The following is a 46,686-nucleotide window of genomic DNA, read 5'->3' on the forward strand; positions in this document are numbered from 1 at the left end:
GGGGCTCGGCTGCCACTGACCTGGGTCGCAGTCCACTGGACCCGACTCGACGAGACGCCTCGAACTACCAGGGAATCTTTGATTCAGGTCACTAGTGCAGCGCCGCACTGATCCTGCGAGGGTCAGGTGGCCTTGAGCGGGGTGCCGTCATAGGTCCATCGGAAGGGGCGGGCTTCGTTGTCGTAGGCGAGGGTGAACTCGCGGATCTGGTGGATGAGGTCCTGGCGTGAGGTGAACTCGCCTCGCCGCAGCAGTCGTCGGGCCAGGATCGAGAAGAAGATCTCGACCTGGTTCAACCATGAGGCGTGCTTGGGCGTGTGATGGACGGTGAACCTCGGGTGGGCCGCAAGCCAGGCCCGCGTGGCCTTCGAGACGTGTGACGATCCGTTGTCAAGGAACCAGATGGATCGTCAGGGCGGGATCGATACTCTGGTCCAGCAGTCGCAGGAACCGGATGAAGGTGACGGAGTCGTTGCGGGCGATGTCCTCGACCAGGACCTGTCCGGTCTGCACGTCCAGGGCCGCGACGATCGACGCGGTGCCATGGCGTCGGTACTCGAACTCGCGGCGCTCGGCATCGCCGGGCCGTGCGGGCCTGGTGGGGTGGCGCCGCGAGCGGGCCTGCATGGCGGTCTTCTCGTCCACACTGAGCACGACCGACCCGGGCGGGCGAAGCAGGTAGAGGGCGCATACCTCGGCGGCCTTGATGTGGAAGTCCGGGTCGTCGGGGCGGGTGAGCCAGCCGCGGACGAGGTGGGGTTTGAGGTCCAGGTCGGCCAGGATCCGCCCGACCTGGGAGGCGGAGATCCCGTGGACGGCAAGGGACTTGGCGATCGACTTGTGGGTCCATTGACTGTCGGGGGCGGGTTTGGAGGAGGTGACCGTGGCGACGATCGCAAGGTGCACCTCTGGCCCGTACTGACGCGGACGGCCCAGCCTCCTGCGGTCGTCCAGAGCGGCCATGCCCTCGTGGTGGAATCGCTTGCGCCAGCGTCGCACGGTGGCGATGTGCAACCCGTGGCTGCGGGCGATGACCCCGTTGGAGATACCGTCAGCGGCGGCCAGGGCGACCACGGCTCGCTGGATGCGCCGCAGCGGGGCGGTGCGCGAGCGGGCCAACTGCTCCAGGACCGCCCGCTGGTCCTTGTCCCAGACCACCGTGAACGGGCTGTGCGCCGGCATGACCCCACCCCTGGATTCGACGAGCGTCGATCATTGTCGCGCGGACGAATGGGGCCGGGGGCAGACGGCCTCGCGAGGGCGGGGGCCGGTGGCAGGATGACGGCCATGGCGAATACCAGGCGCGCGAAGCCGACCTCCCGCTCCCGGACGGCACCCGGAAAGGTCGTCCACAAGATCAAGGTCACTTTGAGTGGCTCCCGGCCTCCGATCTGGCGCCGCTTGGAAATGTCGTCGGGCACCACGCTGCAACAGCTGCACCACCTCATCCAGGCGGCCTTCGGCTGGGAGGACTGCCACATGTGGGCCTTCGAGACCTCGCAGGACCGGTACGGAGTCGCTGACCGGGAGCTGGGGATCCGCAGCGCGGCGTCCAAGCGGCTTGACCAGGTCGCCCCAAGCGTCGGGGACCGGCTCGGCTACACCTACGACTTCGGCGACGACTGGGAGCACGACATCCTTGTCGAGGCCGTCACCGATGCCGAACCGGGTATCGCCTACCCTCGCTGCCTCACCGGCCGCCGTGCCTGCCCGCCCGAGGACTGCGGCGGGATGTGGGGATACGAGTACCTCGTCGAGATCCTCGCCGACCCCGGCCACGAAGAACACGACGAACGGCTCGAATGGCTCGGCCTCGACACCGCCGACCAGTTCGACCCCGCTGTCTTCGACCTGACAGAGGTCAACAGCGCACTGTCCGGTTTCTCAGCCATCTTGATCGAAAACTGACGCTCCACTGTGTTGCATCGATCGCCTCGGCCACCACGGCAGGGGCGACCCTGACCCTCGCAGGATCAGTACGGCGCTGCACTAGGCCGTGTTTTAGGAAGCGGGTGACTCGTGGGCGGCGAGTTCTTCGGCCAATTCCATGCAGCGCAGGCGGGCCGGGGAGAAGTCGTAGGGCATCTTTCCTGTGGCTTCGAATGCGCTCATGGACTCTTGCCCCCTGCCAGAGCTTTGGCCGGCCTCGTCCTCACCCTCATCAGCGGTAGCGGGGTGCAAAGTGTCCCAGGAGTCGAAGAGCGCGTCGTCGCTCTCCGCCAGGCCGGAATCCTCGATAAGGGCTTGCAGCGCCTTTTCGAAGGCGTGCCGTTCGGCGGCCACCCGGGCCACGCGGGGGTCATCGACAGCGATCGTGTCATCGAGTGCCTCCTCGGCGGCATCAATACGGTCGGAGTCCTCCCGCAGATCCGGGTGAGTGGCCAGGGCGATGAAACGGGTGGCCTGGACGGCCGCACCGAGCGGGCCGAAGATCCGCTCGGTGACCAGCAGGCTGTCCAGGTCCGCCTGGCGCAGGGAGCCCTCGGGCAGGCTCTTGAGGCGGCTGGTGACGAAGTCGGAGAGCAGACCCATCCTGCTGCCCTCGGTACGCATGCGCTGCACGGCAGTCCGTTGCCGCCGCAGTTCTGCTTCCTGGGCGACGAGGGTTTCCTCCAGCCGTTCCAGGATGCCCGCGATGCCGTCGTCGCTGTCGGAACCGGCGGAAGCCGTGTCGGCGAAGGCGTCACGGATGTCGTCCAGGGCGATCCCGGCGTCGGCCATCTTGCGGATCCACAGCAGCCGGATCATGTCTTCGTAGCCGTAGCGGCGGCGGTCGTCGCCGCCCCGCACGGGCTCGGGGAGCAGGCCGATCTCGTGGTAATGACGGATCGCCCGCGGTGTGGTGCCGACGAAGGCCGCCGCGTCACCGATCTTGACCTGGCGCGGTGGGATGAAGGACGAATACATGAGCAGGGGCCTTCCTCAGTGGGGCGGGACGTGAGTCCACCGGACCACATACCGCTACGGAAGGTGCAACCCGAGTCACTCCCCCCGGCACCCGCGCCAGGAGAAGCACCCCTTCTCGGTAACGATCGGCCCGCCCTCTGCCAGGACAACCGCAGGAAGGCAGGCGGGGTCACAGCCACTGGTGTATCGCTGCGACCTGGACCGTCGCCTCAAACCGCACTGCGAGTCTGTCGAACCGGGTCGCCACGGCCCGATGCTGCTTGAGACGGCTGATCCCACATTCGACAGCGTGCCGCGCCTTGTAGTCCTGACGGTCGAAAGCGGGTGGACAGCCACCGTTACGGCCCCGGCGCCCGCGATTGCGGACCTGATCGGCCCGCTCGGGAATCGTGCACCTGATGCCGCGTCTGCGCAGGTAAGCGCGATTCGCGCGCGAGGAGTACGCCCTGTCTCCGCGCACCCGCAGTGGTCGGCACCTTGGCCGGCCCACACCGTGCCGGGGCACCCCGATCGCGTCCAGGACCGGCGAGAACTGCGGGCTGTCACCGCGCTGCCCTGCGGTGATCAGCAACGACAACGGCTTCTGTCCTTGTTCACACGCCAGATGGACCTTCGTCGTGAACCCGCCTCGCGACCTGCCCAGCCCGTGGTCCTCGGGTTCTTCGCTCAGACCGCCCGGCGGTTCCTTCTGCACAGCACCGTACCGACGGGCACCAGCTGCGTGCTGATGCGCACGGCAGACCGTCGAGTCGACACTGACTTCCCAGAAGATCAATCCGGACGCATCCGCCCTCGCCTGCAACAAGGCCAGCAGCCGGGCCCACACGCCCCGACGCTGCCACCTCCGGAACAGTCCGTACACCGTCTGCCACGGCCCGTACTCAACCGGCAGATCCCGCCACGGAACACCCGTCCGAACGCGCCACCGGACACCGTCCACCAACCGCCGACAGCCCGGCCACTTGCGACTCACACCCACCGCAGGCAGCAACGACTCCAGCACCGACCACTGCTCATCAGAAAGATCCCCACGCCCCACACCTTGATCATCACGGTCAAGGTGCGCGCAGGTAACCAAACCTAAAACACGGCCTAGGAGTCGCTGGGGTGGGAGGCACTCGTTTGGGGTGATGCCGGATTGACCCGGGTTCGTGGCTGGTATCACGCTGTGCGGGTTGTCGGCTGGCCGTGTCAGGAGGCCGAGTTTTGCAGCGTGTTGAGTTGTTCGAGCTGATTCATCGTGACCGAAGGCTGGAAGATGCCTCGGTCCGGAGTCTGGCTAGCGTTACGGAGTGCACCGCCGGGTGGTGCGCCAGGCTTTGGACAGTGCTTTGCCCCCTGCGCGGAAGGCGATCGAGGTGCGCCGGTCGGTTCTGGAGCAGAGCAAGGGCTGGATCGACGAGATGCTGCGGGCGGATCTGACCGCGCCGCCGAAGCAGCGGCACACCAACAAGCGGATCATGGACCGGCTGCGGGACGAGTACGGGTTCTCCGTCGCCTACACCACCCTCAACGACTATCTGCGGGTGCGCCGGCCGCAGATCCGCGAAGAGTCCGAGCGGGCCCGGTCACTGACGGAGGGCACGGTTCCGCAGTTTCACCGGCCCGGGGAAGAGGCGGAGGTCGACTTCGCCGAGGTGGGTGCGGGTCGACGGCACGCCGATGGCCTGTCAGTTGTTCACGCTGCGGCTGTCGTATTCGGGCAAGGCCGTCCACCGACCCGTTGACCGCACTATCGGCGTGTCCTACGTGTCGGCATGGGGAGGGCGAGGAGTCTCCGTTCGGGATGTTTCCGATGAGTCGGAAATACGATGGATCACAGTGTGGTGTTAGCCGAACGCGAAGTATCCGGTCTGGTGGTGGCACGGGTCGGCAGCGTGGAGGCGACCACTGCCGCCGCACTGCCCTGGGTGGTGCTCGATGGCGCCGGGAGGCCGATCATGCCGGCAGGCGAGTTCCTGCGGGAGTTGCTGGCTTGCGGCAACACTCCGGCTTCCTACCGTTCCTACGCCTTTGACCTGCTGCGCTGGTTCCGACCTGTTAACTGCACCATGTCCCAGTCGTGACCCAGGCGGATCGTCTGGGTCTTTTCAGGAGTGTGGTGTGGTGGAGGACGTGAGACGTGCCCTGATGGAGGGGAAGTGCTCGGTTCCCGAGGTCGGCGCTGCGGTCGCGGGGGCGACGCCCGACCTTCCGTTCGTTGTAGTGGATGCTGACGGTTGCGAGGTCGAACCGGTCAGTGCCTACCTGCGGGATCTGATGCTGGGGGACGTCAGCCCGCTGACCTGCCGGAGTTACGGGTTCGGACTGTTGCGGTGGTACCGGCTACTCGACTCCCTGCAGATCTCCTGGGACAAGGCCACGGAGGCCGAAGTCGCGGCGCTCGTTGGCTGGCTGCGGGAAGCGCGCAACCCGCAGCGGCTCCGTAAGCGGGACAGTGCGTCTCCGCCTGCGGGGTCGGTGAATCTGAAGACCGGCAAGCCATCGCTCCGGGAGGGGTACGCGCCGAGCACGATCAACCACAACCTCAGCGTGGTCAGCGGCTTCTATGCCTTTCATGCGAGGTTCGGCGTTGGTCCGGTGGTCAATCCGGTGCCGGCCTCGCGCGGTCGTCGGCAGGCTCTTGCACACCGGTCTCCCCTGGAGCCGACTCCGGTGTTCCGCCGGGGCCGGCTGCGGCAGAAGGTGCCTGTGCAAGCCCCGCGGTCCATCCCCGACCACTTGTGGGATGAGCTGTTCGCCGGGATGGGCTGCGACCGAGACCGGGCACTCCTGGAGTTCTACGTCTCCTCTGGGGCCAGGGCGAGCGAGCTGCTGGGCGTTGGGCTGGACGACATCGACTGGTCGGGCCAGCTGATATATGTGATCAGCAAGGGCACCCGGATCCGGCAGCCCGTGCCCGCCTCCCCGAACGCCTTCCGCTACCTGGGCAGCTACCTGGCCGCCGACGGGTTGCCCGACCCGGGCCAACCGGTGTGGCGCACCCGCCGCGGGGATCCGCGCCCGTTGACGTATTGGGCGACGCGCCGCATTCTCCAGCGGGCCAACGACAAGCTCGGCACGAACTGGACCTTGCACGACGCTCGCCACACGGCGGCGGTCAGGATGGCGGGAGACGAGCGGCTCACCCTCGCCGAGGTGCAGACGATCTTGCGGCACGCCCACCTCGACACTACTGGCCGCTACCTGACGGCCCGCGTGGAGGACCTGCACGACAAGCTCCAGGAGCACTACACAAAGCCCCGTCCCCAGCGCACCTTCGCCGCCGGGTACGACCAGGAGGACATCAAGGCGGTGTTCGGTGGCTGAACCCGGCACCCTGACCCAGCCGACGAGCAAAAAGGGCGTCAGCCGTTTCGTCAGCGTGAACGCCGCCCCCGCTCCTGCCCCCGCGGTTCCGCCGCGTCCCCAAGGCGATCTGACCCGCGCCTCCGTCGAGGAGATCGCGCAGGCGGTGCGCACGACCTGGCCGACGAAGTCGGCCGACAACCGATGGAACCGGAGCCGCGGCGCCCGGGACCTCCTGCAGCACCTGAGCCAGTTCCCGGGCGAGACCTGGCAGGAGCGGTGGGAGGCCAGCGGGTTCAACCAGGGCGGCAACCCCGTGTCGGTCCTGCGATCGGCTCCCAGAGAGAGAAGCCAGATCGGCACCGGCGCTGCCTGCCTGCTGTGTCTGCGGATCATCCAGCCCTCGCTGGAGGCATTCCGGTCGAACACCTTCCTCTACTACGGGCAGCGCTTCCTCGCCGCCCAGAACGACCCGCTGTTGGAGAAGTTCTGGGCTGAGACGCAGGCCACGCCGGTGAACCCGATTCACCATGGGACCGCGCTGTTCGACATCGCGGTCGCCCTCACCACGCAGGGCATTGCCCTGGCCGACCTGACCCCCGAGGCTTTTCTGCACTACGCGTGGGAGTGTCGCCGTCAAGGACTGGTCCTTGGGGCACGCGGAGCCGGCAGCCGGTTCCCCGGCCACCTGGCCTGGCAAGTGCTCCACACGATGGACCACTTCCCCTCCCATGGGCCGGCGACGCTGAAGGCGGCCCTGCTCAACGGGCGGTCGACGGTCGAAGAACTGGTCGACCGCTACAAGATCCGCAATACCGGGGTTCGGCACCTGCTCGTCGCCTACCTGGAACGACGCAAGCCCGAACTGGACTATTCGACGCTGGACAACCTGTCCCGCCACCTGGCCAACAACTTCTGGGCGACCATCGAGCAACTCGCCCCCGACCAGCCCGACCTGCGCATCGACGGCGAGCTCTACCAGCGGTGGCGGGACCGGGTCGCGATTCGCGTGGACGGCAAGGGGCAGCGCGACTTCGACCCCATCCTGCGGGCAGTACGCGCCTTCTACGCCGATCTGCAGGCGTGGGCAGCAGCCGAGCCCGAGCAGTGGGCGATCTGGGTGGCGCCCTGTCCGATCTCCGACGCCGAGGTCCGCGGTTATGGGATCCGCAAACGACGCGTCAAGGAACGCATGGATGACCGCACCAGGCAGCGTCAACCGCTGTTGAATACTCTCCTGGAACACCTGGAGAACCGGTACGGCCACCTCCGTGACCTACTCGCGCAGGCCGCGGACATGGCCGGCGGGCAGACCGTCACGCTGGAGGGTCACACCTATCAGCGCCTGTGGAGCAGGGTGGATGAACGCCGCGTCCGGCTCGGAGGGCTGGCGAACGTCCGCGTCCTCGATTTGGAGAGCGGCAGGCACATCAATGTCACGCATGCCGAGGACGCCGCCTTCTGGGAGTGGGCGATCGTTGAGGTCCTGCGGCACTCAGGCGTGCGCATAGAGGAGGCCCTGGAGCTCACCCATCTCAGCATCCGACAGTATCAACGGCCCAACGGCGAGGTGATCGCTTTGCTGGTGGTCGCTCCCTCGAAGAGCGACCGGGAACGCGTCATCCCCATGTCCGCCGAGTTGTTCGCCGTCGTCGCGGCCATCGTCCGTCGCCACACCACCGGGGGCCAGACCATCCCGCTGTTGCCTCGTTACGACCCGAAGGAACGTCAGAGCAGCGCGCCCATGCCGTTCTTGTTCCAACGCAAGATCGGTACCAAGCACGAGGTCATGTCGGACACCACCGTGGTGAACATGCTGAAGCGCCACTGCGTCGAGCTCGCCGAACAACACCCTGGCTTCCTTGCGACCAGCTTCACCCCGCACGATTTTCGCCGACTCCTGGCCACGGAGCTGGTGAACAGCGGGCTTCCGATCCACATTGGAGCGGCCCTACTCGGACATTTGAATCTTCAAACGACTCGTGGTTACGTCGCCGTGTTCAACGAGGACGTCGTCCGGCACTACCAGGGTTTTCTCGACCGGCGCCGCCAGGCCAGGCCAACCGACGAGTACCGGCCGGTCACCGAACCCGAATGGCTCGGCTTCGAGGAGCACTTCGACCAGCGCAAAGTCGAGCTGGGAGGGTGCGCCCGCCCCTACTCGACACCTTGCCAGCATGAGCACGCCTGTCTGAGATGCCCCATGATCAACATCAATCCGAAGATGCTGCCCCGCCTCGACGAGATTGAAGTCGACCTTCTGGCCCGCCGGGCCCGGGCCGAAGCAGAGGGGTGGCTCGGTGAGATCGAAGGGATCGACCTCACCCTGTCCTTCCTGCGCCAGAAGCGGGATCAGACCCGTCGGCTCGCCAGGGTCGCGCCGGTCGACCTCGGCATACCCGGCATCGCGCCGCGATCAGCGGCCAGGCGAGAATGAGGGGATGTATTGCCTTCAGGCGGTCATCGCCGCCGAATCCGTGCTCCGCGAGTTGGCCGGCTCCACCACAGAGGCGCGCATCGTTCCTCTCAGCCAGCACCTCTGGCTCTTGCCGATGAGCCACGCGTTGTTCGATGCGGTCACGGTCGCCGAAGCGCCCGAACTCGACGGGTTCTGGAAGGCTCCAGCGGGCTTCGATCGCCTGCTCAGCGCGTGCTCGAAGGCAGGTCCGGTGGCCTACGTCGAAGCCGACTACTTCGGCGGGGTAGGGACCCAGAACGCTCTCACCTGGGATGCAGGGAAGATAGTCCTTGGACCATTGCGCCTGGCCGAAGAGGAGTCATCGCCGACGACCGGCACGCCGATCTCTCAGGCGCTTCGGCGACTCGGCGCCGCCAAGGGCAATCACGTCGACGAGTTCGCCGCTGTCGGACTCGGCCGCCACCGCGACACGGACGACTGGCTCCCGCCTGGTGAGGCTTCGTGAAAATGGTTCTGCCAATGGTCACGCACCGGCCTTCGGCACTCTGTGAGGCCAGCAGGTGCTGCGACCAAGTGGGATGAGCTGCAGCCCGATGAAGCCGCCAAGTCTCTGCCTGCCCACCACCCGTCAAGCAATCGGGTGAGGGACTCGACCGTGCGGAAATTCCCCGACCCCGCAGCGGCAGCTGCGGCACAATCGCCGGATGATCGGCAACAAGACCACTCACCGCACGGTGGACGGCGTTCGCATACCCGGCACCTGGCGCCACGCCTTCATCCGCAACGGCGGCACGCACTTCCTCACCGACCTGTTCATCTACGCCGACGGGCTCATCGACTGCTGGGAACTGGTCACCCTTGAGGAGTTCCAGAACAAGCTCCGCAGCGGCTGGGTAGCCACCACCCTGCCGGACGGCGCCAAGGCATCCGCGTTCGAACTGGCCAGCTGGACCTTCAGCGAGCCCCACAGCTACCTCACCCCCGACCTGCTGGTCGCCGAGATTCGAGACACCATCGACCAACTCAACGGGCGCCCGGATTCGACGGGCCGATGCCTCGTCGCCGTCGACACCTTCCTCGCCAACCGGACCGAGGAAAACCGCGCCGCAGCCCGCAACGCCTTCCTGGCCATCCCGATCTCGCAGCGCCGCTACGCACTGGGCGACATGGACAGCAAAGACTGGCCGCTGCGGGTGCTGGTGGCGGGACCCGGCGGCGAAACGTACATCCCGGCCGATGGGCCGATCATGCAGGAGGACTACGACAGGGCCGTCGCCTACTTCGAGGAACGGGCGCGATGGGCCGCTGAACGAGCCGCACGCGTCCCGGCAGACGGACCAGTGGCCTCCTTCGCCCCGGCGATCAAGCTGTACCACACGTATCCGAACAAACCGGTCGATGCCCCGGGATTCCGGGGCTTGCGCAACGACTACCCGGCCCCGATCGTCGTCGGCGAGGTTAGCTACCCATCTGCCGCCCACGCCTACTGGGCGCTGTCAGTCGCTGACCCCGAGGTCCGGACCGTGATCGCCACGGCAGAGACCCATGCCGCCGCACGCAAGTCCGCGACCGCGGCAGCACAGCGTGAGGGCTGGCAGCACGCCCGCACCGCGGTAATGGCGGCCCTACTGCGCGCGAAGTACGACCAGCACCCCGACCTGGCTGAGATCCTGCTGACCACGAACGACGCCACCGTGATCTACGACGACGCCGACTCGGGCTTCTGGGGGGACAACGCCGGACGCGGCCGCAACTGGGCAGGCCGCCTCCTAGAACTCGTCCGCTCGGAGCTGCAGGCACAGCGGGCCGGAATCGCAGGACTGTGAAGGGCCACCCGCCGCTCGAATCCGAGCTGCGACTGCTCGATGCGGAGCGACCACTTCATCAACCACCAGCTCCCGCTTGACTTGGTGCAGAGAAGGTTCCTCGCCGCGCTGGAGGTCGAATGGAGTCGTGCTCAGCGAGTGGACGTCCGCGACTTCGTCCTGTGGCTGCGGACGTGCAGCAACCCGGCGCGGGATCGGCGCCGCCCGGACGCGCCTCCTCCGGGGTCGCTGAACGCGCGCACCGGCAAGCCGTACCTGCGGTCGGGCGATGCCCCGGCGGCCATCAACCACGCGGTGTCGGTGCTGGCGGCGTTCTCCGACCACCATCTGCAGACCGGGCAGGGGCCGCTGGTCTCCCCGGTGCCACCGCAGTCCCGTGACGGGCGCCGGCTGGAGGCGCATCACAACCCGCTGGAGCCGTTCCGGCTGCACCGTCGGGGCGCCTACCGCCAGAAGCAGGTCGACCGCGAGCCCCGTGCGGTCCCCGACGATGTCGTCGAGGACCTGTTCACCTCGCTGGGCTGCCACCGCAACCGGGCACTGTTCTCCATGTTCTTGTCCAGCGGCGCGCGGGCCGCCGAGATGCTGGGCATGACGATCGGCGACATCCACCCGGGCGAGGGCCGGATCTACGTGCAGACCAAAGGCCTGGGCGGGGCGAAGGAAGCATGCCCGACCTCCCCGGAAGCTTTCGCCTGGCTGACGCTCTACCTCGGCGAGTTGGCCCAGGACGGCCACCGCCCCGCCTCGGACGAGCCGGTGTGATGGACCCTGCGCGGACCGACGCGTCCACTGACCTACACCGCTCTGCGGGCGGTGCTGAACAGGATCAACGCCCGGATCGGGGCGAACATCACGTTGCACGACCTGCGGCACACCCTGTGTCTGCGCCTGATCGAGGACCCGGCCATCACCCTGGTCGACGCCCACCAGGTGATGCGCCACCGGCGCGTCACCACGACCAGCACCTACCTTCGGCCCAGGATCGACGAGGTCATCACCAGGGTCCACGAGCACTACACGCGCCCCAAGCCGCCGCCGCGGCCGCTGACCGGTTGGACCTATGACCCGGACGACCGCGCCGACGTGTTCGGGAACCGCTGATGACCCGGCACGGCCGCGTCGCCACCACCCCGCGATCTCCTCGCTCAATCTGCCCGACGAGGTCGCCCAGGCATGGAAGCAACGCGTCCGGGTCCTGCCCGACGGGCGCCCACGCCGCACCGCCCACGCCGTGCTCCTGGCCCTCCGCTCCTTCTACCTGGACCTCTCGCAGTGGTCGATGGAAGACCCGGCCCGCTGGGCGGCCTGCGCCGCACCCTGCCCGATCAGCGAAGCCGACATCCGCGGCTACATCAAGGAGACCCGGCACCGGCAGGCGCGGATGCAGCAGCACACCCGCACCCTTGTTCCCGTCCTGCCGCAGCTCGTCCGCGCAGCCGAGGCTCGGCTGCAGCGCGCCACGCTCCTGCTGCAGGCAGCCCGCTCCGCAGAGCCGGGTGAGAAGTTCACCGTCGAGGGCTCACAGTATCGACGCACCGGCCGCAACGGCAGCAACTGGCGCCCCACCGCGTTGTTCCTCGCCCCCGTCGACGAGCCCGGTCCCCGGTTCGATGCCGAATGCGAGGAGAACAACGCCTTCTGGACTGGGCGAGCATCGAGATCCTGCGACGCACCGGAGCCAGAATCGAGGAACTCCTGGAACTCACCCACCTCAGCCTGCGTCAGTACCAGGCACCGACCGGCGAGACGGTGCCGCTGCTGCAGATCAGCCCGTCCAAGACCGACCGTGAGCGTGTCATCCCCGCCGACCCGGACCTGGTCGCGGTCCTCGCCCGGATCATTCGCCGGATCAAGCGCACCGGCGAGCGGGTGCCGCTGCTGACCTGGTACGACGGGTACGAGCTGGTCTTCGGCCCCCCGGTGCCCCACCTGTTCCGGTGCCCCTCCCAGCACCGGCTGCAGGTCATCTCCGCCAACCGGATCCGCGAGCTCCTCACCGAACACGCGCTGCGGGTCGGCATCGTCGACGGGACGCCGCTGAGGTTCACGCCGCACGACTTCCGCAGAATCTTCTCGACCGAGACGGTCAACGGCGGCCTGCCGATCCACATCGCCGCAAAGGTCCTTGGCCACCTCGATCTCAATACCACTCAGGTTTACGTCGCGGTCTATCCCGAGGAGGTCATCCGCCACTACCGGCAGTTCGTCGACCAGCGCCGAACCCACCGTCCCAGCGAGGAGTACCGCGAGCCCAGCGACACCGAGTGGCAGGACTCCGCGACCACTTCAGCCTGCCCAAGGACGCGCTCGGCACCTGCGACCGGCCCTATGGCACCCCTTGCCAGCATGAAAACGCCCGTGTCAGGTGCCCCACGCTCCGCCTCGACCTGGCCTAGGAGCCCCGACTGCTGGAGATCGAGACCAACACCCGCCAGCGCCTCGGGGAGGCACAGCGGATGCAGTGGCTCGGCGAAGTCGCCGGCAGGAGAGCCTGCGGCACATCGCCGTCAAGAAACAGCAGATCGAGCGCCTACGGGCACAAGCAGGGCAGAAAGAGAACGGAGCTGGTTCCCTCAGCAGAACAATCACATTGACCAGCGTGGGCGGGACAGAGATCGTGAGCCCGTGACGGACAGCACCTGGCTCAACCGCGATCACCAGCTCATCCCCGGCAAGGAGCTCTTTCGCAGCGAGCGCGGTTTCCACCTCTTGGCCTACACGGCGAGCCACGGCCAGCTCCTGATGCGGAGCCTCGGCCGACCTGACGAACCCGGCGAGCCCGAGACAACGATTGACCTGCTCTTCAAGCCCGCCGCCGTGATGAAGATCCGTGACGACTACCGCGGCCTGGCGATCAGATGCGCGACCGTGGCCGAGAGCGAGCAGGCCAAGGCCGACCACGCCAGCATGTCCTTCGGCCGGGACGATCGCGTTTTCGTTCTGGAGAGCCAGGGTGAGTCCGACTATGTGGTCGCCATGGCCGTCGGCTGGACGGAAGGGGTGCTCGGCCGCACTCAACAGAGCTTCTTCCATCACTTCTACCCCGCCAGGCCGATCATCTGGCCCAGCCAGCCTCTCCCTGGTGTCGATGCCGGCCTCAACATCGCCTCGGCCCAGGAACTCATCGACGCACTGCTGGCTGATGAGAACGCCACGATCCGACGAGAGCGTCACCGCCGCGTCTACGTTGTCATGACGCGGGTGATCCGCCCCGACGGACCCGACGTCACCGGAGCGGGCGTCTTCCTGGCCAGAGCCGACGCCGAGGAGGCCCAAGCCGTGATCACCGCGAAGTCAGTCGACTGCTGGATCGAGGAGCTCCCGATCGCGATCTAACGCCGGAATCCGCTCAGGCGCACTCGATAGTGCAGAGAAGGGTGTTCTCCACGTCCGGGCAGGAAGCCTTCATGCAGGGGCACGTGGACGCCTCCCGGATCCTGGGCGGTGTTCCGACCAGGCACATCCGTTACGACAGCTTGAAGCCGGCGGTCTCGCAGCTGTGCTTCGGCCGCTCGCGGGTGGAGTCGCAGAGGGTGGTTTTCCGGTCGAAGGGCGGGGTCGAGCACGAGGGCGGACGCTTCCGCCGCTCCCATCTGGTCCCGGTTCGAGGTCGACACGCGATCGCGGTCGCGTCGAACAGGCCGTTCACCGAGTGGGACGAGACCTTCACCGACAAGCGGCTCTGCCAGGCCATCGTCGACCGGCTCACCTTCGAGGCCCACATCATCGAGACCGGCACCCCGTCCTTTCGACTGGCCAGTACCACCGCCAAGCACAAGGCGGCGGCTGCCTGATCCAACCTGCACCACCGGACGACGGGTAGGCGCCAAATACCCGGTACTTACTCGAACAGGTGGCGATTGGCTCGGCTCCAGGCGACTCGTTGGGCCAGGTCGTCGAGGTAGCCGTCGGCGACCCAGCGGACTTGTGGTTGAAGTCCCCGCGCGGCGAGCCTGCGGACTTGCTCGATTCCGGTCTCCTGGACGTCGATGACCGCGCCGACCAGGCCGTCGGTGGAGGTCAGGCCGTAGGCGCTGGCGAACAGCTCCAGGCGGTAGCGTCGGTCGGGTGGCTCGGGATACCGCAGCCAGCGGAGGCACTCGGAGTCATCCCGGAACGGGGCGCCGTACTCCAGGGCGTAGGCGACGTCGTGCAGCCGGTCCGCCGGCCGGGCATAGTCCCAGTCCAGGATGCCGACTGGGTCGTTCAGTTGCCAGACGATGTTCCACGGGCCGAAGTCACCGTGACAGACCACCTCGCCGTCGCGTGGCCCGCTCTCCCCGGTGCACCAGCTCAGCCCTTCACGCAAACGAAAGCCGGCGACCGCGTCGTGATACTGGCGCAGAAGGCGCGCGAAGGTGACCAGGCCAGTGTCGTCGACCACCTGGGCCCAGCCCTGCGGCCCTGACTCACCATCCAGATAGGTGAGGACCTCACGTCCTTCCTCATCGACGCCCCGCACCCGTGGCGAGTAGGGGAAGCCGACAGCCTCCAGGTGCCGAAGCAACTGGTGAACCGCCGGAGTCCACGGGTGCACGGGCCGTCGGACTGTGTCGCCGACGCGCACCACCCTGCGATGAGGATCGTCCTGCAACACGCGTTCTTCAACCACGTGCGCAGTATCCCGCAGGGGTTCAGGAACCGGTACCAAGCACAGCACCCACCCGTTCGCATACCTGTCAGGGGAAGCGGCCGGGCGGGCGTCGTGAGTTACACGCTACCGCGACCAACCCAGCCCGAAAGGAGCCGACTTCGCTCCGTCCCAGGACAGCCAGGAAACGTCACCCGATCGAGGGTGGGGCCAGAACAATCCGTTCCTTCCGGAATCCTCTCGAACCGTTCACCCACATGGGCCAAAACTGCCCGGGGAAACAGTGCGGGGGTACCCCTTGTCCGCGGTCTAACGGTGCCCGGTAGCAAGGCTGGTCTAGGGGAAACGCGGGCGTGCGTGGCCCGGCAGCGCACCGGGACAAGGGGCAGGCGGCCGCCGACTCTGCAACTTGACAAGGGGACGTCCCCCAGGTCGCGCACTCGCGAGAGTTCGGCACGCAAACGGGTCGGCACCATCGCGGTGAGCCTGGCAGCCGCCGACTTTGCCCAATCGAACGCAAGTCCGATGATGGGCGGATGGCTCAGCCGCCGCGCGGGCAGGACGCGCACCGCAACACTCCCGCCGGCGCTCTGCCGCGGGTGCGGGTGCTGCTTCCGGACGGCCGTGTCACAGGGCGCCTGGTCCGCCGCTGGCAGGCCGGTGACGGCACCTGGGTCTACCGGGTGGCACTCCGCGGCTGGAGCTCTCGCGCCGCCAGCACCGGCCAGGATCTGGGTGAGGATTTCATCGAGATCGAAGTGCCTGGCGAGTACGTGCGGCCCGTGCCCGGCACCTCCTGCGACGCGGTGCCCCGCCCTGCGCGCGACCGGAGCTCCCGCGCCGCAGCCCGACGCCGAACCTCCCACCGGCAGCCCGGAGGGGTGGATCGCCGAGCAACTCCAGGCCGCCCCGGGCGACCCGGACGGAAAAGGGCCCGGGGCGCGTTTCCATGTCCCCGGCTGCTGGGCCATCCAGGGCCGCACCGGCGGCACCCTCACCACGGCACAGGCACGCCAGATGGTCCGAACCGATCCGACCGGTGTGCGGCGCGCACAAGGCGCCGGCCGACGGCGGGTAGCCACTCGTGGTGCGAGGCGGGCGAGGCCGGGTGAGGATCAGTGATACGGGCGGGCCGTCCGGCCGCCTTCTTCTCCCCATCTGGCGGCCTGGCCGCCGTCCGGCCACGGAGGGTCGCATGCCGTCAGGGTCAGCGGTTTGGAATGGTTCCATCTCTTTTGGGCTAGTAACGATTCCTGTGCGCCTCCTGGCCACAACCGAAGATCACAGCGTCCGGTTCCGCCGGGTCCACCTGGCAGACATGGGGCTGGTCCGCAACCGGAAGGTGTGCGAACTTGACGGCGAAGAAGTCACCTCGGACGAGATCGGCAAGGGGTACGAGCTGTCGAAGGACAACGTCATCCCGATCAGCGACGACGAACTGGCGGACCTGCCGCTGCCCACGGCCCGTGCCATCGATGTCGTCGCCTTCGTCGACCGCGACACGATCGACCTCATCCGCCTCGGCCAGACCTACTACCTGGAGGCCGCCGGCGACGTCGCCGCGAAGCCTTACACGCTCCTGAGGAAGGCACTGGAGCGGTCCTCGAAGGCAGCCGTCGCCAAGTTCGCACTCCGCGGCCGCGAGCGCCTCGGGCTCCTGTCCATCAAGGAAAACGCGATGGTGCTGCACCAGATGCACTGGCCGGACGAGATCCGGGACCCTGCCGAGTTGACACCCCCCGAGGCGGAGCTGGACGAGGACGAGATTGCGGGCGCCCTCGCCCTGATGGACACCATGGCCCTGGACGACGTGTCCGGCTTCCACGACGAGTACACCGAGGCGCTGGAGAAACTCCTCGAGGCGAAGGCCGAAGGCAAGACACCGCCGCAGCCGGTGGGCGAGGAGAAGCGCAGCGGCCAGGTGGTCGACCTGATGTCCGCGCTGGAGCAGTCCGTCCAGCAGGCCAAGAACTCCCGCGGCGAAACCGGTGAGGACGCCACCGTGCACGACATGCCGGCCCGCAAGAAGACCACCGCGAAGAAGACAGCGAAGAAGGCCCCGGCCAAGAAAACGACTGCGAAGAAGACGAGCGACAGGAAGCCCCGATCGGCCTAGCGGCCCCGGGCACGTCTCACCTCGTACGCCGCGCTCCTCGTCCAGTCCGGCTCGTCAATGTCACAAGAAGAGACATCCCCGCCGGCGAGCGCCGGACGGCGCGGGCAGGCTCGCGGCCAGGCAGCCGACGAGCCGCAGCTGTTGAGCGTACGACTGGCAAAGGCTCTTGCCCAGTCCCGCTCCGGCGGGCGTTTCCCGGAGTCGTGAAAGGGTGAACTTCACGAATCGAGAACAAAGTCGGTCGAACACGTCATGGCGCGCGCGATCGCGGCCACCGCCGCCCGCGCCGGGGATTCCGGATCAACCGTGCAGGCGATGAGGGTCTGGTCGGGGCTCTCGGGCAGGCGCAGCGCTTGGAAGGCGTGGGTGAACTCCCCAGCGGTGGGGTGGTGTAGCCGGTAGGCGCCGACGTCCTTGTCGCTGACCGGGTGGACCTTCTGCCAGAGCCTGTGGAATTCGGGATTCGAGGAGAGGTCCGTGATCAGCGCGGCAAGCGCCGGATCCTCGGGGTGGCGTGCCGCGTCCTGCGAAGCCGGAAGACCTGTTGCGCGGCCAGTGGCAGCACAACAGGACCTCCGTCCTCGACGAGTACAAGCTCTACCTGGACGAACGTTGGGACGAGGGCTGCACCAACGCCTGGAAGCTCTGGGAGGAGATCGTTCCCCTGGGCTATCGAGGAGGCAGCTACGGCCGGGTCAGCACCTACCTGCGAGAGATGCGCACCTCGCCACGGCCGGTCACCGCCCTGAATCCCGGCAACCCACCGTCGAAGCTCGACTTCGAGGTGAAGGTGCCGACGGGGCGGAGCCGCAACCGCCGCACCCCGCCTGGTGACAAGATGGATCCTCAGCCGACCCGAGACGCTGAACCGAGATCGAACAGCTCCGGCTCAAGGCCGTCCTTGCCAACTGCCCTGAACTCGACGCCCTGACCGGTACGTCCGGTCCTTCGCCCACATGCTCACCGAGCGGCAGGGGAACGACTCCCGCAGTGGCTCGACGCCGTCTGCCAGGACGACCTTCCCAGCCTCCACATTCTCGCGGCCGGCATCGATCGAGACCGCGACGCCGTCATCGCCGGCCTGACCCTGCCCTGGAACTCCGGCGTCGTCGAAGGACACGTCAAAGGATCAAGATGTTCAAGCGCCAGATGTTCGGCCGAGCCGGTTTCAGCCTGCTACGCAAGCGCGTATTGCTGGCCACCTGATCAACCGCCCGGCTCGCGGTGATAGGACGTCCCTCTACGGAAAGATGATGGGAGGGCGACAGCGTGGACGCAGTAGTAGCAATCAGCCTGATCCGCATGGCCGCCGCAGACTTGGCCATGGAATCCTGGCAGCGCCCCTCGGACGCTTATCTGGTCCAGTTGGGCCTGGACGCCCTGATGGCCGACCGAGGCACTCGTGGAAGGCGCGGTAGACCGGCGCGCTGAGGTAGGAGGCGACCATACGACGAGCTGCGTCGCGCACCGCGTCCTTGTCGTCGCAGGGTGAGACGAAGATCCGGGCCGCCAGTTCCTTGCCCGGCCCGACGTGCGGAGCGACGCGGGGGATGTCTTCCGGTGCGAGCCAGCTGAGAATGGCGCCGTCGGCCTCCTCGCCGGCCATCCGCAGCATGCCCGGGCGCAACGCGGCCAGCATGATGCGCGGGATCGCCGGTGGCGGCCGGTCCAGCCGGAATCCGTGAACGGCGAAGGTGTCGTACGTGGAGTCGATCCGCTGCCCGGACAACGCCTGCCGCAGGAAACGGACCGTGTCACGGGTCCGCTTGAACGGGGCGACGTAGTCGACACCGTTCCAGTCCCGCATGATCACACTCGTCGAGGCGCCCAGACCCAACGTGAACCGGTCACCGGCCAGTTCGGCCATCGCCGCGGCGGACTGGGCGAGAACCGCCGCACCGCGGCTGAACACGGGGACGATCGCCGTGCCCACGTTCGCGGCCGGCAGCCGCATCGCAACCATCGTGAGCGGGGTGAACGCGTCCCAGCCACTCGCCTCCAGGGTCCAGAAGTCGGTGTAGCCGCGGTCGCCGAGCTCGGCGTACATCTCGGCCTGCTCGGCCAGCCCCACATCCGGGTAGGGAATGCTGATCCCCCAGCGTGCCGGCAACGTGCCCTCGCATGCCGGAGCCGGCGTCATCAGGCGGCCTTCGCCAGCGAGCGGCCGATGACAAGACGCTGGATCTGGTTCGTGCCTTCGAGGATCTGCAGCACCTTCGCCTCCCGCATGTAGCGTTCGGCCGGGAATTCCTTCGTGTAGCCCACCCCACCGAGGACCTGGACCGCATCGGTGGTGACCTTCATCGCGGTGTCGGTGGCGACGAGCTTGGCAATGGCGGCCTGCTTGCTGAAGGGCAGGCCGCGGTCTTTGCGGCGCGCCGCGTCGAGACAGGTGGCGCGTGCGCCGGCGACACCGGCCTCCATGTCAGCCAGCAGGAATGCCATGCCTTGGAAGTCAATGACCGGCCGGCCGAACTGGTGTCTTTCCCTGGCGTAGCCGACCGCGCAATCCAGCGCGGCCTGTGCGATGCCGGTCGCGGTGGCGGCGATGCACAGGCGGCCGGTGTCCAGGGCTTCCAGAGCCATCGGGATCCCCCGGCCCTCCTTGTCGATGCGACGGCCGGCATCCAGATGGACGTTCTCGAAACGCACTTGGGAGGTGCGGGAGCCGGTCAGCCCCATCTTGGATTCCGGTGTCGCCCCGCTCAGCCCGGGCGCGTCGCCGGGTACCAGAAAGCAGCTCACACCGTGCGAGCCGTCGGCTGACGTGCGCGCCATCAGTACGTAGAAGTCGGCGATGCCGCCGTGGGTGATCCAGGCTTTCATGCCGTTGACGACGTATTCCTCACCGACCCGGACGGCGCGGGTGCGCAGCGAACCGGCATCGGAACCCGCCTCGGGTTCGGACAGGCAGTACGCACCCAGCAGGCCGCCTCCGGTCATCTCCGGCAGCCACCGACCCCGCTGGGCGTCGGTGCCGTGTTTCCACAGCGGATGACAGCTCGCCCAATGCGTGGTGAGCCCGACTGCCACGGTCGCCCAGGCACTGCCGATCTCCTCGACCACCTGAAGGGAAACCTCATCCAGCACCGCTCCCCCGCCGTACTCTTCCTCGTACGGCAGGGAGAGGATCCCTTGCTTCCCCAGAAGTCGGAAGATCTCTCTCGGGAATTCGGAGTTCGCCTCGGCGGCGGCCGCGCGAGGCGCGAGTTCGCGCCGGCACACGTCGCGGACCATGGCGAGAAGGTCCTCGGTGGTCGAGTCGGGGAGCAGACGGTCAGCGGGCATCGGCGTTCCTTCAGTTGCGTTTTGTGAGCGCGGCGGTGATCTCGTCCGGGATGGGCACCGGCCGCCGGGTCTCCGCGTCGACATAGACGTGGACGAACCGGCCCAGGGCACAGGGCGCATCCTCCAAGCCGGTGTCCGGATCTTCGCGGAATGTCGCCAGCCGGTAGACCACGCTGGTCCGGCCGCGGTGTTCCAGGGCCAGCCCGATGTGCAGGACATCCGGGAACGAGGTCTGCCGCAGGTAGCGACATAACGTTTCCGCCACCACACCGATGGCGGGCAGGGTGCGGATGTCGACGTCACAGGTCTCGATCAACCACCCGTTCACGGCGGTGTCGAACAACTCGTAGTAGACGACGTTGTTGAGGTGGCCGTATGCGTCGTTGTCAGCCCACCGGGTGGGATACGGCCGTCGTACCGGGAATGCGGCCAGACCCGGCAGATCCCCGTCGGTGGGCGTCACGGGGTCGGTCATGACGCTGTGCCCGACATGGTCGGTCCTGGCTGCGTCACCGCGCCGGGCCGCAGCAACTGCCGCACGGCACCGCCGTCGGCGAGGGCATCGAGCCCGGAGTTGATGTCGTCCAGCCGGATCTCGGAGCTCTTGAGCCGCTCGACCGGCAGCCGCCCGGCCTGCCAGAGCTGGATCATCGCCGGGATGTCACGTTGTGGCTGCGCGGAGCCCATGTAGGAGCCGAGAATGCTGCGGTTCTCGGCGACGATGCTCAAGGCCGGGAAGCTGACATGGGCACTGGGGTGTGGCAGTCCGACCGACACGGTCGCGCCCCCGCGGCCGGTGGCCGCGTAGGCGGCTTGCAGCACGCCGACTGAGCCGACGACTTCGAAGGCCCAGTCCACTCCGTCGGGCAGGACGTCCGCCAGCAGGTCGCTGAGCCCTTCCGGTGAACAGCCGTGGCTGCCACCGAGCTGACGGGCGAGTTCCTGCTTGCTGTCGACGGGGTCGACGGCGATCAGCGGGTACGCACCCGAAGCGGCCGCCGCGATCACGGTGGCCTGTCCGACCCCGCCGAGACCGAACACCACGACGGAGTCACCGGCGCGGACGCCGGCGGTATGGGTGACGGCGCCGAATCCGGTCAGCATGGCGCACCCGAGCAGCGCCGCGATGTCCGCCGGGACTTCGGGGTCGATGATGACCAGGGAGTTGCGGTCGACGACGGCGTGAGTGGCGAATCCGGAGACACCGAGGTGGTGACGTACCTCCGCGCCGGCGGTGTCGTGCAGTCGTGTGCCGCCGCGGATGAGGTCGCCCCGGCCGTTCGCCCGTGCGGCGGCCGGGTACAGCGCGGGGCGGCCTGAGTTGCAGAACTTGCAGAACCCGCAGCTGGGTACGTACACGAGCACCACCCGGTCACCCACCTGCACGTCGTAGACGCTGGTGCCGGTGCCGGCGACCGTACCGGCCGCTTCGTGTCCGAGCGCCATCGGCAACGGCCGGAGCCGGTTGCCGTCGACCACCGACAGGTCGGAGTGGCAGAGCCCGGCGGCATCCACGCGGACCAGAACCTCGCCGGGCCCGGGCGGGCCGATTCCAGCTCTTCGACGACGAGCGGCCGCGTGTCGACGTACGGTCGGCTCATCGGTGCCTCGCGGAGCACAGCGGAGCGAATACGCATGCGTTTCTCCTTCCTCTCCAAGGGTGGTCTCGCTCAGTTGACATCGCGCTGATGGTCCTGCCAGTAGGTGGCGCGCAGCGCCTTTTTGTCGGGCTTGCCGACTGGTGTGAGCGGCAGCTCCGCCGCCACATCCACGGACTTGGGGGCGTGCACCGGGCCCTTGGCGTCACGGACTCTCTTGATCAGCCGGTCGGCGTCGATCGTCGCTCCGGGTGCTGGGACGACGACGGCTTTGACGGCCTCTCCCCAGACCGCGTCAGGTACGCCGATGACCGACCCCGCCGCCACCGAGGGGTCAGCGCACAGGACGTCCTCGATCTCCCGGGTGTAGACGTTGAAGCCGCCGGAGATGATGAAGTCCTTCTTACGGTCGACTATGGTCACGAACCCGTCTTCGTCCTCACGGGCCATGTCGCCGGTGTGCAGCCAGCCGCCGGCCAGCGTCTCGGCGGTCAACTCGGGCCGGCGGTGGTAGCCGAGCATCACGCCGGGCTGCGAATCGCGATCTCGCCGATCTGCCCCGTTTCGACTGCCATGTGATCCTCGCCGAGCAGCGCGATCCGCGTTCCGGGCACGGCCCTGCCGCAGGACAGGAGCCGCGCCGGATCGGAGAGGTCGTGTTCGGCCGACAGCAGGGCGGTCCCCAGGGCGAGTGTCTCGGTCTGACCGTAAATCTGGGTGAAGATCCTGCCGAGTCGTCGGTGGGCGTCGATGAGCCGGCTGGGGGACATCGGCGAAGCACCGTAGATGACGCGTCGCAGTGTGGGCATGCCAATCGGGGAGTCGTGGTCCAGGAGCCGATAGATCATCGTCGGGACCAGGAACGAGAGATTGGCGTGGTGCCGGTTCACCGAGTCGATGAACTCGTCGGGCCGGAAGCCGTCCAGCAACACGACCGTGCCGCCGCGGAGCAGGGCCGGCACAACGAAGTGCACCGCGGCGTGTGTGATGGGTGCTGCGGCGACGTACACCGGCTCGAGTGGTAGCTCATAGGCCAGCTGCGACGCCAGCGTGATCGCGGCCCTGCCGCGCTGGCTCTGGATCACGCCTTTGGAACGTCCGGTCGTGCCGCCGGTGTAGAGGATCTCGGCCCAGTCCTCGTTGCCGACCGCCGCGCCGACCAGTGGCCGTGCGGGCTGCGCGGCGGCGAGTTCCAGGAGGTCCGGGGCGAAATCCGCAGGCCCGATGCTGAGCAGATCGCCGAGGCCGCCGGCGTGCAAATATGCCGCGGCGTCGGCGAAGCTACCGTCGACGACAAGCAGCTTGGGCCGACGACGCCAGGTTCGGTGTACCTGAGATTCACAACGGTCAGGTGGCAGCGGCCGGCACCGGTACGGCGAATTGCCGCAGCAGAACCTGGGAGACGACCTGATGCTGCCGCGCCCGCACCTGGACGCCCCTCCTGATCGCATCGGTAAACGCCGGCCGGAAAATCGTTGACCCAGGCGCAGGCGGAGTTCCTCACTCGCTTACCGCTCAGCATGGCTCTCTGGGACACGGAGGATTCCAGCGCTCGTCCGACTCCACCGCGCCGCAGACCCCAGGATGCCCTCAAACCCTTTCGGTCCTGGTCCTGCCATGGCTGCCTCTGTTCCCTGGCCCGCAGCTGAGCATCTTTCCCTATACACATCAGCATGCGCGCCTTCGGCGGTCGCAGCAGATCCTGCTGCAACAGGAGGAGCGGAGTGGACTGAAGTTGCCCACCACCGCCAGGCTGTACCCGAGACCGAGGGACCGGCCTGGCTGGTCCCTGGGCCGAGACAGCCCGTGACATCCCAGCGCTGGCGCCCTATGTCCGACGCAAGATTCGTTGGCGGCTGCTGAACGGGCCCCCGGCGGCACTGGTCAGACAAATTTGGCCTGCCCGACAGCCGCATGGCCACCGTCGCTCGCGCGATCGCGTGGATCAAACGCGTCTCCTCGCTCAACCGGCACTTCGGTTCGGTGACCGCGATGAGTCCGCTGCAGTTCCAGAAACAACTCCCACTGTTTCGGGCCTCGCCGAGCCAGGACGCGGCCCGCCTCCAGACTGCTGCGATCGTTCAGGAGTGAACTCTCCGCGACGACAACACAAGAAATCTCAATTACCGACAGCAATAAAGAGAAATCTCCGTCAGACACCCACCCCCGTCCTATAGCCGGACATCGCTGCAACACAGTAAGTGACGCCCTCGTCCCATCCGGAGCAGAGGCTGCCTTATCACAGACTTTCCGCGCTCGCCGAATCACCTTATGCGTGGTTTGATGGGAATTGCGGGCAACGAGCGGAGCATGTCGGATGGAGTGCCGTTCGCCACCTGCGCGTGGCTGACGGGGTTGGATTCGGTTCAACGGAAAGGGCGTGGGCGCCATGACCAGCGTTTTGATGGTTCTGTCGGGCGTCGATCATTGGACGGGTGCCGACGGAACGAAGGAGCCCAGCGGATTCTGGCCCGAGGAATTCGCCGTCCCGCACCGTCTCATGACCGAGGCAGGCTTCGACGTCGACGTCGCCTCCACAGCGGGAGGCAAGCCGACACCGGACCAAGAAGGTCTGAGCACCGAAGCTGTCGGCCCAGAGGCCACGGAGTTCGCCAAGTACCTTGACGAACATTCTGCGGAGTTGACCAACCCCACGTCGCTGGCTGACGTACGCACGGCTGACGACTACGACGCGGTATTCATCGTCGGCGGCCACGGTCCGATGGAGGATCTGGCTCATGACCCCGACGTCGGCCGGGTCCTGAGCGATTTCGATGCGGCGGGAAAAGTCATCGCGCCACTGTGCCACGGCCCAGGAAGCCTGCTCAGCGCGAACTTGCCGGGAGGAGGCTGGTTGTTCGAGGGCAGGAAGCTTACGGGTTTTACGAATGAAGAGGAGCGCCTCCATGGGTCAGCTGACCGCGCGCCGTGGTTGCTGGAGGATGTGCTGCGGTCCAGAGGGGCCGACATCCAATCGATCGAGGCTTGGGGCGTAAATGTGGTTGTCGACGGCAACCTCATGTCGGGGCAGAACCCCAACTCCAGCCACGCACTGGCGGAGAAGTTGATCGACACACTGAACAAGAGCGACAACCGTGCGTGATCGAAACCCGGCAGAGGAATGAGCTGCCGAGACCGCTCCGCAGCGCATGCGGTGTCCGTCGTCGCGCAATGACGGAATGCCGCCGCCAACCTCTGCCGTTGAGGCCCCACGGATGCTCCGGGTGCCTTCTGTGACCACGTTTGCCGTGCTGACTCACAGGGGCGAAGAGGGGACTGGTTGCTGTGAGTACCTCACGAGCACCGAGGCGGCAGGCACACACACTTGGGCTCCACGCAGACGTCGAGATGGTGGTCGACCATCACGGCGCCGTCACCGGCTGGAACGACGCGGCCCGTGATCTGTTGGGTTTCACACGCGACGAAGTTCTCGGAACGCCAGTGAGGAGCCTGCTCGGAGCGGAACACCCCGGACGCCGCGCCGAGGGCCAGATGCAGGAGTTCTCGGCGCCGGTGGTGCTGCGCTGCCGAGACGGCCACGAACAGGCGTGTCGAGTGCTGATACGACCGTGCGAGCACCGTTCGGAAGGCTGGACCGTACTGGTGAGGCCGGTCTCCGCCCGGTCGGACGCGAGAATCGTTGACGAGGCGGTGCTGAACGCTCTGTTCAAGCAATCACCCGCAAGTCTCTGCGTGTACGACAGCGATTTGTGTCTCCGCCGGTTCAATCCGGCGGCGGAAGGCATGCAGGGAGTCTTCGGCGAGCGTTCGATCGGCCTCATGCCCCATGAGGTGTGGCCGGATTCAAATTCGGTGGAGTTCGAATCCTGCATGCGGGAAGTGTTGGAGTCAGGCGTGCCGCATGTTGGTTTCGACAAGCGGGGTCGGCCGCCGGCCGACCCCGACCATGAGCACGTCTTCGCGAACTCGATTTTCCGTCTCGAGGATCCTCTGGGGAATGTGGTGGGTCTCGCTACAACAGCTGTCGAGATCACCGAGCAGCGAACGGCCGAGCAACGCATCGCACTCCTCGCAGACGCCAGCGCCGTGATCGGAACCTCGTTGGATGTGATGGAGACCGGTCAGCAGTTGGCCGACATCTCGGTTCCCCGCTTCGCCGACGCCGCCGCGGTCGAGGTGTTCACGCCTGTCATCTCCGGCGAGGAAGCCGACCCCGCCCGGGCCGATCTCCGAAGAGTGGGATTGCGCTGGGCCGGCAAAGCCGCCGCTCACGGGAAGCCCACTCGAGCCGGACAACCGAGATTTCCCTATCCCGTGTCCGCGGGAGAGCGGCTCACCGAGGGGCCTCGCCGCGCTGCCGTCCTGCTGCCCGGAGACGACGGAGAGCCGCTGCACCGTGGGACGTATGGCGAGCTGTCAGCCCACTCCCTCGTCGTACCGATGAAAGCCCGGGGCGCAATCGTAGGCGTGGTGACATTCTACCGAATGGGACTGGGCAACCACTTCTCCGACTTCGATGTTCTCACCGCCCGTGACCTCGCATCGCGCACCGCCCTGACCATCGACAACGCACGTCGTTACGCGCGGGAACACAGTTCGGTGCGCGTTCTGCAGCGCCAACTCCTCCCCCACCCCGCCGAGCAAAGTGGCGTGGAGACTGCCCACCATTTCGCTCCCGCCACGTCGGGTGCACACTGGTTCGATGTCATTCGGACATCGGGTGCCCGCGTCGCCCTCGTGGTCATAACGACGAATGAGGCCGGCCTGGCGGGCGCTGCCGCAGTAGGACGAATGGGGGCCGCACTCCAGGCTCTGACGGACCTGGATCTCGCCCCCGAAGAGGTACTGGCGCGACTGGACACACTGGCTTCTCGGATCACAGACGGACGTAGTGTCGACTCTGCATCTCACAACGATCACACGGCTCCCGTAACCACCTGTGTGTACGCCGTCTACGATCCGGTCTCTGGTCGCCTGTCCGTGGCCAGCGCCGGACACTCGCTCCCTGTCGTGGCGGGCCCCGATGGGGCCGTAAGGGCTCTCACCGTGCCCGTAGGCGCCCCCCTGGGTTCGGCTGACCGACACTCCACGGCCGTGGAGTTCGATCTGCCTGCCGGCAGCACACTTGCCCTGTACGCTCCGGCGCTCGAGAATGCTGAGCGGCCGGCGGACGAAAGCTCTCCTTCACTCACCCGAGCAATGAGCGCCGCAGCCGATGTCCCGTTGAGGCAACTGAGGAACGAGCTCGCGGAAGTATTGTCCGACGCATGGGCCTCACCCCGCGGAGCTGTCCTGCTGCTGGCCCGTACACAACGCCTCGACGAGGACCACATGGGCTCCTGGGACCTGCCCAACGACCCAGCTGTGGTAGCCACCGCCCGTAGTCTGGTAGCGCGCCAGCTCTCCTTGTGGGGGCTCGAGGAGTCAGCGTTCGTCACTGAGCTGGTGGTCAGCGAGTTGGTCACTAATGCAATTCGCTACGCCGAAGGTCCCATTCATCTGTGCGTTGTGCGCGATCACCGTGCACTGATCTGTGAGGTGTCCGACGCGAGCACCACAGCTCCTCACCTTCGCTATGCGCGCTCCAGCGATGAAGGAGGGCGAGGACTGTTTCTCATCGCCGAGCTCACCCAGAGGTGGGGCACACGGTTCAGTGACAAGGGCAAGACCATATGGACCGAGCAGAAGATCGAGGACGAGGACGGTCTTTCAGCTGGGGCACAGTTCGCTGCCTGACATTCGTCTCGCTGCGTCAGTCCCTCGGCCGGCCAGTGAGCAGTGTGCATCGTGAAAAGTGCGGGTCGGGTGGGCTGGTGTGCGCCGGGGTCGGGAGTACTCGGCTGGTCGGCGGCGGGTGTCCATGGTGCAGATCGTCTGACCGGTCGGCCGGAACGGTTCCGCCCCGCCACCTGCTCTTTCATCGGGCTCACCGTGCCAACGGCCTCCGTGTCGGCCAGGCGGCGCAGGAGCCGCTCAGTGATCCGCAGTTCCTCCCGCTCGGCCTCGACCTCCTGGAGCCGCTTGGCCAACTCCTCGGTGAGCGCGTCCAGTTTGCTCGGGCGAGCTGTGATCCGCTCCAGATCGGACATCCCCACATCCTCACCACGTCCTGCTGCGTACCAACACGGTGACGGGTTGTAGGTGGCTCGCTGGGGCAAGCGCAGCAGCACCAGGCGGTGTTGCTGATCCCACACCGCGGGAAGAGTGACGACGAGGCCGCGCTGCACGCCGACTACCGGAGGGATCGCTGTGCTGGTACTTGCGATGCCGCCGCCGCCGCAGGTTCCCGTTGGAGGCAAGGCAGTTCGCTGTCATGAGACCTGAATGACTATGTGAAGCACATCTGAACCGAGGACGACCCCAACCTGATCACCGCCCACCTGCGCTATGGGCCGTCCCGTAATCCCCACCCCCTGGGCACACCGTCCGTGCACGATCACACGCCGAAGTACAGGGCGAACTCGAGCTCATACGGATGCGGTCTGGCACCTGACGCGTTGGAACTCGGCCTCCGGCCAGCAACGGTGGTCGGTCTGCTGGCGATAGGGCGGCGGGCGAGGCCGATCCGGATCGGCGGCGAAGTGCCCGCGCGGGTGCGCCTCCCCGGCCGCGAGCGGGGAGTCAGGCTCTGCCGAGGCCGTTGAGAAACGTGTCCACGACGATGTCGGCCGCCTGCGGGGGTGCCAGGTCGGGGAACTGATGGGCGGCACTGGCCACCAGTTGGTCGAGGACCGCCCGCACCCATTCCAGGGGCACGTCCGAGCGCAGGAAACCTTCATCGACGGCGCGTTGGAGGAAGTCGGTCAGCCGTTCACTCTGGCCCTGACGCCGTTGGAGCGCGTCAGGGTCCTGCTGCATCAAGCGGGCCGTGTCGACCGGCCACTCACGGCTGACGGGGATGATGCCCTCCGCATAGCGGTGCAGTGCGACCGGCACCGGCGCCTCCGTGAGTCGCGCCTCGTCCAGGACCTGTTCGGTGGAGTCGAGCTTCGCCTCGAATACGGCTGTGAGCAGGGCTTCCCGGCTGACGAAGCGCCGGTGGACCGTGGTCCGGTCCACCCCCGCCTCGTTGGCGATCGCTGCCACGGACGTGCTCGGATCCTCGGCCAGCAGTCGGGCACCCGTGTGCAGGACCGTCATCAGATTGCGTGCGGCATCAGCTCTCATAGCGTCCGCCACCCTATCACTGCGGCGCTTCGGACATCATCAGCAACTCCATAGATTCGATAGATCTCACTACTGCAACACAACCGTTGCAGTTAAGGTTGAGAACCTCTACAGTGACATCTGTGCACCTCAATGAGGCGCACGCTCGAATGTTCGTACGAGAAAGGAGTACGTCATGCCACGGACTTGGCTGATCACCGGTGGTTCCCAGGGACTGGGTAAGGCGCTGGCGGTTGCGGTGCTGGCTGCGGGTGATCAGGTCATGGTGACCTCGCGTCGGCCGGAGGCACTGGCCGATCTGAAGGCGGAGCACCCAGAGCGTCTGGAGACCGCGGCGCTGGACGTCACGTCACCCTCCGAGGCCCGGAACGTGGTCGCGGCGGCGGTCAAACGTTTCGGTTCCCTCGACGTGGTCGTGAACAACGCCGGTTTCGCCACCAGTAATTCATTGGAGGACTTCCCGGAGGACGAGTTCCGTGCGCAGATCGAGACGAACCTGTACGGCGTCATCAACGTGACCCGGGCGGCGCTGCCGGTCCTGCGAGGCCAACGCTCGGGACACTTCATACAGATCTCGTCCATCGGCGGCCGCGTTGGTGGCACTCCCGGACTCGGCGCATACCAGACCGCGAAGTTCGGGGTTGAGGGCTTCTCCGAGGTCCTGGCGAACGAGGTGGCCCCGCTGGGCATCAAGGTGACCATCGTGGAGCCGGGCGGCATCCGTACCGGTTGGGCCGGGGGCGCGGCGCTGGCGGCCGGCAGTATCCAGGCCGACTATGAGCAGATCGTCGGACAGTGGCTGACCATGTTCGCCGACTACGCCGGCAACGAGCCGGGCGACCCCGCCCGCATGGCCCGGGCGATCATCGACATCGCGGACTCCAAGCAGCCGCCGCGTCGCCTGCTGCTCGGCCGCGACGCCCTGGGGCTCGCGCTGGAGGCGGGAGAGAAACAGCTCGCGGAGACCCGGCAGTGGGCCGATGTCAGCCGTTCCACGGACTACCCGGACGCGTCGGCGAGTGCTGCGGCGCAACCTGTCGAGATGACGCGGAATATCTGACTCGACATCCTCCGCGCCTGAAGGCCGGAGGCTCCTCCGATACCCAAATCGGAGCGGCTGAGCTGTAACCCTTCCACTCAAGATCTGTTGGACGAAGCAGGGTCTCTCGGAACAGGATTGTCCCATGACGCCGACGCGCTACTCGGTGAGGAAGCCGCCGACATGTCAACCTGACTGCTAGCGGCCCTCCACAAGGGCCTTCTCGTCCTCCCATCCGGCGCGAAAATCTGCTGAAGCCGCAACAAGACCGGCTGCGTCACAGCGCAGCGGAGCTCTCCTTCCGCCCAACACGACGCACCCCCCTGCACAGGGGCTGAGGTGACGGCACAGTCGTTCACCCACCGACTTCACGAAAGGCCGGAACCACCATGGCCGAAACGATCACCAGGCACGCCGACCGCCTGGCCATCCGCGAACTGGTCGATGCCTGGGCGCGTTGCGCCGATCGCCGCCTGCCGGACCAGCAGGCAGCGCTCTTCACCCCTGACGGTACCGTCACGGTCCACCGGCGTGCCGTCGACGGCATTCAACTCGGCAAGGACTCCTTCAACGCGGTCGCGGCGAAGGTCGCACAGACCGCACGGGACCAGGAGCAGTGGCGTGAGATCGCACTACTGGTTGAGCGAGGTTATCTTCGGGAGCCGTCTGGTTCGGCGTAGCCATATCGCCAACCGGTCTGGTTCGATGCCGCATTACACGAGCGACGCTCGTTTCTCTCGACAACGGTCGGTTCGCGGTTCCGGCAGGAACCACCCACACGAGCAGCGCGCGGCCGTCGGCGTCAGCCGCCGTCGGGGAGCGCGCCGCGCGCTGTGCTGGAAGGCCGTGTGAGGGTTCGTGCGTACGCGCCCTCATGGAGCAGGCACTCGCACGCCACCACCAGAAGACACCCGAGACCAGCCGCCAGAAGTTGTGGCACAACCTGGCCGCGCTCGTGCGCGACACCCGTTGCGCAGCTCTGCCGACGCGTGCGATCTCGCCTCACTTCCACCGCGATGAGCCCAACGCGCGAGCGCCTGCGGCGGCCAGGGCCGTAGGGGCCACCTGGGGCCCAGCTCTCGGGCGCGGGGTCGTTTCGGTGGTGATCAGGCTGCTGGGCTGTCAGGGTGGGCAGGAGGGGTCGCCGAGACTGGTGCCTGTGCCCGCCCGGTACGGTGAACGCGACGTGGTGAGACCGGTCCGACTTCGACACCTTCGAATCGGTAGGGTGCGCCGGGGACGGTCACGGTCTCGCCGTTGACAGGGATCTGGCGGAAGAAACCACGTGCGAGCAGCTGTTCGTTGGCCAGCAGGTCCTCGGGGGTGGATACCGGAGAGATGCTCACCCCGTGACGCTGCCCCTCCTCGCACAGTTGGACTTTGGTGCGGCCGGCGGCGTACCGCTCGAAGAGCGTGTGGAATCCCTGTACGGCCTCGGCGGAGCGGCGCCACTGCTGGTCGAGCCATTGCTGCCCACTCAGCTTATCGGCGATCCCGGCCGCCCCGGACTCGCGCAGCCAGCCGATGAGACCGTCCCAGGCCAGGGGGAGACCGCCGAGTCCGGTGACGAGATACACGTGCCCGTCCAGGCATCGGAACAGCCCCGTGCCCGCCTCGCTGGAGCGCGACCCCGTCCGGGTGCGCACGAGACCCTCCAAATCGAGGTACTGCACGGCGTTCTCCAGCGAGTGGGCAACCGCTTCCTGGGCGGACACATCCACTAGTTGCCCCGCGCCGTCCGCCCCCTTACAGTCACGCGCGAACAGCGCGATCAACGCGCCCACCACACCGTGCAGGCAAGCCGCCACTGAGGACTGCTCGGCGTACGGCCGTACCGGCGGATCGTCAGGGTCGCCGGCCAGACTCAACAACCCGCCGGCGGCGAGCATCGACAAGTCTGAGGCCGGGCGGTCGCTGTCAGGACCGGTCAATCCCCATGGCGAGACCGACAGATGGATCAGACGCGGGTACCTTGCGCTGAGGTCGTCAAGGCTTCTGCGCCGCAATTCCTCAGGACGCGTGTCGGTGACGACGATATCGGCCGAGGCCAGCATGGTCTGGAGCTCGGCCCGGCCGGCCGGTGAGGTGTCGTCGAGCTCAGCGATCGTCTTGGACAGATTGTTGAACACCGAACGCGCCGAGAAGTCCATGCCGGGCAACCGGCTGCCGGGGTCCTCGGCACGGCGCAGGGGTGGCTCCACCCGGAACACCGCGGCGCCCAGGTCGGCCAGCATCCGGGCGGCGTAGGCGCCGCGGGTCTCGCTGAGGTCGATAACCGAGACACCGGTGAGCATGCCCGGCCCATGCACTGGATTCACGTTAACTTCGCACATACGAATCATGCTACGGGAACTCGGAACAGTGGTCTAGGTTTGCCTTACTCATTGCGCACAGAATCTCGGATATCTCAGGCGTAACCACTCGTCGAGACCTCCAGACAAGCCCTCACCGGTACGGACGTGCGAATGCAGATTCGGTTTATCTCTGCCGGGGATCTCGGGTTCTCGGAGCGGCAGCGTGATCAGCGGGCATGCTCGGGGCTACTTCGAAGGCCGATGCCGTTGTCGAGGTGCCCCCCGCACACCGGCCACACGAGGGGGCTCCTGCCTGCGAGACCGTGACCGTCCTCAGCGCGCCCCGGAGATTCGAAAGATGTCGAGGTCGGCACGGTCTCACCACGTCGCGTTCACCGCACCGGGCGGGCGTAGAGGCTCTTGCCCCCGCACACGTACAGGACCTGGCCGGTGACGCCGGCGCTGCTCGGCCCGGCGAGGTAGGCGGTCGCCCACGCGACGTCGCGGTCCGACCCGATCATGCCCATCGGCTGGGCCTGCAGGAGTCGGTCCATCACGTGGGCCGGCTCTGCGCGCAGCAGCGGCGTGTCGATGAGTCCGGGTGCGATGCAGTTGACCCGGACGTCGTAGCGGGCCAGTTCGATGGCCATGGCCCGGGTGGCGGACACGACGCCGCCCTTCGCCGAGGCATAGGCGGTCTGCCCCCACCAACCCAGCCAGGCCCGGGATGCGATGTTCACGATGGTCCCGCCCCGGGCCCCGTCGAGGGTCATCTGCCGTGCCGCCGCCTGCGAGCACAGCATGACCCCGGTCTGGTTGACCGCGATGGTGGCGTTCCACTGCTCTTCGGTGAGTTTGCGCAGGCCCGCGTCGATGCTGATCCCGGCATTGTTGACAAGGATGTCCACGGGCCCGAACCGGTCGCGGGTCTGCTCGAACGCGTCCTCAACCGAGGAGCGCGAGGTGACGTCGAGCGGCTGACCGGCGGCGCTGCCGCCTTCGTCCGTGATGGCCTGGGCGGCCTGGGCGGCTTTTGGCTCGTTGAGATCGGCGAGCACCACGTTCGCGCCCAGGGACGCCAGCTCGCGTGCGATCGCGAACCCGATTCCCTGTGCCGCCCCTGTCACCAGAGCGGTCTTGTCACTGAGCATCTTGATCGTCCTTAGAACTCAAACCGAGAGACTGGACAGCAGGCTGGACCCGCCGTCGACGTAGAACATCTGGCCGGTGATGTAGCGGCTGCGGGGGTTGGCGAAGAAGGCGACCGCATTGGCGATGTCGGCCGAGGTGATCTCGTGGGACGTCAGTTGCCGGGGTTCTGTCCTTGCTCCGTCGGTGGGCAGGGTTCCGCGGAAGCCGGGCAGCACGGTGTTCACGGTCACCCCGGCGGGAGCCATTGCGAGCGCCAGGCTGCGGGCCGTAGCCACCAGGGCGCCGGCGGCCGCCGCGAGCTCGATCCGAGGGGCGGCACCGAGCCAGTCGCGCGCACTGACGGCGACGACGGATCCGCCCTCTGCCGAGGTCAGCTGTTGGCGGTGCGCATCGACCAGGTGCCGCAGCCGCTGTGCCTGCTGCGACGGGTCCGGGCCGGCAGCCGTGTCGTCGTAGAGACCGGGGTTGAAGACCAGCGCGTCGATCTTCCTGGTGACCGGCTGGTCGTCGAGTACCTCAAAGCCGGCGGCCTCCAGCTGTCTGACACAGGCGTCCGTGATGGCGTCCTCGACCCCGGTGACGAGGGCGACGTGCGCCTTGGCGGTCACTGGCCGGCCTCCAGGATGTGGACGGAGCAGGCTCCGTTGTCGACGCCGAAGATCCCTCCGCCGGTGGCGTGGGTGAGGGCGATGCGGGCGTTGTCGATCTGCAGTGCCTCGGCCTGGCCCGTGAGCTGCCAGTAGGACTCGGCGATCTGGCTCACGCCGGTGGCGCCGACCGGGTGTCCGCGGGAGAGCAGTCCCCCGCTGGGGGACACCGCAACGCGGCCGTCACGGGCGAATGCGCCTTCGCGGACGTCGCGGTGCGCCTGGCCGCGTTCGGAGATTCCGAGAGCCTCGGCGTGCAGGAGCTCGGCGATGCTGAACGCGTCGTGCAGCTCGACCAGGTCGATGTCGCGGGGTTCGAGCTCCGCCTGCCGGTAGGCCTGCGCCGCGGCCCGGAAGGTGATATCGGGCCAGGTCATGTCCCGGTATCCGGTGTGGAACTGTCCGGAGAGCACCACGCTGGCGCGGACGGCGACGGTCGGGCGGCCGAGGCTGCGAGCGAAGTCCTCGCTGCAGACGAGCACCGCGGCGGCACCGTCGCTGTTGGGGCAGCAGTGGAGCAGCCGCAGCGGGTCGGCCACGGGACGGGACTGTCCGACTTCATCCTGTGCCACCGGCTTCTGGAAGTGCGCCCGGGGGTTGAGCGCGCCGTTCCCACGGTTCTTCACCGACACCGCATCCAGGCTGGCCGTGTCGGCTCCGTAGTCGTGGAGGTAGCGCTGCGCGCGCATCGCGTAGGTCGCCGGCATCACGACGCCTTGGGCGATCTCGATGTCGTTGGTGGTCAGGGGCAACGCACCGCCGCCGAACACCGAGAGCTGGTCGACACCGACCACGGCCACGCACTCGTAAGTGCCGGCCGCGACTGCCTGACACGCCAGGTGTACTGCCGTGCCGCCGCTGGCGCAGGCGTTCTCGACCGTGAAGACGGGCGGTCCCGCGATCGCCCCGTGCTGCATGACGCGCTGCGCGATCAACGAGCCGCCGTAGACGCTGCCGACTATGCCGGCGTCGACCTGCTCGGGGGCGACTCCGCTGCTGCGCAGCAGCGCTTGCAGACTGCGTCCGCCGATCTCAGCGACGTTCTCCCCGACCTTCTTCCCGAAGGGCTCGACGGCCGCTCCGGCGATGAGGACCCGCTTCATCGGGCTTCTCCTTCCTCGACTGCCGTGGCGGTGTAGGACCACAGCTCGGTGGCTGCGCCGGGCGCCTGACCGGGGTGGCCAGGTGTCTGATCGGTTCCGATGCGGGCCAGCACGAGCTGGACGGGTGTGCCCGGGCGAATCGGGTCCTGGCCGGGGGAGTGCGCCAGGACCCGGACGCCGTCTACGTCGACGTAGGTAAGGACGTAGGGCGGCGTGAACTTGGCGGGGCCGACCCTCACCACGGTGGAGGCGTACGCGACGCCCGAGGGCCCGATCTCGGCCTCGGGCAGCTCGGTCAGGGTGCCGCGGGACTCCAGGGGCGGGAACCAGCGTGAGCCGTTCCCGGGGTCTTCACTGACTCGGAGCCTGACGCGGCCTTGTTCGTCGGTGGTGAGCCACTGCTCACCGATCACGTGGCGTTCTGCTGGGGGCTGCATATCTTCTCCTGGGATTGCCGCTGGGCTGAACACGCTTGCTGCTCGCAGTACGGGCACCGGGGCGTCAGGTGCCCGTGTAAGTGGGGGGCCGCTTTTCGGCGAAGGCCGTGCGGCCCTCGATCCGGTCGTGGGTGTCTCTGATCAAGCCCCACATCAGATGCTCGGTCGCGATCGACTGGGAGAGAGGCATATCGGCTGCTCTGGCGGCCATCGTGGTGATGGCCTTGAGGGCCAGCGGACCGTTGGCGGCGACCTGTTGGGCCAGTGACATGGCCTTGTCGAGCAGCTCGTCGGAACTGGTCACGTCACTGATGAGGCCGTAGGTGAGGGCGGTGGCGGCGTCGATCCGCTCGCCGGTCAGGAGCATCTTCATCGCGACGGCCGGTGGCACACAGCGCAGCAGGTTGGACACCCCTCCGGCGCCGGGGACCGATGCCCAGCGAGCCTCGGGGAGACCGAATGTGGCGGCGGTCGAGGCGATACGCAGGTGGCATTCGAGGGCGATCTCGAGTCCTCCGCCGATCGCATGGCCGTTGATCGCGGCGATGAGCGGCTTGTTGATGCCGAGTTCGCGCAACGTGATGGCCCGGATGTAGGTCCCGGAATCGACCGCGCTCTGCCAGGAGTTGAGGTGTCCGGCCGCGAACGGCGTGCGGTCGGGCATGGTGCGGCGCAGGTCGGCGCCGGCGCAGAAGGCCTTGGTCCCCTCGCCGGTGATGATTGCGACGTCCAGCTCGGGGTGGTCACGGAACTCGATGAGGGCAGCAGCGAGTTGCTGCATCGAGTCGGGGTCGAGGGCGTTGTGGACCTCGGGGCGGTTCATCCGGATCAGCCGGACGCGTGCGGTGTCCTCGACGTCGATGCTCATCAGCCCACTGCGCCTTCCTTGAGTGCCTTGTCGTAGTCGTCCTCGTCCATCCCGAGCAGCTGCGTGCACACGTCGTGGGTATCCGCTCCCAGCAGCGGGGCGGGGCTGCGCAGATGGCCGGGGGTGCCGGAGAGGGTGTAGGGGAGGTTGTCGTAGACGCTGGGCCCCATCTCGGGGTGGTCGAGCACCACCCAGTGGTGGCGGGCGCGCAGCTGCGGGTCGTCGTGCAGGACGTCGTGCGCGGAGGCGACCCTGGCCGCGGCGATGTCCCGCACGACGAGGAGGGCGGTCAGCTCGTGGGCGCCGAACCCACGGGTTGCCGCTGCGATGAGCGGGTCGAGCCGGTCGGCATGGTTCCTTCGCCCCTGGGCGGTACTGAAGTCCTCCTGCCGCAGGGCGCCGTCCTGGTCGACGCACTCAACCAGGACCTGCCACTGCTCGTCGGAGGCGATCGAGATCGCACACCACTCGTCGGTGCCGCGGCATGGGTAGACCCCGTTCGGTGCGTAGAAGTCGTCACGGTTGCCGTTTCGGGTCACCGGCTGTCCGGCGGCCGCTGCCACGATGGCCGGCCCGATCACGTTGATCGTCGACTCGATCTGGGCCAGCTCGATCCGGCAGCCTTCGCCGGTGCGGCTTCGGCGACGCAGGGCCGAGAGAACCGCGATCGTGCCGTGCAGCGGGTTCGGCACGTGGTCGGGGTAGTTGGTGCCGGTACCGACCGGTGGCCGGTCGGAGTACCCGCACAGCTCGTACAAGCCCGACAGGGCACCGATCGAGAGCCCGTAGCCGCGGTGGCGATGGTGCGGACCGACGTTGCCCTGCATCGGCATGTCCAGGTAGATCACGTCCGGCCGCACCTCGCGAGCGTGCTCGTAGCCGAGGCCGAGGCGGGCCATGGTCCCCGGCGTGAAGTTGTTGACCACCACGTCGCTTCGCGCTATCAGGTCGAGGGCGAGCGCACGGCCGCGGCCGGTCCGCAGATCCAGGCAGATCGACCGCTTGCTGGTGTTGCGGTTGGCGAAGTAGCCGCTGCGGTCGACCCCGGGCTTCCCGTCGCGGAACGGGTGCATGCTGCGGATGACGTCCGTACGGGTGCGGGATTCGACCTTGATCACCTCTGCGCCGTGGTCGGCGAGCGGTTTGGTCATGAAGGGGCCGGCACCGACCCACGAGAAGTCGGCCACCCTGATCCCGGTCAGCGGTAGTCGCTCATCGATTCCCATTCTCGAAGTCCAATCCGTATCTGCGTAGTGATCTCATCCTCAACGCATCCGCTGGAGCTTGTCAATCACCGAGGTTCCGCATGGTTGCGTCGTGAATGTCCACGCATCCAGCGCCTGGGTCAACCTCTTGACATGCGAGTGACGCAGCCCACACACTCCGAGAACTCGGATTTAACTTCGCAGAAATACGGAGGGTGGAGGGATGAATACCAGGAAGCCCAAGCTGCTGGTCCTCGATGACCGGGAAGGGGAGATCGGCCGGTCACCGGCCCTGGAGACCATGCGGACCATGGCCGAGGTCCACGTCTTGGGGCAGCCGTTGAGTGAGACTCCGGACGACCTCGTCCGGGACGCGCGGTTCATCGTGGCCGTGCGTGAGCGCACCCGCATCGATGTAGCGGTGCTCGACCGGATGCCGCACCTCGAGATGATCCTTCAGACCGGTGGGCACGCGTACCACATCGACCTGGAGGAGGCCGCCGAGCGTGAGATCGTCGTTCCCCTGTGGAGAGAGAACGCGGCTTGTGAGGCCGCGGTGCGCGAGCTGACGATCGGGCTGATGATCGCCGCGCTGCGCCGGGTGCCGGAAGCGGTGCGCGACACCGACGCAGGCAACTGGACCCAGAACATGGGAGGGACGCTTCGGGGGCGCCGGCTGGGGATCCTCGGCCTGGGTCTGCAGGGTCGTGCGGTGGCCCGGCTGGCGCGGGCTTTCGACATGGATGTCGTCGCGTCCGTCAGCGAGAGCGGTAACGCCCGGAGCGTGGACGGCATCCCCCGGATCCCCCTGGACGAATTGCTCGCGACCTCCGACGTGGTCAGCGTGCACCTGCGGCTCTCCGAGCGGTCGCGCGGCTACCTCAGCCGGGAACGGCTGCGGGCGATGAAACCCGGATCGGTGCTCATCAACACGGCCCGCGGCGCAATCGTGGACCCGGACGCACTGGCCGAGGTCCTCTCGAACGGGCCTCTGCGGGCAGCCGGCCTCGACGTGTTCGCGCACGAGCCGCTCCCGGCCGACTCGCCCCTGCGGAGGCTGCCCAACGTCGTGCTCACCCCGCATATCGGCTGGGTGGTGGCAGAGGCGTTCGCAGAATTCGCCCAGGGCGCCACCGATCAGCTCACCGACTATCTCCAGGGCAAGCTGCCCGAGTCCGAACTCGCCTTCGCGCCGCGCCGTCGGCAGGTCCCGGGCCACCTGGGAGGTGTCGCCGTATGAGCCTCCCCCGTACCAACCACTGGATCCAAGGCCGCGACACCGCCCCGGAGTCCGGCGACTACCTACCCACCCTCGACCCGATGAACAGGCAGCCGTGGGCGCAGATCGCCGCCGGCGACGAGGCCGACGTGCGCGCGGCCGTCACTGCCGCCGACGACGCCTTCCGCTCGTGGCGCCGTGTCGGGCCGACCCAGCGCGCCAACATCCTGTGGAAGCTCGGCGACCTCATCGGCGAGCACGCCGAAGAGCTGGCAGACCTTGAGTCGCGCGACGCCGGCAAGGTGATCCGCGAGGTCCTCACCCAGCAGAACATGCTGTCGACCTGGTACCACTACTACGCCTCCCTTGCCTACCAACTCGACGGTCGCCAGATCCCGCACGACAAGGCCTCGCTGCTGGCCGTGACGGTCAGGGAACCCTACGGTGTGATCGGGGTCATCCCCGCCTTCAACTCCCCCATGCTGCTCGGCTCGTTGAGCCTGGCTCCGGCGATCGCCGCTGGGAACACGGTCGTGGTCAAACCGCCGGAGGTGAATTCCCAATCCCTCCACCTGCTGGCCAAGCTCGCCACCGAGGCCGGGCTCCCCGACGGCGTCCTCAACGTCGTCCACGGCTACGGCGCGGTCGCCGGCGACGCACTCGTGGGAGACCCCCGAGTACGGAAGGTGTTCTTCACCGGCGGCGCGGACTCGGCGCGGCTCGTCACCGCCCGTGCCGCCCAGGGGCTGAAGCAGTGCGTCCTCGAACTCGGCGGCAAGTCGGCCAACATCTTCTTCCAGGACGTCGACCTCGACCGTGCCGTAGACGGAGTGGTGACGGGGATCTTCGCCGCCGCCGGGCAGACGTGCATCGCCGGGTCCCGACTCCTCGTACACGAGAGCATCGCCGACGAGTTGGTCCACCGCGTCGCCGCCCGGGCCAGGACCATCCGGCTCGGCGACCCCCGTGACCCGAGGACCGAGATGGGGCCGATGTCGCAGGCCAAGATCTACGACGGCGTGGTCTCACGGGTGGCCAAAGCCGTGGAGCAGGGCGCCGCCGTCGAGGCCGGCGGACTGGACCGGCTCTCCGACCAGGGCGGCTGGTTCTTCCCGCCCACCGTGCTGAGCGGCATCACCAACGACATGGACGTCGCACAGAACGAACTGTTCGGACCCGTCCTGTCGGTGATTCGGTTCGGCGACGAGGATGAAGCGGTCGCCATCGCCAACGACACACCCTTCGGTCTCGCGGCCGGTGTGTGGACCGATGACTTCCGGCGCGCCCACCGCGTGGCCCGCAACCTCGACGCCGGAACGATCTGGGTCAACACCTACCGCTCCCTGCACCCCGCCACTCCCTTCGGCGGAATCAAGGACAGCGGCCACGGGCGGGAGAACGGCCTGGACGGGTTCGCCGAGTTCACTCAGCCCAAGGCCATCTGGTTCGAGTCCGACGAGAACGCCATCAGCGACCCCTTCAGCCTCCGCTGACACCGGTGGACCACACCGGCCGGAAGGAGAAACAACATGCCCCTCCCGTACGATTTCATTGTCGTCGGCCACGGCGCTGCCGGGTTGGCCGCGGCGCTCACCTACGCCGAGAGTTCGGCAGCGAAGGGCGCCCAGGCGCGCGTCGCGATCCTGGACCGCGGCCCCAAGGAACAGCGCGGCGGCGCCACACGCTGGACCGGCGCATTCCTGCGGATCGACCCGGACGGCAGGCTCGACCCCAACTGGGTCGACTACATGCAGCAAGTCTCCGGCGGCCTGGCCGACCGCTCCTACTGCGAACGGTTCGAGGAACAGACCCCGGCGACCGTGGCGTTCCTGCGCGACCACGGCGTCAAGCTGCTGTTCGACGAGTTCCCGCTCGCCCATACCTTCGACAAGGGCTTCCCTTCGATGACCCCTCCGGGGCGGCCCGACGGCGGCGGCCTGGCGATCGTCGAGGCCCTGTCCACCGCCCTCGAGAGCTTCGAGGGCGTCGACTTCCTCTACGAGACCGAGGCGGTCCGCCTTTCGACAGACGACGCCGGCCGCACCACCGGTGTCGTGGTCAGGGATCGGTCCGGTCTGCAACGGACGCTCACCGCTCCCGCGACCGTCCTGGCCTGCGGCGGCTTCCAGGGCAACCCGGAGATGCTCACTCGCTACATCGGCGAGCGCGCCTGCGACCTGCCCATCATCGCCCCCGGTGTCGCGGGCAACCGCGGCGACGGGATCCGTATGGCGCTCGAGGCCGGCGGCGACACGGCCGGCCAGTTCGACATGATCCACGCCGAGCCGGTCGACGCCCGCAGCAGCGCCGCCGACGCCGTGCTGTACACATTCCCGACCGGCATCTTCGTCAACGAGGCCGCTGAGCGGTTCTACGACGAAGGCAACGACACCTGGGACAACACCTTCGAGAAGGTCGGCTACGAGATATGGAAGAACCAGAACCAGAAGGCCTTCTGGATCGCCGACGCCAAGACCCTGCGCATCCCCGGCATCGAACTGGGCTGGCTCTCCGATCTCGCCCCCGAGCGGGCCGACACGCTCCAGGAGCTGGCCGAACGTTTCGGGCTCGACCCGGCCAAGCTCGCCACCACGGTCGCCGAGTTCAACGCATCAGTCTCCGACGACGAGTTCGACTGGCGTACCCGCGACGGCAAACACACCACCGGCCTCGACATCCCCAAGTCCAACTGGGCGGTGCCGCTTGACGAAGGCCCGTTCATCGGGTTCCCGCTCACCGGCGTCATCTGCTTCACCTTCGGCGGCGTCCGTACCGACGCCGACGCCAGGGTCGTCGCGCCCTCCGGCACACCCATCCCCGGCCTCTACGCGGCAGGCGAACTGACCGGTCTCTTCTATCACGAGTACCCGGTCGCGACCTCGGTGCTGCGCTCGCTCACCTTCGGCCGGCTCGCAGCGGAGCACGCCTTTCAGGCAGCAACACAGCTCTCACCCGCCTGATCAGGCACTAAACCCCGACTGAGAAGTGCTCTCGCGTCCGGCCCCTGACGGCCGGACGCGAAGCCCGGCATGCCCGAACGCTCTCTTAAGGCCCTCTCCGGACGGACCTCGCGCCAGAAAGCGAAGCAGCGCCGCGCTCCTGTCGACCTTCGGGATCTTCGCCGTCGGCTTCCTCGTCCGCCCCTTGGGCGTATGGCTGCTCGGCATGACCAGGGCGTACGTGCGCTGTCCCAGCAGTTTGACCGTGTCAATCTCGACCAGTGCCTGAAGCAGGTCATGGGCGCTGCTCATGGGCAGGGAGAGGTCGTCGCGCAGGCGCTTGAGCGTGCGGCCCTCCTGGTGCTGGGCCGGATAGCCCAGGATCACCGACGCCCGTCGATGCGGACCGGGTACACGGCGTGTCCCCCTCTGTAGCCGTCGACGCGGTCGGAGTCGTGCGTCCTGCCAGGGCCATACATCGATTTGCGAAACGCCATTCGGATATGCGATTCGAAGGTCGGCTTCCTTGTTGCTCCATCGAGTCTCGCATCTCCCGCCGGGGCCCTCTCTCGGTATAAATCCTCACAGTTCGCACGCATGGTTGCGCCTCTTGACGGCACCCCGACTCCGACCTAGCATCACCGCTGCGTAAATGCGAAATTAACTTCGAAATTTCGAAGTCGCTCTCGTCGGTCGAAGCCCGGCCCCTCTCGCGTAGGCCGCACGGCCGTACGGCAGCTGGATCCAGAATCAGGAGATCCCCCTTGTCCGCACAGTTTGTATCCATCGCAGCGCTGCTCGCGATCTTCGTGATCGGCACAGTCCGTGCGGTGAACCTCGGCGCCCTGGCTTTCGTCGCGGCCTTCGCGGTCGGCGCCGGGGTACTGGGGATGGACACGTCCGAGGTGCTCGCCGGCTTCCCGGCCGAGTTGTTCGTCATCCTCGTCGGTGTCACGTATCTGTTCGCCATCGCCAGGAACAACGGCACCGTCGAGTGGCTGGTCCAGGCGGCCGTCCGCGCGGTGGGCGGCAGAGTGGCCGCCATCCCGTGGATCATGTTCGTGATCAGCGGCGTGCTTGTGGCGCTCGGCGCGGTCAGCCCGGCGGCCGTCGCGATCATTGCCCCGGTCGGCATGGTGTTCGCCGCCCGCTACGGCATCAACCCCCTGCTCATGGGACTGATGGTGGTCCACGGCTCCGCCGCGGGGAACTTCTCGCCCATTGGTGTCCTGGGCGTGGTGACCAACGGGGTCGTCGAGAACAGCGGTATCCCGGGCAGCGCCACCACGCTCTTCCTGAGCAACCTTGGCTTCAACGTGCTGCTGGGTATCGGTGTCTTCCTCGCCTTTGGCGGCCGGAGCCTCATCCGGGCGGGGCGCACGGCCGCCGTCTCCGGCACCACCGCCGTTCCTACTCCTGGATCGCGGGAGAGCGGAGCCCCGCATGCCGGGCCGGACGACGGAACGAGCGTTGTGACACGGCCCTCCGGAGTGAAGGCCCCGGCGAAACCACTGCCGCGGGCCGACGTGCCAACCGAGACGCTCACGCTCGACCGCGACCGTGTCATCACCATCGTGAGCATGATCGGCATGGTGGTGGGCGCCCTGGTGCTGGACCTCGACGTCGGTCTCATGGCCCTGACCGCGGCCGTCGTCCTCACCCTGCTGTCACCCACGACGGGCAAGGAAGCGGTCGGCCAGATCAGTTGGGGCATCGTGCTGCTGGTCTGCGGCATCGTCACCTACAGCGGCCTCATGCAGAGCATCGGCACCGTCGACTACCTCGGCGACGCCATCTCGAAGCTGGACACACCGCTTCTCGCCGCGCTCCTGATCTGCTACATCGGCGCCATCGTGTCCGCCTTCGCCTCCACCACCGGCATCCTCGGCGCCCTCATCCCTCTGGCCGTACCACTCCTGGCCGCGGGCCAGGTGGGCGCGGTCGGGCTGGTCGCCGCCCTGTCCATCTCCTCGTCCGTGGTCGACTCCAGCCCCTTCTCCACCAATGGCGCGATCGTCGTCGCCAACGCACCGGAGGAGAAGCAGGAGGTCGTCTACCGGCAGCTCATGAAATGGGGCTTCGGCCTCGTCCTCGTCGCGCCCGTCGTGAGCTGGGCCGGCCTGACCGTTCTCGCGAATTGGCGACCATGACCACACACGACATCTCTGCCGCCCTGGACAACGTCGCCGGCCACCCGCTCGACGGCGTCGCCCCGGCCACCGACCGCTTTCCAGGGCTACCTGGACCAGCCCAGGATCCCCGGCATCGCGCCGAAGCCGTCACCGAGGGAGAGTGAAGATGGCGAGGACTCTTGTCGTCGTCGCTCATCCGGACCTTGACCACTCCCCGCGTGAAATCGCGCGTGGACCGATGCTCTCTCCGCAAGCGGCGCCGCCGACATCCACGTACTCAGTGACAACCTCACCGACGGCCGGATCAACGTGCCCAACGAACAGGCACTACTGGCTGCGCACGAACGGATCATCCTGCAGTACCCGATCCATTGGTACAGCGCCCCGGGAGTCCTCCACGACCGGCTCGACGAGGTTCTTGAGCCCGGCTGGGCCTACGGCCCCGGCAGCCACGTCCTGGAAGGCAAGGAACTCGGCATCGCCGTCTCCACCTGGTCGACCGCCGAGGACTACACCAAGGCCGGCCGTTACCACCGCACCCTCGACGAGCTCACCTCCGCCACCACATACCGATCCCGCACCAAGCCACCCCGAGAAAGCAGACGCTCGCACGATGGAAGAGTTCCTGGTCGAGATGCGAACCACTCTCCCCGACGATCTCACCCCCGATACCCGCACCCGTCTGGAGCTGGGGGAGGCGGCGACGATCAACCGTTATGCGCACGAGGGCCGGGTCAAGCGGCTGTGGCGCACCAGCGACGGCGACGGTCCCTACACGGTGGGGTTCTGGCTCGCCGACGGCGAAGCCGAACTGCGGCACCTGCTGGGAAAACTTCCGCTGCATCCGTGGATGCACGTCACAGTCAGGCCGCTCACGCCTCATCGATTCGATCCGGCGAAAGCGATCTGACAGCGCGCAGATGCCGCTGGGCTGCATTCGTGACAGGCACCCAGATCCCCAGGTCTTGACTATTCCTCACGGCGGGATCACTCCCACCTGGGAAGACGTCGTACCGGCGAGAGACTCCCGACTGCGCTCAGAAGCCGCTTTCCGACAAGGGGCGACGCCGCCACCCGCTTGATTCCGGCGGGCTGCCGGGTTTGCGGGTGAGTTCGAGAATGTCGGTCGCTCAGTGGTGAGACTGCCTGAGGCGGCACGACTGCGGTGTTCCCCGAGTCCCGAGAACGCGTGGACGCTCGCCCTGGGACCACTGTGACGCTTCGCTTCGCGTAAACGACGACGTTCGAGACTGCCGTAGTGCGAGGTCGAACTGCACGCGGCTGCGCCGCGATGTCAGGACGCTGCCGGGTGCGGCGATGTCCCATGGCCCTACGTTCGCGTTGTCAGAGGGACCGGTCAGGATAGCGGGCATGACGGACGGAACGACTTGGCTTGCTGCCCCTCAACCCATCACCTTCGGGGGCTACTACGTGGTGCTCGCCCGCGGGCTCTCCACGGAAGAGCTCGCCGACCGCCTCGCGGCAACCGTGCTGTACGACACGGAGCACATCGCCTCGGCGGTCGGGGAACACACCGGAGCCTCCCTTCTGGAACTCATGGACGACACGTACGGCGACTCCTCGGACGGCATCGGCCTGCGCCTCGGCCGCGCCGGGGACTGGATGTACGCGGTCGCGTACGGGGGCTGGCAAGGCGAGTTCGGCCCGCTGACCCCGGTATCGCGTGACGGCGCGCATGTCTGCCTCCTGGAGTACGAGGAGGAGAACGGCAAGCCGGTCCCGCCGCACTTCGCCTACTTTCACGACGGCCGCCTGCTGAGCGCCTGCAACCTGCACCTGGACGCCTCGTGGGGCTACCAGGGGGTCGACGGCGACCCCGCGACGGCCGCCCGCCTGGAGAAACTGCTGACCGCCGCCGGCCTCCCGGACCCGGCGCGGGACCGAAGGGAGGTACACCACACCGCGCTGGTTGTCGTCGAGGAGTTCTTCGGGCTCTCGCTGCCCAAAGACGCGATCGTGAGCGGCACGCTGCCGGCTGTCCTGCTGGAACCGGCGTAGTCCACAACCAGGCCGACAGGACACCGGGGGGTGTTCTCCCACAGCCGGACTGCGGCTTCGCCGGTCAGCGCCTGCGCGCCGGGGGCGCGCATCAGCGTTTCCCCGTCCCTGGCCGGACTGGGACAGGCCGCCCAGCAGGAGCCCGTTCCGTGGGCGGGCAGCGTTCTTGCTGCCGCGGCCCGGAAGATGGGGCGGTAGGCCGTGGCGATCGCGTACTCGATGACCCGCACCGGCATCCGCTCGCCCGTGGCCCTGCCGCGCAGGCCGCTCAGGTAGGTGCGTGCCGTCGGGGAGGACCTTGACCAGCGGGAGGCGGAGGGATTTCCGGGGCGTGCCACGGCCGGAAAACGGGCGCCGGGGGGGGGCGCGGGCGGCTCGGGGCAACCCCCGCCTCGCGGGGCCCCCGCCGGGGCGCCACGGCCCATGGGCGCAGAACCGCCCAGACCCCCCGCATAGGGCTAGGGTGAG

The 46,686-nt window shown here is 67.5% G+C and carries 46 protein-coding genes and 1 pseudogene; 26 read left to right on the forward strand and 21 right to left on the reverse strand.

The genetic code is table 11. The features are described from left to right. Window positions 1-122: 122 nt before the first annotated feature. Together ACIBBB_RS35495 and ACIBBB_RS35500 are read right to left on the reverse strand one after the other, a co-directional pair. Window positions 123-404, reverse strand: a complete 282-nt coding sequence (locus ACIBBB_RS35495) for a transposase (protein ID WP_398989557.1) — start codon at window positions 402-404, stop codon at window positions 123-125. Further along, window positions 391-1,182, reverse strand: coding sequence for an IS630 family transposase (locus ACIBBB_RS35500; RefSeq protein ID WP_398989476.1), 792 nt, complete (start codon window positions 1,180-1,182; stop codon window positions 391-393). Before ACIBBB_RS35500 ends, ACIBBB_RS35495 begins: the two co-directional genes overlap by 14 nt. 105 nt (window positions 1,183-1,287) lie before the next feature. Here ACIBBB_RS35500 and ACIBBB_RS35505 point away from each other — a divergent pair, with 105 nt between their 5' ends. Then, window positions 1,288-1,908: a plasmid pRiA4b ORF-3 family protein gene (locus tag ACIBBB_RS35505; protein ID WP_398989478.1), complete on the forward strand. Its 621-nt coding sequence runs from the start codon at window positions 1,288-1,290 to the stop codon at window positions 1,906-1,908. Window positions 1,909-2,001: 93 nt separating this feature from the next. Here ACIBBB_RS35505 and ACIBBB_RS35510 read toward each other — a convergent pair whose 3' ends face one another. Both ACIBBB_RS35510 and ACIBBB_RS35515 read right to left on the reverse strand, forming a co-directional pair. Beyond that, window positions 2,002-2,907 carry a MerR family transcriptional regulator gene (locus tag ACIBBB_RS35510; RefSeq protein ID WP_398989480.1) on the reverse strand — a complete coding sequence of 302 codons (906 nt, stop codon included), beginning with the start codon at window positions 2,905-2,907 and terminating at the stop codon, window positions 2,002-2,004. 169 nt (window positions 2,908-3,076) lie between these two features. Then, on the reverse strand, window positions 3,077-3,946 hold the full coding sequence (locus tag ACIBBB_RS35515; protein ID WP_398989481.1) for an IS5 family transposase: 870 nt from the start codon (window positions 3,944-3,946) through the stop codon (window positions 3,077-3,079). A gap of 253 nt (window positions 3,947-4,199) precedes the next feature. Between ACIBBB_RS35515 and ACIBBB_RS35520 the strand changes: the two genes are divergently transcribed. The 10 genes from ACIBBB_RS35520 (at window position 4,200) to ACIBBB_RS35565 (ending at window position 14,237) form a co-directional block, all read left to right on the forward strand. Continuing rightward, the gene (locus ACIBBB_RS35520; protein ID WP_398989484.1) at window positions 4,200-4,634 is read left to right on the forward strand and encodes a hypothetical protein; all 435 of its coding nucleotides are present in this window, start codon (window positions 4,200-4,202) and stop codon (window positions 4,632-4,634) included. Window positions 4,635-4,718: 84 nt separating this feature from the next. After that, window positions 4,719-4,973, forward strand: coding sequence for a hypothetical protein (locus ACIBBB_RS35525; protein ID WP_398989486.1), 255 nt, complete (start codon window positions 4,719-4,721; stop codon window positions 4,971-4,973). Between the two features lie 139 nt (window positions 4,974-5,112). Further along, entirely contained in the window at window positions 5,113-6,216 is a 1,104-nt protein-coding gene (locus ACIBBB_RS35530; protein ID WP_398989488.1) for a tyrosine-type recombinase/integrase, read from the forward strand. Further along, window positions 6,209-8,632 carry a tyrosine-type recombinase/integrase gene (locus ACIBBB_RS35535; protein WP_398989490.1) on the forward strand — a complete coding sequence of 808 codons (2,424 nt, stop codon included), beginning with the start codon at window positions 6,209-6,211 and terminating at the stop codon, window positions 8,630-8,632. Before ACIBBB_RS35530 ends, ACIBBB_RS35535 begins: the two co-directional genes overlap by 8 nt. A gap of 4 nt (window positions 8,633-8,636) precedes the next feature. Further along, window positions 8,637-9,119: a hypothetical protein gene (locus tag ACIBBB_RS35540; RefSeq protein WP_398989492.1), complete on the forward strand. Its 483-nt coding sequence runs from the start codon at window positions 8,637-8,639 to the stop codon at window positions 9,117-9,119. Window positions 9,120-9,318: 199 nt separating this feature from the next. Next, window positions 9,319-10,440, forward strand: coding sequence for an NADAR family protein (locus tag ACIBBB_RS35545; protein ID WP_398989494.1), 1,122 nt, complete (start codon window positions 9,319-9,321; stop codon window positions 10,438-10,440). Window positions 10,441-10,524: 84 nt separating this feature from the next. Beyond that, the gene (locus tag ACIBBB_RS35550; RefSeq protein WP_398989496.1) at window positions 10,525-11,205 is read left to right on the forward strand and encodes a hypothetical protein; all 681 of its coding nucleotides are present in this window, start codon (window positions 10,525-10,527) and stop codon (window positions 11,203-11,205) included. Window positions 11,206-11,232: 27 nt separating this feature from the next. Then, a complete protein-coding gene (locus tag ACIBBB_RS35555; protein WP_398989559.1) occupies window positions 11,233-11,544 on the forward strand; it encodes a hypothetical protein in 312 nt (103 codons plus the stop codon). 516 nt (window positions 11,545-12,060) lie between these two features. Then, a complete protein-coding gene (locus ACIBBB_RS35560; protein ID WP_398989498.1) occupies window positions 12,061-13,779 on the forward strand; it encodes a tyrosine-type recombinase/integrase in 1,719 nt (572 codons plus the stop codon). A gap of 71 nt (window positions 13,780-13,850) precedes the next feature. Further along, window positions 13,851-14,237: an ATP-binding protein gene (locus ACIBBB_RS35565; protein ID WP_398989500.1), complete on the forward strand. Its 387-nt coding sequence runs from the start codon at window positions 13,851-13,853 to the stop codon at window positions 14,235-14,237. 47 nt (window positions 14,238-14,284) lie between these two features. On the opposite strand, the gene ACIBBB_RS35570 is transcribed toward ACIBBB_RS35565, so the two are convergent. Beyond that, the gene (locus ACIBBB_RS35570) at window positions 14,285-15,055 is read right to left on the reverse strand and encodes an aminoglycoside phosphotransferase family protein (RefSeq protein WP_398989502.1); all 771 of its coding nucleotides are present in this window, start codon (window positions 15,053-15,055) and stop codon (window positions 14,285-14,287) included. A gap of 1,174 nt (window positions 15,056-16,229) precedes the next feature. Here ACIBBB_RS35570 and ACIBBB_RS35575 point away from each other — a divergent pair. Further along, entirely contained in the window at window positions 16,230-17,150 is a 921-nt protein-coding gene (locus ACIBBB_RS35575; RefSeq protein WP_398989504.1) for a Ku protein, read from the forward strand. 218 nt (window positions 17,151-17,368) lie between these two features. Here the strand turns inward: ACIBBB_RS35575 and ACIBBB_RS35580 are convergent, their stop codons facing one another. Further along, window positions 17,369-17,635, reverse strand: a complete 267-nt coding sequence (locus ACIBBB_RS35580) for a hypothetical protein (RefSeq protein WP_398989561.1) — start codon at window positions 17,633-17,635, stop codon at window positions 17,369-17,371. Between the two features lie 29 nt (window positions 17,636-17,664). On the opposite strand from ACIBBB_RS35580, the gene ACIBBB_RS35585 reads away from it, so the two are divergent. Continuing rightward, window positions 17,665-18,081 carry a hypothetical protein gene (locus ACIBBB_RS35585; protein ID WP_398989506.1) on the forward strand — a complete coding sequence of 139 codons (417 nt, stop codon included), beginning with the start codon at window positions 17,665-17,667 and terminating at the stop codon, window positions 18,079-18,081. A gap of 357 nt (window positions 18,082-18,438) precedes the next feature. Here ACIBBB_RS35585 and ACIBBB_RS35590 read toward each other — a convergent pair whose 3' ends face one another. The 6 genes from ACIBBB_RS35590 to ACIBBB_RS35615 form a co-directional block, all read right to left on the reverse strand. Continuing rightward, on the reverse strand, window positions 18,439-19,290 hold the full coding sequence (locus tag ACIBBB_RS35590; RefSeq protein WP_398989508.1) for an LLM class F420-dependent oxidoreductase: 852 nt from the start codon (window positions 19,288-19,290) through the stop codon (window positions 18,439-18,441). Next, window positions 19,290-20,438, reverse strand: a complete 1,149-nt coding sequence (locus ACIBBB_RS35595; RefSeq protein ID WP_398989510.1) for an acyl-CoA dehydrogenase family protein — start codon at window positions 20,436-20,438, stop codon at window positions 19,290-19,292. Before ACIBBB_RS35595 ends, ACIBBB_RS35590 begins: the two co-directional genes overlap by 1 nt. A 10-nt stretch (window positions 20,439-20,448) precedes the next feature. Beyond that, window positions 20,449-20,913, reverse strand: coding sequence for an acyl-CoA thioesterase (locus ACIBBB_RS35600; RefSeq protein WP_398989512.1), 465 nt, complete (start codon window positions 20,911-20,913; stop codon window positions 20,449-20,451). Then, a complete protein-coding gene (locus tag ACIBBB_RS35605; protein WP_398989514.1) occupies window positions 20,910-21,953 on the reverse strand; it encodes a zinc-binding dehydrogenase in 1,044 nt (347 codons plus the stop codon). Before ACIBBB_RS35605 ends, ACIBBB_RS35600 begins: the two co-directional genes overlap by 4 nt. A gap of 155 nt (window positions 21,954-22,108) precedes the next feature. Beyond that, window positions 22,109-22,558: a hypothetical protein gene (locus tag ACIBBB_RS35610; RefSeq protein ID WP_398989516.1), complete on the reverse strand. Its 450-nt coding sequence runs from the start codon at window positions 22,556-22,558 to the stop codon at window positions 22,109-22,111. Continuing rightward, window positions 22,558-23,295, reverse strand: coding sequence for an AMP-binding protein (locus ACIBBB_RS35615; protein WP_398989518.1), 738 nt, complete (start codon window positions 23,293-23,295; stop codon window positions 22,558-22,560). The genes ACIBBB_RS35610 and ACIBBB_RS35615 overlap by 1 nt, the downstream gene beginning before the upstream one ends. A 655-nt stretch (window positions 23,296-23,950) precedes the next feature. On the opposite strand from ACIBBB_RS35615, the gene ACIBBB_RS35620 reads away from it, so the two are divergent. From ACIBBB_RS35620 to ACIBBB_RS35630, 3 genes are all read left to right on the forward strand, one after another. After that, window positions 23,951-24,127, forward strand: a complete 177-nt coding sequence (locus tag ACIBBB_RS35620) for a hypothetical protein (RefSeq protein ID WP_398989520.1) — start codon at window positions 23,951-23,953, stop codon at window positions 24,125-24,127. A gap of 298 nt (window positions 24,128-24,425) precedes the next feature. Next, window positions 24,426-25,139 (forward strand): type 1 glutamine amidotransferase domain-containing protein, encoded by a 714-nt coding sequence (locus ACIBBB_RS35625; RefSeq protein ID WP_398989563.1) that lies wholly within the window; start codon window positions 24,426-24,428, stop codon window positions 25,137-25,139. Window positions 25,140-25,384: 245 nt separating this feature from the next. Further along, entirely contained in the window at window positions 25,385-27,733 is a 2,349-nt protein-coding gene (locus ACIBBB_RS35630; protein WP_398989522.1) for a SpoIIE family protein phosphatase, read from the forward strand. Between the two features lie 885 nt (window positions 27,734-28,618). Here the strand turns inward: ACIBBB_RS35630 and ACIBBB_RS35635 are convergent. Beyond that, a complete protein-coding gene (locus ACIBBB_RS35635) occupies window positions 28,619-29,164 on the reverse strand; it encodes a TetR/AcrR family transcriptional regulator (RefSeq protein WP_398989524.1) in 546 nt (181 codons plus the stop codon). Between the two features lie 175 nt (window positions 29,165-29,339). Between ACIBBB_RS35635 and ACIBBB_RS35640 the strand changes: the two genes are divergently transcribed. Together ACIBBB_RS35640 and ACIBBB_RS35645 are read left to right on the forward strand one after the other, a co-directional pair. Beyond that, window positions 29,340-30,224 (forward strand): oxidoreductase, encoded by an 885-nt coding sequence (locus tag ACIBBB_RS35640; RefSeq protein ID WP_398989525.1) that lies wholly within the window; start codon window positions 29,340-29,342, stop codon window positions 30,222-30,224. Between the two features lie 368 nt (window positions 30,225-30,592). Beyond that, window positions 30,593-30,883: a nuclear transport factor 2 family protein gene (locus tag ACIBBB_RS35645; protein ID WP_398989527.1), complete on the forward strand. Its 291-nt coding sequence runs from the start codon at window positions 30,593-30,595 to the stop codon at window positions 30,881-30,883. A 426-nt stretch (window positions 30,884-31,309) separates the two neighbouring features. Here the strand turns inward: ACIBBB_RS35645 and ACIBBB_RS35650 are convergent, their stop codons facing one another. From ACIBBB_RS35650 to ACIBBB_RS35680, 7 genes are all read right to left on the reverse strand, one after another. Next, window positions 31,310-32,536 (reverse strand): CaiB/BaiF CoA transferase family protein, encoded by a 1,227-nt coding sequence (locus ACIBBB_RS35650; RefSeq protein ID WP_398989529.1) that lies wholly within the window; start codon window positions 32,534-32,536, stop codon window positions 31,310-31,312. A 353-nt stretch (window positions 32,537-32,889) separates the two neighbouring features. Then, window positions 32,890-33,648 carry an SDR family NAD(P)-dependent oxidoreductase gene (locus ACIBBB_RS35655; protein WP_398989531.1) on the reverse strand — a complete coding sequence of 253 codons (759 nt, stop codon included), beginning with the start codon at window positions 33,646-33,648 and terminating at the stop codon, window positions 32,890-32,892. An 18-nt stretch (window positions 33,649-33,666) separates the two neighbouring features. Beyond that, entirely contained in the window at window positions 33,667-34,257 is a 591-nt protein-coding gene (locus tag ACIBBB_RS35660) for an SDR family oxidoreductase (protein WP_398989533.1), read from the reverse strand. After that, complete coding sequence (locus tag ACIBBB_RS35665; protein ID WP_398989535.1) at window positions 34,254-35,399, reverse strand: thiolase family protein; 1,146 nt, start codon at window positions 35,397-35,399, stop codon at window positions 34,254-34,256. The genes ACIBBB_RS35660 and ACIBBB_RS35665 overlap by 4 nt, the downstream gene beginning before the upstream one ends. Next, the gene (locus ACIBBB_RS35670; RefSeq protein ID WP_398989536.1) at window positions 35,396-35,836 is read right to left on the reverse strand and encodes an OB-fold domain-containing protein; all 441 of its coding nucleotides are present in this window, start codon (window positions 35,834-35,836) and stop codon (window positions 35,396-35,398) included. Before ACIBBB_RS35670 ends, ACIBBB_RS35665 begins: the two co-directional genes overlap by 4 nt. A 64-nt stretch (window positions 35,837-35,900) precedes the next feature. After that, window positions 35,901-36,704: an enoyl-CoA hydratase/isomerase family protein gene (locus ACIBBB_RS35675; RefSeq protein ID WP_398989538.1), complete on the reverse strand. Its 804-nt coding sequence runs from the start codon at window positions 36,702-36,704 to the stop codon at window positions 35,901-35,903. Further along, the gene (locus ACIBBB_RS35680; protein WP_398989540.1) at window positions 36,704-37,930 is read right to left on the reverse strand and encodes a CaiB/BaiF CoA transferase family protein; all 1,227 of its coding nucleotides are present in this window, start codon (window positions 37,928-37,930) and stop codon (window positions 36,704-36,706) included. Before ACIBBB_RS35680 ends, ACIBBB_RS35675 begins: the two co-directional genes overlap by 1 nt. Before the next feature lie 202 nt (window positions 37,931-38,132). On the opposite strand from ACIBBB_RS35680, the gene ACIBBB_RS35685 reads away from it, so the two are divergent. Genes ACIBBB_RS35685 through ACIBBB_RS35695 form a run of 3 tightly spaced genes read left to right on the forward strand, consistent with a single transcriptional unit; the run spans window position 38,133 to window position 42,088 of the window. After that, window positions 38,133-39,149, forward strand: a complete 1,017-nt coding sequence (locus ACIBBB_RS35685; protein ID WP_398989542.1) for an NAD(P)-dependent oxidoreductase — start codon at window positions 38,133-38,135, stop codon at window positions 39,147-39,149. Then, entirely contained in the window at window positions 39,146-40,621 is a 1,476-nt protein-coding gene (locus ACIBBB_RS35690) for an aldehyde dehydrogenase (RefSeq protein WP_398989544.1), read from the forward strand. The genes ACIBBB_RS35685 and ACIBBB_RS35690 overlap by 4 nt, the downstream gene beginning before the upstream one ends. A 36-nt stretch (window positions 40,622-40,657) precedes the next feature. Further along, window positions 40,658-42,088 (forward strand): FAD-binding protein, encoded by a 1,431-nt coding sequence (locus tag ACIBBB_RS35695; protein ID WP_398989546.1) that lies wholly within the window; start codon window positions 40,658-40,660, stop codon window positions 42,086-42,088. On the opposite strand, the gene ACIBBB_RS35700 is transcribed toward ACIBBB_RS35695, so the two are convergent. Then, the gene (locus ACIBBB_RS35700) at window positions 42,089-42,454 is read right to left on the reverse strand and encodes a hypothetical protein (protein WP_398989548.1); all 366 of its coding nucleotides are present in this window, start codon (window positions 42,452-42,454) and stop codon (window positions 42,089-42,091) included. It lies immediately after the preceding gene. A 377-nt stretch (window positions 42,455-42,831) separates the two neighbouring features. On the opposite strand from ACIBBB_RS35700, the gene ACIBBB_RS35705 reads away from it, so the two are divergent. The 5 genes and pseudogenes from ACIBBB_RS35705 to ACIBBB_RS35725 all read left to right on the forward strand — a co-directional run bounded on the left by ACIBBB_RS35705 (window position 42,832) and on the right by ACIBBB_RS35725 (window position 46,218). Further along, on the forward strand, window positions 42,832-44,217 hold the full coding sequence (locus tag ACIBBB_RS35705) for an SLC13 family permease (RefSeq protein WP_398989549.1): 1,386 nt from the start codon (window positions 42,832-42,834) through the stop codon (window positions 44,215-44,217). Next, window positions 44,214-44,363, forward strand: coding sequence for a hypothetical protein (locus ACIBBB_RS35710; protein WP_398989551.1), 150 nt, complete (start codon window positions 44,214-44,216; stop codon window positions 44,361-44,363). The genes ACIBBB_RS35705 and ACIBBB_RS35710 overlap by 4 nt, the downstream gene beginning before the upstream one ends. Before the next feature lie 76 nt (window positions 44,364-44,439). Beyond that, window positions 44,440-44,745 (forward strand): annotated as a pseudogene (locus ACIBBB_RS35715) (NAD(P)H-dependent oxidoreductase); the annotation flags it as partial. Window positions 44,746-44,812: 67 nt separating this feature from the next. Further along, window positions 44,813-45,109 carry a muconolactone Delta-isomerase family protein gene (locus tag ACIBBB_RS35720; protein ID WP_398989553.1) on the forward strand — a complete coding sequence of 99 codons (297 nt, stop codon included), beginning with the start codon at window positions 44,813-44,815 and terminating at the stop codon, window positions 45,107-45,109. Window positions 45,110-45,570: 461 nt separating this feature from the next. Beyond that, a complete protein-coding gene (locus ACIBBB_RS35725; protein ID WP_398989555.1) occupies window positions 45,571-46,218 on the forward strand; it encodes a DUF6461 domain-containing protein in 648 nt (215 codons plus the stop codon). Window positions 46,219-46,686 lie beyond the last annotated feature (468 nt).

This window comes from Streptomyces sp. NPDC051217 (assembly GCF_044455465.1).
GTDB lineage: Bacteria > Actinomycetota > Actinomycetes > Streptomycetales > Streptomycetaceae > Streptomyces.

Coding starts and splice junctions, on each gene's coding strand:
- ACIBBB_RS35645 (WP_398989527.1), top strand. CDS start 30,593: ATGGCCGAAACGATCACCAGGCACGCCGACCGCCTGGCCATCCGCGAA.
- ACIBBB_RS35590 (WP_398989508.1), bottom strand. CDS start 19,290: ATGACGCCGGCTCCGGCATGCGAGGGCACGTTGCCGGCACGCTGGGGG.
- ACIBBB_RS35560 (WP_398989498.1), top strand. CDS start 12,061: ATGCGAGGAGAACAACGCCTTCTGGACTGGGCGAGCATCGAGATCCTG.
- ACIBBB_RS35725 (WP_398989555.1), top strand. CDS start 45,571: ATGACGGACGGAACGACTTGGCTTGCTGCCCCTCAACCCATCACCTTC.
- ACIBBB_RS35655 (WP_398989531.1), bottom strand. CDS start 33,648: ATGCTCAGTGACAAGACCGCTCTGGTGACAGGGGCGGCACAGGGAATC.
- ACIBBB_RS35640 (WP_398989525.1), top strand. CDS start 29,340: ATGCCACGGACTTGGCTGATCACCGGTGGTTCCCAGGGACTGGGTAAG.
- ACIBBB_RS35600 (WP_398989512.1), bottom strand. CDS start 20,913: ATGACCGACCCCGTGACGCCCACCGACGGGGATCTGCCGGGTCTGGCC.
- ACIBBB_RS35525 (WP_398989486.1), top strand. CDS start 4,719: ATGGATCACAGTGTGGTGTTAGCCGAACGCGAAGTATCCGGTCTGGTG.
- ACIBBB_RS35695 (WP_398989546.1), top strand. CDS start 40,658: ATGCCCCTCCCGTACGATTTCATTGTCGTCGGCCACGGCGCTGCCGGG.
- ACIBBB_RS35620 (WP_398989520.1), top strand. CDS start 23,951: ATGGCCACCGTCGCTCGCGCGATCGCGTGGATCAAACGCGTCTCCTCG.
- ACIBBB_RS35685 (WP_398989542.1), top strand. CDS start 38,133: ATGAATACCAGGAAGCCCAAGCTGCTGGTCCTCGATGACCGGGAAGGG.
- ACIBBB_RS35670 (WP_398989536.1), bottom strand. CDS start 35,836: ATGCAGCCCCCAGCAGAACGCCACGTGATCGGTGAGCAGTGGCTCACC.
- ACIBBB_RS35510 (WP_398989480.1), bottom strand. CDS start 2,907: ATGTATTCGTCCTTCATCCCACCGCGCCAGGTCAAGATCGGTGACGCG.
- ACIBBB_RS35630 (WP_398989522.1), top strand. CDS start 25,385: ATGGTGGTCGACCATCACGGCGCCGTCACCGGCTGGAACGACGCGGCC.
- ACIBBB_RS35625 (WP_398989563.1), top strand. CDS start 24,426: ATGACCAGCGTTTTGATGGTTCTGTCGGGCGTCGATCATTGGACGGGT.
- ACIBBB_RS35665 (WP_398989535.1), bottom strand. CDS start 35,399: ATGAAGCGGGTCCTCATCGCCGGAGCGGCCGTCGAGCCCTTCGGGAAG.
- ACIBBB_RS35675 (WP_398989538.1), bottom strand. CDS start 36,704: ATGAGCATCGACGTCGAGGACACCGCACGCGTCCGGCTGATCCGGATG.
- ACIBBB_RS35680 (WP_398989540.1), bottom strand. CDS start 37,930: ATGGGAATCGATGAGCGACTACCGCTGACCGGGATCAGGGTGGCCGAC.
- ACIBBB_RS35650 (WP_398989529.1), bottom strand. CDS start 32,536: ATGTGCGAAGTTAACGTGAATCCAGTGCATGGGCCGGGCATGCTCACC.
- ACIBBB_RS35690 (WP_398989544.1), top strand. CDS start 39,146: ATGAGCCTCCCCCGTACCAACCACTGGATCCAAGGCCGCGACACCGCC.
- ACIBBB_RS35540 (WP_398989492.1), top strand. CDS start 8,637: ATGTATTGCCTTCAGGCGGTCATCGCCGCCGAATCCGTGCTCCGCGAG.
- ACIBBB_RS35595 (WP_398989510.1), bottom strand. CDS start 20,438: ATGCCCGCTGACCGTCTGCTCCCCGACTCGACCACCGAGGACCTTCTC.
- ACIBBB_RS35710 (WP_398989551.1), top strand. CDS start 44,214: ATGACCACACACGACATCTCTGCCGCCCTGGACAACGTCGCCGGCCAC.
- ACIBBB_RS35720 (WP_398989553.1), top strand. CDS start 44,813: ATGGAAGAGTTCCTGGTCGAGATGCGAACCACTCTCCCCGACGATCTC.
- ACIBBB_RS35610 (WP_398989516.1), bottom strand. CDS start 22,558: ATGCTCGGCTACCACCGCCGGCCCGAGTTGACCGCCGAGACGCTGGCC.
- ACIBBB_RS35500 (WP_398989476.1), bottom strand. CDS start 1,182: ATGCCGGCGCACAGCCCGTTCACGGTGGTCTGGGACAAGGACCAGCGG.
- ACIBBB_RS35635 (WP_398989524.1), bottom strand. CDS start 29,164: ATGAGAGCTGATGCCGCACGCAATCTGATGACGGTCCTGCACACGGGT.
- ACIBBB_RS35545 (WP_398989494.1), top strand. CDS start 9,319: ATGATCGGCAACAAGACCACTCACCGCACGGTGGACGGCGTTCGCATA.
- ACIBBB_RS35575 (WP_398989504.1), top strand. CDS start 16,230: ATGCCGTCAGGGTCAGCGGTTTGGAATGGTTCCATCTCTTTTGGGCTA.
- ACIBBB_RS35565 (WP_398989500.1), top strand. CDS start 13,851: ATGCAGGGGCACGTGGACGCCTCCCGGATCCTGGGCGGTGTTCCGACC.
- ACIBBB_RS35505 (WP_398989478.1), top strand. CDS start 1,288: ATGGCGAATACCAGGCGCGCGAAGCCGACCTCCCGCTCCCGGACGGCA.